Genomic DNA, 55,487 nt, shown 5'->3' on the forward strand with positions numbered 1-55,487 from the left:
GCCGTAGCGCCGATGGTAGTGTGGGGTCTCCCCATGTGAGAGTAGGGAACTGCCAGGCATCAAATAAAGCAGAAAGCCCGGTCGAAAGACCGGGCTTTTTTGCGTTTGTGTCCTCCGGGAAGGGTGCCGGTACGCCTCCCCGGTGGCGCTGCGCTTACCGGGGCTACGGATCCTCGGCCACCTGCTGGCCGAGGGGACATCAATGCCGCAAAGTTACCGACGTCAATCGTAGTCTGCTTCAGCCTGCTGCTCATGTATCAAATTCAATAACGGATACGGTTGACCCAGATCGTCCGTTTCAGAGCGACCTGTCACTTTGAAACCCATTCTCCGATAAAACCCGACCGCTTGTTCATTCTGCTCATTTACGTTGGTCGTCAGTGTTGGCGTTAACGACAGCGCATGCGCGATCAGCAATCTCCCCACACCGCAGCCGCGGACATCCGGATCGACGAACAGCGCATCCATATGATCTCCGGTCAGCAGCATAAAGGCGATCGGCTGGTCCTCCGTGTTAACCGCCACCCACAGCGGAGCCTCCGGTATAAAGGCACGTACCAGCTCCTCCAGCTCTCTCCGATACGCTTTTGACAGAAAATCGTGCGTGGCGTCGACTGACCGACACCAGATCGCAATCAGTTTATCCCCTTCATCAGGCCGGGAACGGCGGATGCTAATAACCATATTTTCTCCTTTTCTTCATTCTTATATTCTAACTCAATGCGCGCCGTGAAATTTTCTCACCGTGAACATGCAGACTCGACATTCACCCGATTCTTGGTTATCTTCAGCTATCTGGATGTCTAAACGTTTATACGTATGCTATGAGGTAATAGAGTTATGCCAATTCGGGTGCAGGACGAGCTACCAGCCGTCAATTTCTTGCGCAATGAAAACGTCTTTGTGATGACGACAACGCGTGCAACAACTCAGGAAATCCGCCCCCTGAAGGTGTTAATCCTCAACCTGATGCCGAAGAAAATCGAGACGGAGAATCAGTTCCTGCGTCTGCTGTCGAACTCTCCGCTGCAGGTGGACATCCAGTTATTACGTATCGATGCGCGTGAGTCACGTAATACGCCGGCGGAGCATCTGAATAACTTTTACTGCAATTTCGATGAGATCTGCGATCAGAACTTCGACGGCCTGATCGTCACCGGCGCTCCCTTAGGCCTGGTTGAATTTAATGATGTCGCTTACTGGCCGCAGATCAAACAGGTACTGGAGTGGGCCAAGGATCACGTCACTTCGACGCTGTTCGTCTGTTGGGCAGTTCAGGCCGCGCTGAATATTCTGTACGGCATTCCCAAGCAGACCCGCGCCGAAAAGATTTCTGGCGTTTATGAACACCATATTCTTCATCCACACGCTTTACTGACCCGCGGTTTCGACGACTCTTTCCTGGCCCCACACTCACGCTATGCTGACTTTCCGGCAGGGCTTATCCGGGACTATACCGATCTCGAGATCCTCGCAGAGACGGAAGAGGGCGATGCGTATCTGTTCGCCAGTAAAGATAAGCGTATAGCCTTTGTCACCGGCCACCCCGAGTACGATGCCAATACCCTGGCAAGTGAATATTTCCGCGATGTGGAAGCCGGTTTGAACCCTGAGGTTCCCCACAACTATTTTCCGCAAAATGACCCGCAGAACAAACCGCGCGCCACCTGGCGGAGCCACGGTAATCTGCTGTTCGCTAACTGGCTGAACTATTACGTCTACCAGATTACACCATACGATCTGCGTCATATGAATCCAACGCTGGAGTAATACTCCGCACGAAACGATCCTAAAGCGTTTCAGCACTTTGCCTCTGGCACCTTCGGGTGCCTTTTTTATTTCCGAAATTCACCTCATGGCTGATGATAACTTTAATTTCATTGTTATCAATATGTTAATCTCATTTTAAAATTAAAATGGAAATTGTTTTTGATTTTGAAAATTAATTGAGTAGTCTTAATTGTGCTGAGCGAAAACTGCACAACGATCTTTCGCTCGCTTCCAGCGGATCAACCAAGAGGAGCAGCACAATGACGCAGCAGGCGACAATCACCGATGAACTGGCCTTTAGTCAGCCCTATGGCGAGCAGGAGAAGCAGATCTTGACGCCTGAGGCGGTAGAATTCCTGACGGAACTGGTGAGCCGCTTTACGCCGGCGCGCAATAAACTGCTGGCCGCGCGTCTGCAGCAGCAGCAGGCCATTGACGATGGGCAGCTGCCGGATTTTATTTCGGAAACTGCTTCCATTAGAAATGGCGACTGGACCATTCGCGGTATCCCGGCGGATTTGCAGGATCGCCGCGTTGAAATTACCGGCCCCGTCGAGCGCAAGATGGTCATTAACGCGCTGAATGCTAACGTAAAAGTCTTTATGGCGGACTTTGAGGATTCGCTGGCGCCGGACTGGCGTAAAGTCATTGATGGCCAAATCAACCTACGTGATGCCGTGAACGGGACCATCAGCTACACCAATGAGGCTGGCAAAATCTACCAACTGCAGCCCAATCCCGCTGTGCTGGTATGCCGTGTGCGCGGCCTGCACCTGCCGGAAAAGCATGTGACCTGGCGTAATGAGGCCATTCCCGGCAGTCTTTTCGATTTTGCGCTCTATTTCTTTCATAACTACCAGGCGCTGCTGGCGAAAGGAAGTGGTCCCTACTTCTATCTGCCAAAAACCCAGGCCTGGCAGGAGGCGGCATGGTGGAACGATGTCTTCAGCTTTACTGAAGATCGCTTTGACCTGCCGCGCGGCACCATCAAGGCCACGCTGCTGATTGAAACACTGCCGGCGGTGTTCCAGATGGATGAGATCCTGCATGCGCTGCGCGACCATATTGTCGGCCTGAACTGCGGCCGCTGGGACTATATCTTCAGCTATATCAAGACGCTGAAAAACCATCCTGACCGCGTACTGCCGGACCGCCAGGTGGTGACGATGGATAAACCCTTCCTCAGCGCCTACTCACGGCTGTTGATTAAGACCTGCCACAAACGCGGGGCGTTTGCGATGGGTGGAATGGCGGCCTTTATCCCGAGTAAAGAGGCCGAGCGTAACCGTCAGGTGCTGAATAAAGTCACCGCCGACAAAGAGCTGGAGGCGAACAACGGTCACGATGGCACCTGGATCGCCCATCCTGGGCTGGCGGATACCGCCATGGCGGTGTTTAACCGCGTGCTCGGCGACAAGCCGAATCAGCTCTCGGTGACCCGTAGCGAGGACGCGCCAATTACCGCCGAACAGCTGCTGGCCCCCTGCGAGGGCGAGCGCACGGAAGCCGGGATGCGCGCCAACATCCGCGTGGCGGTGCAGTACATCGAAGCCTGGATCTCCGGCAACGGCTGTGTACCGATTTATGGCCTGATGGAAGACGCCGCGACGGCCGAGATCTCGCGCACCTCTATCTGGCAGTGGATCCATCATCAGAAAACCCTGAACGACGGCACGCCGGTCACGAAAGCGCTGTTCCGCCAGTGGCTGGCGGAAGAGCTGATGGTGATTCAGGAGGAGCTGGGGGAGCACCGCTTCAGCCATGGCCGCTTTGACGATGCGGCGCGGCTGATGGAGCAGATCACCACCTCCGACGAACTGATTGATTTTCTGACATTACCGGGCTACCGCCTGCTGGCCTAATCGCCAGATGGTGTTGTTCGCCATTTAGTCCTTCACCAATGACGCCTGGGGAGCCAGGAAATAATATGGAGCATCTGCACATGAAAACCCGTACCCAACAAATCGAAGAATTAAACAAAGAGTGGACGAACCCGCGCTGGGAAGGGATTACCCGCCCGTACAGCGCGGAAGAGGTGGTGAAATTACGCGGCTCGGTGAACCCGGAATGCACGCTGGCGCAGCTTGGCGCAGCGAAAATGTGGCGTCTGCTGCACGGTGAGGCGAAGAAAGGGTACATCAACAGCCTTGGCGCGCTGACCGGCGGCCAGGCCTTGCAGCAGGCGAAGGCCGGCATCGAAGCCATTTATCTCTCCGGCTGGCAGGTGGCGGCGGATGCTAACCTGGCGTCCAGCATGTACCCGGATCAGTCGCTGTACCCGGCCAACTCGGTACCGGCGGTGGTGGATCGGATCAACAATACCTTCCGCCGCGCCGATCAGATCCAGTGGTCAGCCGGGATTGAGCCGAACGATCCGCGCTTTATCGACTACTTCCTGCCGATCGTGGCGGATGCGGAGGCCGGTTTCGGCGGCGTCCTGAACGCCTTTGAGCTGATGAAATCGATGATTGAAGCCGGTGCAGCGGCTGTTCACTTCGAAGATCAGCTGGCGTCGGTGAAGAAGTGCGGTCATATGGGCGGTAAAGTGCTGGTTCCAACCCAGGAGGCGATACAGAAACTGGTGGCGGCGCGTCTGGCGGCCGACGTGATGGGGGTCCCGACGCTGGTGATCGCCCGTACCGATGCTGACGCTGCCGATTTAATTACCTCAGACTGCGATCCGTACGATCGTGAGTTTATTACCGGAGATCGCACCAGCGAAGGGTTCTTCCGCACCCATGCCGGGATCGAGCAGGCGATCAGCCGCGGGCTGGCTTACGCGCCGTATGCGGACCTGGTGTGGTGTGAAACGTCGAAACCGGATCTCGAGCAGGCGCGTCGCTTTGCCGAAGCCATTCATGCGCGTTTCCCGGGCAAACTGCTGGCCTATAACTGCTCGCCGTCGTTTAACTGGAAGAAAAATCTCGATGATAAAACCATCGCCAGCTTCCAGCAGCAGCTGTCGGACATGGGGTACAAATACCAGTTTATTACTCTCGCCGGGATCCACAGCATGTGGTTCAACATGTTCGACCTCGCCCATGCCTACGCTCAGGGTGAGGGGATGCGCCACTATGTTGAAAAAGTGCAGCAGCCGGAATTCGCCGCCGGGCCGGAAGGCTATACCTTCGTCTCGCATCAGCAGGAGGTGGGCACCGGCTACTTCGACAAGGTCACTACCATTATCCAGGGCGGCGCCTCGTCGGTGACGGCGCTGACCGGCTCGACCGAAGAAGATCAGTTTTGAGCCATGCCCGGTGGCACGACGCTCACCGGGCCTGTGAAGGGATCCAGACCGGATAAGCGAGCGCGCCATCCGGCCTGACGTGGTACCGGATGGGGGAGTTCGATGACGCGTGGTCTGGAATTACTGATTGCCCAAACGATATTGCAGGGATTTGACGCTCAGTATGGGCGTTTTCTCGAAGTGACTTCCGGCGCGCAGCAGCGCTTTGAACAGGCCGACTGGCATGCGGTGCAGCAGGCGATGAAACAGCGGATCCACCTCTATGACCACCATGTGGGTCTGGTGGTGGAGCAGCTGCGCTGCATCACGGAGGGAAAAAGCACGGATGCCGACTTTTTGCTGCGGGTGAAAGCCCACTACACCCGTTTGCTGCCGGATTACCCTCGTTTTGAAATTGCCGAGAGCTTTTTCAATTCGGTCTACTGCCGCCTGTTTGACCACCGCTCGCTGACCCCCGAGCGGCTCTTTATTTTCAGCTCGCAGCCCGAGCGTCCTTTTCGCACCCTTCCGCGCCCGCTGGCGAAAGATTTCTATCCAGAGCGCGGCTGGTCGCACCTGCTGGGTAAAGTGCTGTCCGATCTGCCGCTGCGGCTGCCGTGGCAAAATAAAGCGCGGGATATCGGCTATATCATTGCCAGTCTGCAGGAGGCGCTGGGGGAGGAACCGCTCGCCACCTGTCATCTACAGGTCGCCAATGAGCTGTTCTATCGCAACAAAGCCGCCTGGCTGGTGGGCAAACTGGTGATGCCGATGACCACGCTGCCCTTCTTGCTGCCGATCCATCGCAGCGACGAGGGCGAGCTGTTTGTCGATACCTGCCTGACCACCCATGCCGAAGCGAGCATCGTTTTTGGCTTCGCGCGTTCCTATTTTATGGTTTATGCGCCCCTGCCCGGCGCTCTGGTGGAATGGCTGCGCGAGATCCTGCCGGGTAAAACCACGGCCGAGCTGTATATGGCGATTGGCTGCCAGAAGCACGCCAAAACCGAAAGCTATCGCGAATATCTGCACTACATCGCTCGCTGCGATGAGCAGTTTATCGAGGCGCCGGGCATTCGCGGGATGGTGATGCTGGTGTTTACCCTGCCGGGGTTTGACCGGGTGTTCAAGGTGATCAAAGATCTCTTCGCGCCGCAGAAGGAGATGACCGCCGCCCACGTGCGCGCCTGCTATCAGCTGGTAAAGGAGCATGACCGCGTCGGGCGGATGGCGGACACGCAGGAGTTTGAAAACTTCGTGCTGGAGAAACGACAAATCGCGCCAGCGCTGCTGGCGCTGCTGCAGGCGGAAGCGGGGAACAAACTGACCGACCTCGGCGACCGGATTGTCATCAGTCATCTGTATATTGAACGGCGAATGGTGCCGCTCAACCTGTGGCTGGAGCAGGTTAACGGCCAGGCGCTGCGCGATGCGGTAGAAGAGTATGGGAATGCTATCCGCCAGCTGGCCGCCGCCAACATCTTTCCCGGCGATATGCTGTTTAAAAACTTCGGCGTCACCCGCCACGGCCGGGTGGTGTTCTACGACTATGATGAAATCTGCTATATGACGGAGGTGAATTTCCGCCAGATCCCGCCGCCGCGCTATCCCGAGGATGAGCTGGCCAGCGAGCCGTGGTACAGCGTCTCGCCGGGGGATGTGTTTCCGGAGGAGTTCCGCCACTGGCTGTGCGCCGACCCGCGCATTGGGCCGCTGTTTGAGGAGATGCATGCCGACCTGCTGCGTGCCGACTACTGGCGCGAACTGCAGACGCGGATTAAAAACGGTCATGTGGAAGATGTCTATGCTTACCGGCGTAAGCAGCGTTTTAGCGTGCGCTATGGCGCCGACAGTAGGCCGGATAAGGCGTTTACGCCGCCATCCGGCAAGGTGCGCCGATCTGCCTGATGGCGCTACGCTTATCAGGCTTACTTAAAATGCCCCTGCGGGGCATTTTTTTATTTAACCCCGCCGTATGCCAGCGTCACTTCCTTCGCCGCTTTGATCACCAGCGCGCCCAGCTCGGTCACCCGATCATCGGTCATGCGTGAGATGGGACCGGAGATGGAGATTGCCGCGAACGGTTCGCGGTGTTCATCATAAATGCAGGCGGCGACGCAGCGCAGGCCGAGCGCGTGCTCCTCGTCATCGAACGAGTAGCCCCGCTTGCGGGTCTGCGCTAAATCTTCCTTCAGATGCAGCGGCGAGACCAGCGTGGCATGCGTATAGGCATGCAGCCCTTTACGGTGCAGCAGACTGGTCACCTGCTCTTCGCTCAGCTGCGAGAGGAACGCCTTCCCGGCGCCGGAGGCGTGCATCGGCAGTTTTCCGCCGATTGGCGCCGACATACGCATCAGCTGGGTGCACTGCACCTGGTCGATAATGATCGCCTGGTGGTCGCTCTGGTCAAGCACCGCCAGATTCACCGTTTCACCGGAATCTTCCATCAGCTGGCGCAGGATCGGGTGGACAATCGCCAGCAGATTGCGGCTTTGCAGAAAGCTGCTGCCGACCACGAAGGCATGCGCGCCGACGGCCCAGTGGCCCAGCTCGCCGACCTGGCGAACGAAACCCAGCTGCTGCATGGTGGTCAGCAGGCGGTGAGTGGTTGAGTTGGGCAGACCCGCCTGCTGCGCCAGCTCGGTCAGCGCGACGCTGCTGTGGGACTCGGCAATCCATTCGAGCAATTTCAGGCCGCGGGTCAGCGACTGAACCTGACCGCCAGCCTGCTGGGCGGTGGCAGCCGCGGGTTTTCTGCCGCGTTTCGCGGGAACGGGGGTAGTGGCCATCGCGGACTCCTTTTTCTGTATCGTGGAAATGATTTTCGTTTTATTTGGCGATAATGCAATCACAACCGGACTCATCGGAGGAGTGAAGCTGAACATGTCTCATATTGCCCGTTGTTGTCTTTTCCGCTCCGGTGGTTTATGCCAGTATGGTTTGTTGGCTATTTGGCCTGTGTTGAGCGTTGTCGGGAGCAAGTGTGAGCAGCAAAGTTGAGCAACTGCATCAGCAGTTAAAAGAACGTATTCTGGTTCTGGATGGGGGCATGGGCACCATGATCCAGGGCTACCGTCTGAGTGAGCAAGACTTTCGCGGTGAGCGCTTTGCTGACTGGCCGTGCGACCTGAAAGGCAACAACGACCTGCTGGTGCTCAGCAAGCCCGAGGTGATCCGCGAGATCCACGACGCCTACTTCGAGGCCGGCGCGGATATCATTGAGACCAACACCTTTAACTCGACGACCATTGCGATGGCGGATTACCAGATGGAATCCCTGTCGGCAGAGATCAACTTTGCGGCGGCGAAGCTGGCCCGCGCCAGCGCCGATGCCTGGACGGCCCGCACGCCGGAAAAACCGCGCTACGTCGCGGGCGTGCTTGGCCCAACCAACCGCACCGCCTCTATTTCGCCTGATGTGAACGATCCGGCGTTCCGCAATATTACCTTTGACCAGTTGGTGGCTGCCTATCGCGAATCCACCCGAGCGCTGGTGGAAGGCGGCGTGGATCTGATCCTGATTGAAACGGTATTTGACACCCTGAACGCCAAAGCGGCCATCTATGCGGTGAAAGAGGAGCTGGAGGCGCTGGGCGTTGACCTGCCGCTGATGATCTCCGGGACCATTACCGATGCCTCCGGCCGCACGCTGTCCGGGCAGACCACCGAAGCTTTCTATAACTCGCTGCGTCACGCCGAAGCCTTATCGTTTGGTCTGAACTGCGCCCTCGGGCCGGACGAACTGCGCCAGTACGTCCAGGAGCTGTCGCGTATCGCTGAATGCTACGTTACCGCGCACCCGAACGCTGGCCTGCCCAATGCCTTCGGCGAATACGATCTGGATGCCGATACCATGGCGGCGCAGATCCGCGAATGGGCGGAAGCCGGTTTCCTCAATATCGTCGGCGGCTGCTGCGGCACCACGCCGGAACATATCGCCGCCATGAGCCGCGCGGTGGCCGGCCTGCCGCCGCGCCAGCTGCCGGAGATCCCCGTCGCCTGCCGTCTTTCCGGCCTGGAGCCGCTGAATATCGGCGATGACAGCCTGTTCGTTAACGTCGGCGAACGTACCAACGTTACCGGCTCGGCGAAATTTAAACGCTTAATCAAAGAAGAGAAGTACAGCGAAGCGCTGGACGTGGCGCGTCAGCAGGTGGAAAGCGGCGCGCAGATCATCGATATCAACATGGACGAGGGGATGCTCGACGCCGAAGCGGCGATGACGCGCTTCCTCAACCTGATTGCCGGCGAGCCGGACATTGCCCGCGTGCCGATCATGATCGACTCCTCCAAATGGGAGGTCATCGAAAAGGGCCTGAAATGCATTCAGGGAAAAGGCATCGTTAACTCCATCTCGATGAAAGAGGGCGTCGAACCCTTTATCCACCATGCGAAACTGGTTCGCCGCTACGGCGCCGCGGTGGTGGTGATGGCCTTTGACGAAGTGGGCCAGGCCGATACCCGCGAACGTAAAATTGAGATTTGCCGTCGCGCCTACAAAATCCTCACCGAAGAGGTCGGCTTCCCGCCAGAAGATATTATCTTTGACCCGAATATCTTCGCGGTGGCGACCGGTATCGAAGAACACAATAACTATGCCCAGGACTTTATCGGCGCCTGCGAAGACATCAAACGCGAGCTGCCGCACGCGCTGATCTCCGGCGGCGTCTCCAACGTCTCCTTCTCTTTCCGCGGCAATGACCCGGTACGTGAGGCGATCCACGCGGTATTCCTCTACTACGCAATCCGTAACGGCATGGATATGGGCATCGTCAACGCCGGCCAGCTGGCGATTTACGACGACCTTCCCGCCGAGTTGCGTGACGCGGTTGAAGATGTGATCCTCAACCGCCGCGATGACAGCACCGAAAGATTGCTCGAGCTGGCGGAAAAATATCGCGGCAGTAAAGTTGACGACGGCGCCAATGCCCAGCAGGCGGAATGGCGCAGCTGGGAGGTGAAAAAACGCCTCGAATATTCGCTGGTGAAGGGCATTACCGAATTTATTGAACAGGACACCGAAGAAGCGCGTCAGCAGGCCGCTCGCCCGATTGAGGTGATCGAAGGGCCGCTGATGGACGGCATGAACGTGGTCGGCGATCTGTTCGGCGAAGGCAAAATGTTCCTGCCGCAGGTGGTGAAATCCGCCCGCGTCATGAAACAGGCGGTGGCCTACCTGGAGCCGTTTATTGAAGCCAGTAAAGAGCAGGGCTCCAGTAACGGCAAAATGGTGATTGCCACGGTAAAAGGCGACGTTCATGACATCGGCAAAAACATCGTCGGCGTGGTGCTGCAGTGCAATAACTACGAAATAATCGATCTTGGCGTGATGGTCCCGGCGGATAAAATTCTCAAAACCGCCAAAGAGGTGAACGCGGATCTCATCGGCCTTTCCGGGTTGATTACCCCGTCGCTCGACGAAATGGTTAACGTGGCGAAAGAGATGGAGCGCCAGGGCTTTACCATCCCGCTGCTGATCGGCGGCGCGACCACCTCTAAAGCGCATACGGCGGTGAAAATCGAGCAGAACTACAGCGGCCCGACCGTTTACGTACAGAACGCTTCGCGCACCGTCGGGGTGGTGGCTGCGCTGCTCTCGGACACGCAGCGCGATGAGTTTGTCGCCCGTACGCGCAAAGAGTATGAAACCGTGCGTATCCAGCATGGGCGTAAAAAACCGCGCACCCCGCCGGTGACCCTGGCCGCCGCACGGGAAAACGATCTGGCCTTTGACTGGGAGAGCTACACTCCGCCGGTGGCCCATCGCCTGGGGATTCAGGAGGTGGAAGCCAGTATCGAGACGCTACGCAACTACATCGACTGGACGCCGTTCTTTATGACCTGGTCGCTGGCGGGCAAATATCCGCGCATTCTGGAAGATGACGTGGTAGGGGAAGAGGCGCAGCGCCTGTTCAAAGACGCTAACGAGCTGCTGGATAAGCTGAGCGCAGAGAAAACCCTCAACCCGCGCGGCGTGGTGGGCCTGTTCCCGGCCAACCGCGTGGGCGACGATATTGAAATCTATCGCGATGAAACCCGCACCCACGTGCTGACGGTGAGCCATCACCTGCGCCAGCAGACGGAGAAGGTCGGCTTCGCCAACTACTGCCTCGCCGACTTTGTGGCGCCGAAGCTGAGCGGCAAAGCGGACTACATCGGCGCCTTCGCCGTCACCGGCGGCCTGGAAGAGGACGCGCTGGCGGAAGCCTATGAAGCGCAGCATGATGACTATAACAAGATCATGATCAAGGCCATCGCCGATCGTCTGGCGGAAGCCTTCGCCGAGTATCTGCACGAGAAAGTGCGTAAGGTCTACTGGGGGTATGCGGCCAATGAGAACCTCAGCAATGAGGAGCTTATTCGCGAGAATTACCAGGGGATCCGTCCGGCGCCGGGGTATCCGGCCTGTCCGGAGCACACCGAAAAAGGCACCATCTGGCAGCTGCTGGACGTCGAAGCCCATACCGGCATGAAGCTCACCGAATCGTTCGCCATGTGGCCGGGGGCATCGGTTTCCGGCTGGTACTTCAGCCATCCTGACAGCAAATACTTCGCCGTGGCGCAGATCCAGCGCGACCAGGTTGAAGACTACGCGCTGCGTAAAGGGATGACCCCGGCGGAAGTCGAGCGCTGGTTAGCCCCTAATCTGGGCTATGATGCGGACTAGTCGTCATCTTTCCTTACAACAAACAAGGCGCTCTGTGAGCGCCTTGTCTCTTTATTGAGGTTAACCCCTTATACTGAGATAGGTTCCAGAACGTTGGAACACCTATAACGATAAGGAGAAGCTGATTCCGTGTTAACTCTGCTACACCTGTTGTCCGCGGTCGCTCTGCTGGTGTGGGGCACGCATATCGTGCGTACCGGGGTGATGCGCGTCTATGGCGCTCGCCTGCGTACCGTTCTCAGTAGCAGCGTAGAGAAAAAGCCGCTCGCCTTCTGCGCGGGTCTTGGCGTGACTGCGCTGGTGCAAAGCAGCAATGCCACCACCATGCTGGTGACCTCGTTTGTCGCCCAGGATTTAGTGGGCCTCACGCCGGCGCTGGTGATGGTGCTGGGGGCCGACGTCGGGACGGCGCTGATGGCGAGGGTGCTGACCTTCGACCTGTCGTGGCTGTCGCCGTTGTTGATATTTATCGGGGTGATTTTCTTCCTCGGCCGCAAGCAGACCCGCGCCGGGCAGCTGGGGCGAGTGGGGATTGGCCTTGGGCTGATCCTGTTGGCCCTGGAGCTGATTGTGCAGGCCGTCCACCCCATTACCCAGGCCAACGGCGTGCAGGTGATTTTTGCCTCGCTGACCGGGGATATTATGCTGGATGCCTTGATTGGCGCCGTATTCGCGATCATCAGCTACTCCAGCCTGGCGGCGGTGCTGCTGACGGCGACGCTGACCGCGGCAGGAGCGATCTCTTTCCCGGTGGCGCTGTGCCTGGTGATTGGCGCCAACCTGGGATCGGGGCTGTTGGCGATGCTCAACAACAGCGCGGCGAACGCGGCGGCGCGCCGGGTGGCGCTGGGCAGCCTGTTGTTTAAGCTGGTGGGGAGCCTGATCATTCTGCCGTTCGTCCATCCGCTGGCCGCCGCGATGCACAAGCTGCCGTTGGCCGAGTCCGAGCTGGTTATCTACTTCCACGTTTTTTACAACCTGCTGCGCTGCATCGCGATGGTGCCTTTTACCGGACCGATGGCGAAGCTGTGCCAGCGCATGATCCGCGATGAACCCGAGCTGGATAACCATCTCAAACCCAAGCATCTCGACCCGTCGGCGCTGGACACCCCGGCGCTGGCGCTGGCCAATGCCGCGCGCGAGACGCTGCGCATTGGTGACGCGATGGAGCAAATGCTGGAGAGCCTGCATAAGGTGATGCATGGCGAACCGCGTCAGGAGAAAGAGCTACGCCGCATGGCGGACGATATCAACGTACTCTACACCGCCATTAAGCTCTATCTGGCGCGAATGCCAAAGGATGAGCTGGCGGAAGAGGAGTCCCGGCGCTGGGCGGAAATTATTGAGATGTCGTTAAACCTCGAGCAGGCCTCCGATATCGTCGAGCGGATGGGCAGCGAGATCGCTGATAAATCGCTGGCGGCGCGGCGCGCCTTCTCGGTGGAAGGGTTAAAGGAGCTGGACGCCCTGTACGATCTGTTGCTCAGCAACCTGCAGCTGGCGATGTCGGTCTTCTTCTCCAGCGATGTGCCCAGCGCCCGTCGCCTGCGGCGCAGTAAACACCGGTTCCGCATTCTTAACCGCCGCTACTCGCATGCGCACGTTGACCGTCTGCATCAGCAGAACGTGCAGAGTATCGAAACCAGTACGTTGCACCTGGCGCTGCTGGGAGATATGAAGCGTCTGAACAGCCTGTTCTGCTCGGTGGCTTACAGCGTGATGGAGCAGCCGGATGAAGACGACGAACGGGATGACTACTGAGACCTTCCCCGGCGGCGCTGCGCTAACCGGGGTTATGCGTTTGGACGTTCCGTTGAGGCAGCCCGGATAAGGCGCAACGCGCCGCTATCCGGGAAACGTTAGCCATACCAGCTCAGAAGCAGTGGCCTGCAGGCAGGGTTACCGCTGCTTCCCCCGCTTTGAACAACAGCGTTGGGTTCGGGCCGCCGAGGGTCGCGTGCCCATCGGTGACCTGGATCCAGTTTCCTTCCGGTAAACCAATCACCGTTAATTCCGGCGCCACGACCAGCAGTTCGCGGATACGCTGTTCGCGGGTTTCGCCCTGATGCCCGGTCGGCAAGGCGTTGGTGAAGTGTGGGTTAATCTGGAGCGGGAACAGCCCCAGCGCATCAAATCCCTGGGGATCGACAATCGGCATATCGTTGGTGGTGCGAATGGTCGGGCAGGCGAGGTTTGAACCTGCGCTCCAGCCGATATACAACGCCCCGCGTTTGACGACATCGACAATCGGCGCCAGCAGCCCGCGGCTGCGGCACTCTTTCAACAGCTGGAAGGTGTTCCCGCCGCCGACGATCACCATCTCAGCGCTTTCAATGGCGGCGATAGGATCGGCGACGCGGTGGATACCGGTTACGCTGACCGCCATCGGCGCCATAACCGCAGCCACTTTGGCCGTGTAATCATCCCAGGTTTGCGTCACGCCAGCGAAAGGGATGAATACCGCCGTCCGGCGGCCTTTGACCTGACCGGCAATCAGCGGCAGGGCGTGTTCCAGCCAGGCTTTCCCCGGCAGCGTGGAGTTACTGAGTAGCAGCAGTTCCATCTTTTCTTCCTGTTTTAAACCTATTATTGAAGCAGAAATTCTAGCATCGCCCTGATACCGGCGCGCTGATATGGCGCATGATGTGGGTAAGCGGAATGCTGTTCATGAGCCCGACGAAGCCGTTGAATAATGAATAACGCAATCCAGGTTTTTTCTCGCCCGCAAGGTAGGGTATATTTCGCTTTTACAGGAGAATCTATGCTGCCCGACTCATCAACCCGATTAAACAAATACATCAGTGAAAGCGGCATCTGCTCGCGTCGCGAAGCGGACCGCTTTATTGAACAAGGCAACGTCTTTATCAATGGCAAGCGCGCCACGATTGGCGATCAGGTGAAGCCTGGCGACCTGGTCAAAGTTAACGGACGGTTGATTGAGCCGCGCGAAGCGGATGATCTGGTGCTGATTGCGCTGAATAAGCCGGTCGGCATTGTGAGCACCACGGAAGACGGCGAGCGCGACAACATTGTCGATTTCGTCAACCACAGCAAGCGTATCTTCCCTATCGGCCGTCTGGATAAAGACTCCCAGGGGCTGATCTTCCTCACCAATCACGGCGACCTGGTGAATAAGATCCTGCGCGCCGGCAACGACCATGAAAAAGAGTATCTGGTTACGGTCGATAAGCCGGTGACCGATGAGTTCATTCGCGGCATGGGCGCGGGGGTACCGATTCTCGGGACCGTGACCAAAAAATGTAAGGTAAAGAAAGAAGCGCCGTTCGTTTTCCGCATCACTCTGGTGCAGGGGCTGAATCGCCAGATCCGTCGCATGTGCGAGCACTTTGGCTATGAAGTGACGAAGCTTGAGCGTACGCGGATTATGAACGTCAGCCTGACGGGGATCCCGCTGGGTGAGTGGCGCGATCTGACCGATGACGAGCTGATCGATCTGTTCAAGCTGATTGAAAACTCTTCTTCCGAAGCGAAGCCGAAAGCTAAGCCGAAGGCCAAAGCGGCGACCCCCGGCATCAAGCGCCCGGTGGTGAAGATGGAAAATAGCAACGATAAGGGCCGCCCGACTGGCAACGGCAAACGTTTCACCCAGCCGGGACGTAAAAAGAAAGGGCGTTAACGCCTGCCGCGGGTCGGCGTATTCGCCGACCAGGAAAAGGTCGCTTCCTTATCCGTCTTATAAGCCTGCTGTTTTTTCACCTGGCGGGCTTTCTTCGCTTCCGCTTCACGCTGGGCCATCAGCTTATCGATATATTCTTTTTTCACGCTGTTCGTTTCCGCATTGCTCAGCGGGCGGCCGTGCGCAATGCGCGCGCGGTCAAGCAGCGTTTTCAATTCGCGCTGTTCGCGCTCGGTCATCTCTTTTTGTGTAATACGGGGGAGTGCCATGGTGGTGCCCTCAGTCAGACCAGAGCACCCAGTGTACGGCAATGAATATTTTACTGATAGCCTGTATGGCAACTAAAGCAGGCATACGTCCGGGCCGGCGCCCGGACGTGTCACGCTCAGCGCTTGCTGGTTTTTTTGGCGATGGGCTTCCCTGACCAGTACCCGGCCAGCAGCGAACCGGACAGGTTATGCCAGACGGAGAACAGGGCTCCCGGCAGCGCCGCCAGTGGGCCGAAGTAAATTTTACCCAGCGCGGCCGCCAGGCCGGAGTTCTGCATCCCCACCTCGATCGCCAGCGTACGGCAGGTGGATTCATCAAAACCAAACAGACGTCCGCCCCAGTAGCCGCCGAGCAGGCCAATGGTGTTATGCAGGATCACTGCGATAATCACCACCAGGCCGACGGACGCGATATGGGCCGCGGAACCCGCCACCACCGCGCTGATGATCGCCAAAATGCACACCATCGAGAAAGCGGGCAGGAACGGCTCCACCGCTTTCACCACCTTCGGCAGCAGATGATGGACAATCAGCCCCAGGGCGATGGGAATGACCACAATCTGCAGAATGCTCAGCAACATCCCCATGACGTCGACCTGAATGTGCGCGTCGACGTACAGACGGGTCAGCAGCGGCGTCGCGATGACGCCGACCAGGGTGGAGACCGAGGAGATGGTCACCGACAGGGCCACATCCCCTTTGGCCAGAAAGATCATCACGTTGGAGGCCGTCCCGCTGGCGACGCTGCCCACCAGCACCATCCCGGCGGAGAGCTCCGGCGGCATATGAAACAGCAGCGCCAGCAGCCAGGCGGCGAGCGGCATCACCAGATAGTGCAGAAATATCCCTGCGGCGACCGGCGCCGGACGCGACAGGACGCGTTTGAAATCCGCCAGCTTCAGATGTACCCCCATACCGAACATAATCAGCATCAGCAGGGTGGTAACCCACGGGCCGATCGGGGTGAAGGTGGTGGGTGTGTAATAGGCCAGAACGGAGAGCAGCAGTGCCCATAACGGGAACAGCCGCGTCAGAGTTGCGAGCATGTTGTGTTCCTTGCGATACGCAAACCGGCCGCGCCGTCCCGGTAGGGCGGCGAGCAGGTCAGCTGGTTGTGTTGATGTTGTTATAAAAAAGCCGGGTTCGAGCCCGGCTATAGGTATTGTTTATCGTGCTAAGGAATTTTATTCAAACAAATTATGATGCAACGTCTGCACCACCTTCTCCGCATCGGCGCCAGGCACCAGGAAGCAGAGATTGTGGCTGGACGCGCCATAGCAGATCATGCGGATGTTAAACGGATCAAGGACGCCAAACACCTCTTTGCCGACGCCGCAGGCTTTCGACAGCTCGTTGCCGATCAGGGCAACCAGCGCCAGGTCTTCTTCCACTTCCACGCGGCACAGCGAGGAGAGCTCGGTCAGCAGCGCCTGGGTCAGCAGGGTATCGCCCGCAGAGGTTGAGCCAGTGGTGTCCATGGTCAGGGCCACGCTCACTTCGGAGGTGGTGATCAAATCGACGGAGATGTTATGGCGCGCCAGAATACCGAACACTTCGGCGAGGAAGCCGCGGGAGTGCAGCATATTCAGGCTGTGCAGCGTCAGCAGCGTCTGGCGGCGACGCAGCGCCAGCGCGCGGAACAGCGGCGGGTTCTCGGTGGTTTTACACACCAGCGTACCGCCCGCTTTAGGTTCTTTACTGGAGCCGACAAATACCGGGATATCGCTGCGCACGGCAGGCAGCAGGGTCGCCGGATGCAGCACTTTGGCGCCAAAGGTGGCCATTTCCGCCGCCTCTTCAAAGGCGATGACGTCGATGCGTTTCGCCGCAGGCGCGACGCGCGGGTCGGTCGTATAGATCCCGGGCACATCGGTCCAGATATCGACGCGGGTGGCATTCAGCGCTTCGCCGAGCAGAGCGGCGGTATAGTCGCTGCCGCCGCGGCCGAGGGTGGTGGTGCGGCCTTTCGCTTCGCTGCCGATAAAGCCCTGCGTCACCACCAGGCCTTCCGCCAGACGCGGCGTCAGCTGCTGCTGAGTCAGTTCGGCGACGGCGGCGATATCCGGTTCGGCGCGACCAAAGCGATCGTTAGTGCGCAGCACTTTACGGGCGTCAAACCACTGCGCCTGAATTCCGCGCTCACGCAGAATCTCTACAAACAGCAGGGTGGACATCAGTTCGCCATGGCTGACCAGTTCGTCAGTCAGCGCGCTAGAGGAGGCGAGCGCGGCGGCTTCCGCCAGCGTGGTGATATTTTCCAGCAGGCGCTCAATCTCTTCGCGGATCACGTTGGGATAGCGCAAACGCTCCAGAATATTGAACTGGATCTGGCGCAGAGCGTCCAGCTGGGCAAAACGTTCGGTGGGTTCCAGCCCTTCCGCTAAGGCCACCAGAATGTTGGTCACGCCGGCAGAGGCGGAGAGCACAACAATACGGGTATTGGCATCGAGCAGCGCCACATCAATGCTGCGGTTCATCGCGTCAAAATCAGCAACGCTGGTGCCGCCAAATTTGGCGACGACTAAATCTGTCATAACAACCTCGTGTCAGGGGGCCTGACTTATTAAAACGATTCCTGAACACCGATCCTGGCAGGGGCTGGATGCCGCCGGATCGCAACAAAATGTCTTAATAAGCCAGGCCAAATTATTCAGCCATGGCACAAGGGAAGAGCGATAAACAGGGTGGCGCAGAATGATAAACAACTACGATGTCACCCAGAAGTGCTCCACCTTGTAGACCCGACTCACCGCTCTGGGCGCTGAAGTGTTCGGGTATGAAACGCCCGACTGCGAACGTTTCTGGTGACAACCCAGGGGATTCAGCCCCTGTGGCCGGTGAGGAGCGTAACCAGACGCTCTTTCACCTCGGCGTTGCTCCCCCTCACGTATTTTCGCCGGACTGGTTCCTCCAATACGGTTACCTGGGCAACGCACCTCTTCTGGCAATTACCGACGTCTTTCACCTGGCCGGGGGAATAAGGACATTATATACCCCGCGAATACCCTTTCGCTGTAGCGTGAAATGCGCGAGCAATAGATACTTACAATACGTAAGCACTGCGGATATATAAAGGCTTAACGCCAGCTATGTCAACGCTGCGGTTATGCGGATTTTTCATGCCCCTGCGGCTAACAGAAAAAAGCCTTATGATAGCTATACTAATGGGGCTTTTTACTCCGTTTTGACCTGATTCCTGACCGGCGTCAGGGACAAGTCACAAAAATCATCACAATTTTCCGTCACCGGCGCTACAATCGACCGAAGTCACAATCTCAAATCAGAAGAGTATTGCTAATGAAAAACATCAACCCAACGCAGACCTCTGCCTGGCAGGCATTACAGAAACACTTCGACGAAATGAAAGATGTCACTATCAGCGAGCTGTTCGCCAAAGATAGCGACCGTTTTTCTAAGTTTTCCGCGACGTTCGACGATCTGATGCTGGTGGACTTCTCCAAAAACCGCATCACCGAAGAGACGCTGGCTAAACTGCAGGATCTGGCGAAAGAGACCGATCTCGCAGGCGCCATCAAGTCGATGTTCTCCGGTGAAAAGATCAACCGCACCGAAGATCGTGCGGTACTCCACGTCGCGCTGCGCAACCGCAGCAATACGCCGATTGTGGTTGATGGCAAAGATGTGATGCCGGAAGTGAACGCTGTGCTGGAGAAGATGAAAGCCTTCTCTGAAGCGATTATCTCCGGCAGCTGGAAAGGCTACACCGGCAAACCGATCACCGACGTGGTCAACATTGGTATCGGTGGCTCCGACCTCGGTCCGTTCATGGTCACCGAAGCGCTGCGTCCGTATAAAAATCACCTCAACATGCACTTTGTCTCCAACGTCGATGGCACCCACATCGCCGAAGTGCTGAAGAACGTCAACCCGGAAACCACCCTGTTCCTGGTCGCGTCCAAAACCTTCACCACTCAGGAGACCATGACCAACGCCCACAGCGCGCGCGACTGGTTCCTGGCGACCGCGGGCGACGACAAGCATGTGGCTAAACACTTCGCGGCGCTCTCCACCAACGCGAAAGCGGTTGGCGAGTTCGGCATCGACACCGCCAACATGTTCGAATTCTGGGACTGGGTTGGCGGCCGTTACTCCCTGTGGTCGGCGATTGGCCTGTCCATCATTCTCTCCGTGGGCTTCGACAACTTCGTTGAGCTGCTGTCTGGCGCGCATGCGATGGATAAACACTTCTCCACCACCCCGGCGGAGAAAAACCTGCCGGTGCTGCTGGCGCTGATCGGTATCTGGTACAACAACTTCTTCGGTGCGGAAACCGAAGCGATTCTGCCGTACGACCAGTACATGCACCGTTTTGCCGCCTACTTCCAGCAGGGCAACATGGAGTCCAATGGTAAGTATGTCGACCGTAACGGCCACGCCGTGGACTACCAGACTGGCCCGATTATCTGGGGCGAGCCGGGCACCAACGGTCAGCACGCGTTCTACCAGCTGATCCATCAGGGCACCAAAATGGTACCGTGCGATTTCATCGCCCCGGCTATCACCCACAACCCGCTCTCCGATCATCATCCGAAGCTGCTGTCCAACTTCTTCGCCCAGACCGAGGCCCTGGCCTTCGGTAAATCCCGTGAAGTGGTGGAGCAGGAATATCGCGATCAGGGTAAAGATCCGGCGACCCTGGAGCACGTGGTGCCGTTCAAAGTGTTCGAAGGCAACCGCCCGACTAACTCTATCCTGCTGCGTGAGATCACCCCGTTCAGCCTCGGGGCGCTGATTGCTCTGTACGAGCACAAAATCTTCACCCAGGGCGCGATCCTTAACATCTTCACTTTCGACCAGTGGGGCGTTGAGCTGGGCAAACAGCTGGCTAACCGGATCCTGCCGGAGCTGAAAGACGGCAGCGAAGTCAGCAGCCACGACAGCTCCACTAACGGTCTGATTAACCGTTATAAAGCCTGGCGCGCATAACGCTTGCGCCGTTAAGACGGAATGCCGACCTTATGGTCGGCATTTTTTTTACAGCCGCCGTAGCAGGCGGGCTGGATTCCCCGCCCACACGCCTTTCTCGGTGATGGACTTCGTCACCACGCTGCCCGCGCCAATCACCACGCCGTCGCAGATGCTGACGGCCAGAATCGTGGCGCCGCTACCGATCGACACGTCATCGCCAATCTCAATCCGCCCCCAGCTGGCGCGGTCGGCGTTTGGTTTGCCGTCGCGAAACAGGTCGTTGGCGAACATCACCCCGTGACCGATAAAACAGCGCCGGCCAATGGTGACGTACTCGCAGATAAAGGTATGCGACTGGATTTTACTCTCCGCGCCGATGCGGGTATTCCCCTGGATCTCAACGAACGGTCCAACGAAGACGTTATCACCCAGCGTGCAGTCGTACAGGTTGGCGGGCTGGTAAATAACGACATTTTTCCCACAGACGACGTTACGTACGCCGGTATCACGAAGCTCAGGCATAGTTCCTCTCACAGCGGTTTGGCCAGAATATGCAAGGTGCTTTGCTGGCTGGCGGAATGGAAAGTCGTGTCTCTGATGTGCTGCATCCCCTGGCGTTCGTAAAAACGGCGCGCGGCGGGATTCGCGGCGAGTACTTCCAGCCACAGCCAGCGTTCGCCGGCCGTTTTTGCTCGCGTCTCGACGGCGTGAAAAATCTGCTCGCCGTAGCGGTGGCCAGTCTCCCCCGGCATCAGGTAGAGCTTATGCAGCAGCGTACCCATCGTGCCATCTTCAGCCATTCGCTGCTGAAAGCTATATTTAGCGAAACCAACGGGGGAAGCGGCTTCGGCGATGAGCCAATGATGGTTGGCATCGGTAAGACTCCGACGTAGCGCATCTTCGGCATATTCTTGCTTAAGAAATAACGCCAGTTCATCGGCATTGCGCCAGAGATGGGCGAAGTGGTGCTGGTAACTGGCATAACCCATCGCGCTCAGTTGTGGCGCGTCCTCGGGCAATGCCTTTCGGATAGTTAACATGCTGCGTTCCTCGGGTCGTTCAGTGGCTATAGTGCCTGTAATATGAACAACGTGGAACGACAAAAATCGGTGGGGAAGGGGCTGGAGGTTCTTCCTCCAGCCGGGGGGATTAACGGGCGAAAGCGATCGCTTCGATTTCGACGCCAGCGTCTTTCGGTAACCTGGCTACTTCCACGCAGGAGCGCGCCGGAAAGGCCGCCTGATGTTCGGTAAAGAAGGCCTCGTAGGCGGCATTAATGGCGGCAAAATCCGCCAGGTCTTTCACAAACACCGTGGTTTTGACGATCTGACCAACGGTGAGGCCGGCGGCTTCGACGATGGCTTTCACGTTCTCCAGCGACTGGCGCGCCTGTTCGGCAATGTCGTCGGGCATGGTGCCGTCCTGCGGATTAATGGGCAGCTGGCCGGAGGTGAGGGTCATCGCGCCGAGATTGACGCCCTGAACGTACGGACCAATCGCGGCGGGCGCGTCAGCGGTAGTAATAATCATGTGTTTACCCCTTCAAACAGTTACAGAAAATAATTCAATAGCACCAGCGAGCCGACGCCGCTCACCACCACCCACACCAGACCTAAACGGAAGCTGGCGAGCGTACAGATAATGGCGGCGATCACCTTCGGATTTTTTAAGTCGAACTCCATGCTGGAATTCACGCTCAGGATCTGAATGGTGATGATGGCCGGCAGGACGGTGACCGGCACGAAGCGCAATGTTTTGGTCACCCGCTCAGACATCTGGATCTTGCCGGCCAGGCCGATAAACGAGAAACGAATAAGAAAAGTGACCGCGGCCATGCCCAGCGTCAGGGCGATAAAATAGCTATTACTCATTTTCCAGCGCCTCCACTAACGGCATATCGGATTCGGTTGTTGCCATCTGCTTGCGCTCTTCCGCCAGGTCGACGCACAGGCCGGCAAGGACGCCGAGTACGGAGGCGACGACGATACCCAGCGAGTAGGGCAGGACCACTAACAGCACGCCGGAAACGGCGGCCACTACCGCGGCGACGGTGCAGGCCTGGCTTTTAATTTGCGGCACCACGATGGCGATAAAGGCGGCGACCATGGCGAAATCGAGACCGTATTTCTCAATGTGGGGAAACGAGGCGCCGACCAGCGCGCCAAGAAAATCGGCCAGCACCCAAATCGCCCAGAAGGTGACCATCGCCGAACCATAAAACAGATATTTTTCCTTTTTATTTCCTTCCATCTCTTTGACGGTGGTGGCATACACTTCGTCGGTGAGCGCATAGGACATAAAGCATTTTTTAAAGAATGAGGCTTCGCGCACGGTGCCGGAAATAGAGGCGCTATACAGCACATGGCGAAGATTAATAATTAATGTGGTGAAAATAATCACGCCGAGCGTGGCGCCGGTTTTTAACATATTCAGTGCCAGCATTTGCGCCGAACCGGCAATCACAATCGCCGACCACGCGGTACTTTGCCAGACGCTCATGCCGGCGCTGACGCTTAATGCGCCAACAATGAACGAGAAAGGAAAGTCCCCGATGCACAGGGGCATAATGGCGCTGGCGCCGCGTAATATGACTTTTTTATTCATCGTAAAATACCTGTTGGTGCAGGCAATAAATCATTATTGCGTAGGGTACAAAAGGGCTGGTCTTATTTGCTGACCATAATGCGAATGATCTCTTTATCGGTTTGCGCCATAGGCTTAATCACGAGGCGGCACAGATTATTAATCGACTGTTCGACGTCGGCGCAGACAATGCCGTCGTTGGCGCTGGCGCAGCGGTTTTGCATCGCCATCAACACAGATTTAAAGGCGCTGGAAACCACCGAGGAGACCTTCATCGCGCAGCTGTTGGAAGCGCCATCGCAAATCATGCCGGTAACATCGCTAATCATATTGATGATGGCGGTGTTGATGGTTTCGATATTGCGGGTAAACAGCCATGCCATACCGGCGGCGGCGCCCATGGCGGCGGTGGAGGCCGCGCACAGTGCGGACAGGCGGGTATAGCGCGAATGGATGGAAATGGCCGTCAGATGCGAGAGCGCCAGCGCGCGAGCGAGCGTCTCTTCATCGGCATTCAGATGCTCGGCGACGGTAACTACCGGCATGGTCGCTGCGATCCCCTGGTTGCCAGAGCCGAAGTTCGACATGGCGACCACCGGGGCTCCACCCATACGCGCATCGGAAGCTGCGACGGTGTTGATAATGACCTCGCTCATTAAGTCATTACTTAACAAACCATTTTTAACGGCTTCAGAGAATGTTCCGTTAATATTCAACCCATACTTTTTCGATTTGCCTTCTGCAGCCAGTGCGCTATTGAGGCGGGCGGCTTCCAGAATAAACGTAATATTCTCAACCGGGGTGGAGATAATAAAGTCATACGCTTCCTGGAGAGAGAAAGTTGGCAGTTCAGTCTGCGCTGTGGCGCTATTTTCCCCGGCGTGTAATGGCTGCTGTTCGCCATTAATATATAACTCGACCACATTGGTATGCGTGCCTTTTACCACGACGCGACAGGTCTGGTCACCGGCGCTGAGGGTGAGATCGAGATGAATAAAGTCAGGCGTATCCTGGACGTCAATAGTAACGTGGCCGGCATCCACCAGCGCTTGTGCCTGTTCCACATGCTGTGAAGTAATGCCTGCCAGGGTCTGTAATCCCTTATCGGCATCGCCACCAAAGGCGCCGATGGCGGCGGCCAGCGCGACGCCATTAACTGTCGTGCCGGGAATCGTGACGCCCGTGGCGTTTTTATACAGGTTGGCAGAAATAAAACCGCTAATTTTTTCGCAGGGTGTCGCTAAATGTTTCGCGGCGTAAGCGGTGGTAAATGAAATAGCAACAGGTTCCGTACAACCTAATGCTGGTGCGACTTCTCGCTGTAGCCAGCGAATAAAAAGTGAGGATGCTTGGTCAGACATTATTATGATTCCTGGACGTAAGATGATGAGGAAATATGCTAAGGGAATCGGCAGAAAAAAACTTTCTCAAATAACCCTTTATTTATTGAGGTATGGAGAAAAGTTTTATTTTTAGCCTTATCAAAACATGCAGGCCTGTATGTAAATTAAGTTATTGATTAACAATGATTGTGCAGGGATAGTTTTATACAAAAAAGGGGATTCAGTTATGTCGATCACACGCCGTTAAGGAGAGCATTTTTCTCTTTTGCCGAAATCCTGTCCTGAGGGCGCAAACGTGGAAAGCCCACGCGGTGAGGGGTAACTGTAGATCTGGATCACACTTTTGCGCTATACCGGACGCAACAAGGACTGATTATGAGGTGTGAATATGTCGTCGGTTTATCGCCCACTGGTGAATTTTATCGCCACTGCGATGCAAACGGTTTTGAATCTGGGGCTGCTGTGCCTGGGGATTATCCTGATCGTCTTCCTCGGTAAAGAGACGCTGCATCTGGCCGATGTCCTCTTTACCCCGGAGCCGACCAGTAAGTACCGGCTGGTGGAAGGACTGGTGGTCTACTTTCTCTACTTCGAATTTATCGCGCTGATCGTCAAGTATTTTCAGTCGGGGTTCCACTTCCCGCTGCGCTATTTCGTCTATATCGGCATTACCGCGATTGTGCGTTTGATCATCATCGATCATGAATCGCCGATGGCGGTGCTCATATACTCCGCCGCGATCCTGATCCTGGTGATTACGCTCTGGCTGTGTAACTCCAATCGCCTGAAACGCGAATAAAAAAAAGCGGCCTCCAGGGCCGCTGACCAACAGTCACAAATAGAATTTATGTAGGGTCCAGTTGAGGATAGCAGTGGCATTGGCCTTACTTTTTCAGCTGAGGGCGACGGCGACAATACCCGGTTGGGGTCGTGTATTGCGGCTAGACCGTCGGCCCCCATCTGAAATTTGGGGCCGGTGTTACAAAAAAAACTTAACCTTTCACCCCACCCGCCGTCAGGCCGTTCACCAGCCAGCGCTGCGCCAGCAGGAACACTACCGTGATTGGGATGGCGGAGAGTACCGCCGCGGCGGCAAAATCGCCCCACAGATAGTTCTGCGGGTTGAGATACTGTTGCATGCCTACCGCCAGGGTATAGCTGTTCACATCGCGCAGCAGCAGCGAGGCGACCGGCACTTCGGTGATGGCGGCGATGAACGACAGAATAAAGACCACCGCCAGAATCGGCACCGACAGCGGCAGCAGCACGAGGCGGAACGCCTGCCATGGGGTCGCGCCATCCAGCGCCGCCGCTTCTTCCAGCGAGCCATCGATGGTTTCGAAGTAGCCTTTAATCGTCCAGACGTGCAGGGCGATACCGCCCATGTAGGCAAAGATCACGCCGCCGTGGGTGTTGAGGCCGACGAACGGGATGTACTGGCCCAGGCGGTCAAACAACGCGTACAGGGCAACCAGCGACAGCACCGCCGGGAACATCTGGAAAATCAGCATCCCTTTCAGCAGGGTCGCTTTCCCCGGGAAGCGCATACGGGCAAAAGCGTAGGCGCAGGTGGTGGAGAGGGTGACGATACCGATCGCGGTAATCCCGGCGACCTTAATCGAGTTCCACAGCCACAGCAGGACCGGGAACGGTGGCGGCGTGACGCGGCCATCCGCGTGTTCGACGCTGAAGCCTAACGCCAGACGCCAGTGCTCCCAGGAGATGGTATCCGGGATCAGGCTGCCGGTGGCGAAGTTGCCTTCGCGCAGCGAGATAGCGATAACCATCAGCAGCGGAAACATAATCGCGGCGATAAAAATCAGTAGCAGGAGATGCGTGGTAAATAAACGTAGCTTCTGCGATTTGGGTTGGACCATAGCCATTATCGTTATCTCCCTTAATCAAACTTCATGCGTGTGGCTTTCAGATTCACAATCGCTAACGCGCCAACCAGCAGGAAGATAAGCGTTGCGATAGCCGCCGCCAGGCCGAAGTCCTGACCGCCGCCGCCTTCAAAGGCGATACGGTAGGTGTAGCTCACCAGCAGGTCGGTATAACCGGCCGGGGTGGTGGTGCCGAGACGGTCCGGACCGCCGTTGGTCAACAGTTGAATCAGGACGAAGTTGTTAAAGTTAAAGGCGAAGCTGGCGATCATCAGCGGCGTCAGCGGCTTAATCAGCAGCGGGAAGGTAATTTTAAAGAAGTTCTGGAACGGGCCGGCGCCATCCATTGCCGACGCTTCGTACAGATCGTCCGGAATCGCCTTCAGCAGCCCCATGCACAGGATCATCATGTACGGGTAGCCCAGCCAGGTGTTGACGATGATGATCATGGTGCGCGCGGTGGTCGGGTCGCTAAACCACGCCGGTTTAATGCCGAACAGCGCGCTGAGCATCATGTTGATTTCACCAAAGCTCTGGTTGAACAGGCCTTTGAAAATCAGAATCGAAATAAATGACGGTACGGCATACGGCAGAATCAGCAGGACACGGTAAATCGCTTTGCCTTTCAGCGCTTCCCACTGCACCAGGCAGGCGAGGATCATCCCCACCGCGACGGTCAGCACCACGGTCAGAACCGAGAACACCACCGTCCAGACGAAGATGGCGAAGAACGGTTTCTGGATGCCTTCATCGTGGAAGACGCGGGTAAAGTTATCCCAGCCGATAGTCACGGTGTAGCCCGGGCTCAGCTTTTCTGTGCCCCAGCTACCGTCGGCGTTGATTGCCTGGTAGAAACCAACGTCGTTGTTCGGGCGGTATTTGACGTGGGTTTGATTGTTGGTCAGCTCGCCGTTTTCGCCAAGCGTATACAGCGGTTGGGTGCCGGAGAACTGGCGCAGCGAGCTCATGATCACTTTGCTGTCATCAGGCAGTACGGCGGTCAGCTGGTTCAGCGCGGTGCGGTTCTGGGTAATGACGCGCAGGTTGGCGCGCTCGCCTTCCGGCAGGGCGTCAGTTTCTTTTAACGCCAGCTTCTGCTCGCCGCCGAATTTAAAGGCGTCGGAAAGGTAGTTTTTACCGCTCTCGCCATTGGCCAGGGCCAGCTTCCACTCGTCGCCTGCCGGGATCAGCGTGAAGTTATAGGCTTTGCCGGCCTGGAAGGAGCGATCCATCAGCACCTGCTGCGCGCGCTCAAAGGTCAGCTGGTTGGTGCTGCTGTAGTTGGTGAACGCGATAGCGATAGTACAGATCAGCGGAAACAGGACAAACAGGCCCATGCCGGCGAGGCCGGGATAGACATAGCGCCAGGCATAGGCCTTGCGATTAGCGAAAATATACAGGCCAACTGAGCTTAAAATCAGCGTCATGATGGCGAACAGGTACTCCCCCTGGGCGTACATCAAAACAACAAGGTAACCCACCAGCAGGCACAGTAAGCCAATCACAGACCATGTGAGTTGCGGACTTTGCCACCAGTGTCTCTTTTTAACGGCATCCATGGGGATCATCCTCTACAGCGTTAAACATCTGTCGGCGTCAGTGCCTGATGGCGCTGCGCTTATCCGGCCTACGGATTGTGTAGGCCGGATAAGGCATTCATGCCGCCATCCGGCACGTGCGCTACAGCATTACTTAGTGATACGGCTCTGGGCATCCTTCAGCGCAGCATCGACAGTCTGACGACCGCTGGCGGCGTTGATAACCGCGGTACGAACGGCATACCAGAAGGCAGACATCTGCGGGATGTTAGGCATAATTTCGCCTTTCTGGGCGTTCGCCATGGTGGCAGCGATGCGCGGATCTTTTTCCAGTTTTTCCTGGAAGGATTTCAGCGCCACCGCACCCAGCGGTTTGTCGTTATTAACGGATTCCAGACCCTGATCGGTCATCAGGTAGTTTTCGAGGAACTCTTTCGCCAGCTCTTTGTTCGGGCTGGCGGCGTTGATCCCCGCGCTCAGCACGCCAACGAACGGTTTCGATGGTTTGCCTTTAAAGGTCGGCAGCAGGGTTACGCCGTAGTTAACCTTGCTCTTATCGATGTTAGACCACGCCCACGGACCGTTGATGGTCATCGCGGTTTCACCTTTGTTGAAGGCCGCTTCCGCGATGGAGTAATCGGTATCGGCATTCATGTGCTTGTTCTTGATCAGGTCAACCAGGAAGGTCAGGCCCGCTTTCGCGCCTGCGCTGTCCACGCCGACGTCTTTCACATCGTACTTGCCGTTTTCAAACTTGAACGCGTATCCGCCGTCGGCAGCGATCAGCGGCCAGGTGAAGTACGGTTCCTGCAGGTTGAACATCAGCGCGCTCTTACCTTTCGCTTTCAGTTCTTTATCCAGCGCCGGGATCTCTTCCCAGGTCTTCGGCGGGTTCGGCACCAGGTCTTTGTTGTAAATCAGGGACAGCGCTTCCACCGCGATCGGGTAGGCGATCAGTTTGCCGTTATAGCGAACGGCATCCCAGGTGAATGGATAGAGTTTGTCCTGGAACGCTTTGTCCGGGGTGATTTCCGCCAGCAGGCCGGACTGCGCGTAGCCGCCGAAACGGTCATGCGCCCAGAAGATGATGTCCGGGCCGTCGCCGGTCGCCGCAACCTGCGGGAATTTCTCTTCCAGCTTGTCCGGGTGTTCTACAGAAACTTTAATGCCGGTGTCTTTTTCAAACTTTTTACCCACTTCAGCGAGGCCGTTGTAGCCTTTGTCGCCGTTAATCCAGATAACCAGCTTACCTTCTTCAATTTTCGCGAGGGCAGAGGCGGAAAACATCATCGTGGTCAGTGCCGACAGCGCGAGGATGCGAGCGCCAGTTTTGATTTTCATATACCCGTCCTTTTTGGTGTTGTACTCGTGGATACACTTCGGTGGCTTAACGATGATGAGTTTCCTTTTTTAACAACCCCTTTCCATCCTCCCCAGGTCTACGCCCCACCCGCTGGTTGTGTGATCTCCATTGCAAAAACGGCCGTATTGCGTCCTGGAGCACAGAAAAAAGCGCCCAATTTTGTCGCCTCCATCACGAAATCACCCGCTGCCCGCCATCCCCCGCGGCGAGAGCCAATCTCTCATCCTCCCATCTCCTCCCCCATAAAAAAGCCGGGGGGTGGAGGATTTGCCCGGCTAATGAATGCCGCATAGTCGACCCATCTTGAATGTGACTGTTAGTGACAGGTTGTAACGAAGGGAGAAGGGCATGGCGAGCGTACAGCTGCGAAATGTAACGAAAGCCTGGGGTGACGTGGTGGTATCGAAAGATATCAATCTCGATATCCACGAAGGGGAATTCGTCGTGTTTGTCGGGCCATCGGGCTGCGGCAAATCTACCCTGCTGCGTATGATTGCCGGGTTAGAAACTATTACCAGCGGGGACCTGTTTATCGGTGACACCCGCATGAACGAGATCCCACCGGCAGAACGCGGCGTTGGGATGGTATTCCAGTCTTATGCGCTCTATCCCCACCTTTCCGTTGCGGAAAATATGTCGTTTGGCCTGAAGCTGGCCGGCGCGAAAAAAGATCTGATTAACCAGCGGGTGACCCAGGTGGCGGAAGTGCTGCAGCTGGCCCATCTGCTGGAGCGTAAACCGAAAGCCCTCTCCGGCGGTCAGCGCCAGCGTGTGGCGATTGGCCGTACGCTGGTGGCTGAGCCGAGCGTCTTCCTGCTGGATGAGCCGCTCTCCAACCTCGATGCCGCCCTGCGCGTTCAGATGCGTATCGAAATCTCCCGTCTGCATAAGCGACTGGGCCGCACCATGATCTATGTGACCCACGATCAGGTGGAAGCGATGACCCTCGCGGACAAGATCGTGGTCCTCGACGCCGGCCGTGTGGCGCAGGTCGGGAAACCGCTGGAACTCTATCACTATCCGGCTGACCGCTTCGTCGCCGGCTTTATCGGTTCACCGAAGATGAACTTCCTGCCGGTCAAAGTTACCGCGACGGCTATCGATCAGGTGCAGGTTGAACTGCCAAACCGTCAGCAAATCTGGCTACCGGTGGACAGCGCCAACGTTCAGGCGGGCGCCAACATGTCCTTAGGTATCCGCCCGGAGCATTTACTGCCCAGCGATATCGCCGATGTGACCCTCGAAGGCGAGGTTCAGGTTGTCGAACAGTTAGGTCACGAAACGCAAATTCATATCCAGATCCCCGCCATCCGTCAAAACCTGGTCTACCGCCAGAACGACGTGGTGTTGGTAGAAGAGGGAGCCACATTCGCTATCGGTTTGCCGCCAGAACGTTGCCATTTATTCCGTGAGGATGGCACCGCTTGTCGTCGGCTGCATAAAGAGCCGGGCGTGTAAGGCTTCCCATTAAAAAAAGGCGCGAACCCGGCTGACGGTACACCGGCGAAGCGTGCAAAGAAAAGCAATGATCTCAGGAGATAGAATGATGATTACTCTGCGCAAACTTCCACTGGCGGTCGCCGTCGCGGCAGGCGTTATGTCTGCTCAGGCGCTGGCTGTCGATTTCCATGGCTACGCGCGTTCCGGCATTGGCTGGACCGGCAGCGGCGGCGAGCAACAGTGCTTCAAAGCGACCGGCGCTCAAAGTAAATACCGTCTTGGTAACGAATGTGAAACCTATGCGGAACTGAAGCTGGGCCAGGAGCTGTGGAAGGAAGGAGATAAGAGTTTTTATTTCGATACTAACGTTGCCTATTCCGTGAATCAGGAAGATGACTGGGAAAGCACCTCTCCGGCGTTCCGTGAAGCCAACATCCAAGGTAAAAACCTGATCGACTGGCTGCCGGGCTCCACGCTGTGGGCGGGTAAACGCTTCTATCAGCGTCATGACGTTCACATGATCGACTTCTACTACTGGGATATCTCCGGCCCGGGTGCAGGTCTGGAAAACGTTGACCTTGGCTTCGGTAAGCTCTCTCTGGCCGCTACCCGTAACTCAGAAAGCGGCGGTTCTTATACTTTCTCCAGCGATGACACCAAGAAATATGCTGCGAAAACTGCCAACGACGTCTTTGACATCCGTCTGGCGGGCCTGGAAACCAACCCGGGCGGCGTACTGGAGTTAGGCGTCGATTACGGCCGTGCGAACCCGCAGGATGACTATCGCCTGGAAGACGGCGCGTCGAAAGACGGCTGGATGTGGACCGGTGAACATACTCAGTCCATCTGGGGCGGCTTCAACAAGTTTGTGGTTCAGTACGCCACTGACGCAATGACCTCCTGGAACAGCGGCCACTCTCAGGGAACCAGCATCGATAACAACGGCAGCATGATCCGCGTTCTTGATCACGGCGCGATGGACTTCAACGATGACTGGGGCCTGATGTACGTTGCGATGTACCAGGACGTGGATCTGGACAGCAAAAACGGCTCCACCTGGTACACCGTGGGTGTTCGTCCGATGTACAAATGGACGCCGATCATGAGCACCCAGCTGGAAATCGGTTACGACAACGTGAAATCTCAGCGTACCAGCGAAAACAACAACCAGTACAAAATTACTCTGGCTCAACAGTGGCAGGCAGGCAACAGCGTCTGGTCTCGTCCGGCTATCCGTATCTTCGCAACCTACGCGAAGTGGGATGAAAACTGGGGCTACAGCAACACCTCTGGTCTGCAGACGAAAGACAGCAGCGGAAGCGGCGCTTTCACCTCCAGCCGCGGTGACGACAGCGAAGTTACCTTCGGTGCCCAGATGGAAGTGTGGTGGTAATATCGTCCGCAGGACGGGTGTAACCTGGGAGGGGCATCGGCCCCTCCTGACTATTCAGGGTTAGCGCGCTATTGCCTGGCTACCGCTAAACCGATGCTATCCAAGGTGAGAAGAATGAAAATGAAGAAAACTCTCGTCGCTCTGTGTTTATCCGCAGGGATGTTGGCATGCGTGCCGGGGATGAGCCTTGCCGACGTTAACTTTGTACCGCAGAACACCAGCGCCGCGCCGTCTATTCCAGCCAGCGCGCTGCAGCAGCTGATCTGGACGCCTGCCGATCAATCGAAGACGCAGAGCGTAGATTTAACCACCGGCGGTCAACGCCTGGATGTTCCAGGGATCGTCGGACCGGTCGCCGCCTGGAGCGTGCCGGCCAATATCGGTGAGCTGACCCTGACCCTCGACAGCGAACTGAACAAACATAAGCAGATTTTTGCGCCGAACGTGCTGATTCTCGACCAGAACATGACGCCAGCGGCGTTCTTTCCCAGCAACTACTTTACCTATCAGCAGCCGGGCGTGATGACTGCCGATCGCCTGGGCGGTGTGATGCGCCTGACCCCGGCGCTGGGCCAGCAGAAGCTCTATGTGCTGGTGTTTACCACTGAAAAAGATCTCCAGCAGACCACCACCCTGCTGGATCCGGCGAAGGCCTATGCCAAAGGCGCAGGCAATGCGGCGCCGGACATCCCGGATCCGATCGCCAAACATACCACCGATGGTGTGCTGAAGCTGAAAGTGAAAACCAACAGCACCTCCAGCGTGCTGGTGGGGCCGCTGTTCGGCTCCTCCGGCCCGGGCCCGGTCACCGTCGGTAACACCGCGGCGCCGGTAGCTGCGCCAGCCGCCGCAGCCGCTGCGGCGCCGGCCGCCAAAAGCGAACCGATGCTCAGCGATACCGAGACCTACTTCAACAACGGTATTAAGCAGGCGGTGAAACAAGGTGACATCGACAAAGCCCTGAAATTGATGAACGAAGCTGAGCGCCTCGGCTCCAAATCCGCTCGTTCCACCTTTATCAGCAGTGTAAAAGGCAAGGGGTAATCGTCTCCCCACAATGCTGATGTTTAGGCACAGCCTTTAGGTGCATCCTCCGGGATGCACCTTTTTTTCACGCGCGGCGGTCTGTTGCATGGCTGTTGCGTGAATGATCGTATATTGACGTTTGCCCGCCACCAACCGCCTATTCTGCGATACAATGCTCTCACGTTATGTACCGGAGAATCAGGCATGTCCCATCCTGCGCTTACGCGACTGCGTGCGCTGCGCTATTTTGCCGTTATGCCGCCCCTGGCGCCGCCCCTGAGTGACTGGCTGCTGCTGGAGGACTCAATGACCCAGCGTTTTGAGCAACAAGGAAAGCAGGTCACCGTCACCCTGGTTAACGAAGGGTATATCGGGCGTGAGGCGCTGGCTGACGAAGCGGCGCTGTTGCCCGACGAGCCGCGCTACTGGCTGCGGGAGATTATACTCAATGCCGATGGCGAGCCCTGGCTGGCCGGACGCACGGTGGTGCCGGAGTCGACGCTGTGTGGGCCGGAGCTGGCGCTACAGCAGCTCGGGCAGACCCCGCTGGGCCGATACCTGTTCACGTCGTCGACGTTAACCCGCGATTTTATTGAAATTGGTCGCGATGCAGCGCTGTGGGGGCGTCGTTCCCGTCTGCGGCTGAGCGGCAAACCCCTGCTGCTGACCGAGCTGTTTTTGCCTGCGTCGCCGTTGTACTAAGAGGAAGAAAAAATGGAGTGGAGTCTGTCGCAGAATAAGCTGTTGGCGTTTCATCGCCTGATGCGCACTGACAAACCGATCGGCGCCTTGCTGCTGCTGTGGCCGACGCTGTGGGCGCTGTGGGTGGCCTCGCCGGGCGTCCCGCCGCTGTGGATCCTGGCGGTGTTCGTCGCCGGCGTCTGGCTGATGCGCGCCGCCGGCTGCGTGGTGAATGACTATGCCGATCGAAAATTTGATGGTCACGTAAAGCGTACCGCCCGCCGTCCGCTGCCGAGCGGCGACGTCACCGAGAAAGAGGCGCGAACGCTGTTTATCGTTCTGGTGCTGCTCTCCTTCCTGCTGGTGCTCACCCTCAACACCATGACGATTTTGCTGTCGGTGGCAGCGCTGGCGCTGGCGTGGGTCTATCCGTTTATGAAGCGCTACACCCATCTGCCGCAGGTGGTGCTGGGGGCGGCCTTTGGCTGGTCGATCCCGATGGCCTTCTCGGCCGTCAGCGAATCGCTGCCGCTGAGCTGCTGGCTGATGTTCCTCGCCAACATTCTATGGGCGGTGGCCTACGATACCCAGTATGCGATGGTGGATCGCGATGACGACGTCAAGATCGGCATTAAATCGACGGCGATCCTGTTCGGCGAAAACGATCGTCTGATTATCGGTATCCTGCAGGTGGCCGTGCTGGCGCTGATGGGCGCGGTAGGCTGGCTGAACGGGCTGGGCTGGGAATACTACTGGTCGCTGTTCGTGGCGGCGGGTCTGTTTGGCTGGCAGCAGAAGCTTATCTTCAATCGCGACCGCGATAACTGCTTTAAAGCGTTTATGAACAATAACTACGTCGGGCTGGTGCTGTTCCTCGGCCTGGCGATGAGCTACCTGTAAAATCCCTGTCCCCATCCCCCCGGTTTGCCGGGGGGCGAGGAGGACAGCAAACGCCGCGTTACGCGTCGTCCTGCGTGACGCTTTCGATCGTCAGACGTACATCCGACGTAATCAAATCCGCCAGCATCCGATAGACCTTCAGGGTCTCTTCCGGCTCGGCATCGCCCGTATCGCTGATATAGCCTTCATCGCGCAGGGTCAACACCAGGGTACTGAACACCGCTTTATCGAAGAACTCCGGCGCGTTGATGCCATGCAGCACCGACAGGCGCTGAGCCACGGTACGGCTCTCTTTCTCCAGCGAGCTGCGGTTGATCGACGGGTTAGCGCTCAGCAGCCAGAAGGTAATGGCGTAGCGCTGCAGCGTCTCGCGGGCGCCTGCGGCCAACAGCTGCAGAGAGCGAGAGTGCGACGGGTTGAGGCTCATCACATCGCCATCGATGACGATCAGCTCCTGACGCAGCATCTCGGCAATCAGCGCATCCATCACTCCGGCCAGCTCCGCTTTCTCCCAGCGCAGGAACAGCTCGGCTTTGAGGAACGGATAGAGCGTTTCCACATGGCGCAGCACTTCGGCGCGGCTGAGATGACGATGCTGAGTCACCAGGGCGGCTAACAGCGACGGCATCACCAGCATATGGGCGATGTTGTTGCGATAGTAGGTCATCAGCACCGCCTGCTCGCGCGGCAGAATGATGATGTCGCCAATGGTGTCTTTCTCGACTTCGAACTTGTTCATCTGCAGCGCGTGGTCGATAAGCTCGCTGGCCGAAGCGGACGGCGCGGTGGCATCCGGCGAATAGGGCACATTGCGCAGCAGCGCGAGGTAACACTCCAGCTGCTGGGTGAGCTGCTCACGGGTCAGCGAACGCTGGCGGGAGGCCAGCAGCGCCGTACAGCAGAGGTTCATGGCGTTGGCCGCGCCGGCGTTGTTGATGCGTACCATCAGGTCAGCGGCGATGTTATTCACCGTCGGCGTCAGCCAGGAAGGGCGGACCGCTTCGATCGGGTCAATCGCTTCCCGCCACTCCGGCACATGGTGGTTCAGATAGGTCATCAGCGGTAGCGGTTCGCCGAAGTTAACGTAGCCCTGGCCAAGATTGCGCAGCTTGCTTAAGCCGCGCACCATCTGCGGCAGACTCTCTTTCTCTTTGGTGGCGCCGCGCAGCTCTTTGGCATAGGTCCCTACCTCCATCACGTGCTCGTAGCCGATGTAAATCGGCACCAGGGTGATCGGCCGGGTGCCGCCGCGCAGCATCGCCTGGATGGTCATCGACAGCGTACCGGTCTTCGGATCGAGCAGACGGCCGGTACGGGAGCGGCCGCCTTCGACGAAATACTCCACGGAATAGCCGCGGCTGAACAGTTCGCCAAGGTACTCGCGGAACACCGTGGAGTAGAGCTTATTGCCCTTAAAGGTGCGGCGAATAAAGAATGCGCCGAGGCGGCGGAAGATTGGCCCGGCTGGCCAGAAGTTAAGGTTGATACCCGCCGCGATATGCGGAGGCACCAGCCCCTGGTGGTACAGGACGTAAGAGAGCAGCAGATAGTCCATGTGGCTGCGGTGGCAGGGGACATAGACAATCTCATGGCCGTCGTGCGCCAGCTGGCGTACGCGCTCGGCGTTATGCACGTTGATGCCCTGGTACAGGCGGTTCCAGGTGAAGCCGAGAATGCGGTCGGTCAGGCGGATCATCTCGTAAGAGAAGTTCGCGGCAATCTCTTCCATCAGCGCAATCGCGTTCTGCTGGGCCTTCTCGTGGGAAATTTTCTTGCTGCGCGCTTCGTCTTCCACCGCCCGGGCAATGGCCTTCGACGCCAGCAGCTTGTTAAACAGATCCTGGCGGGCCGGCAGACGCGGGCCGACGGCGGCCAGGCGCTGGCGGGCAAAATGCATCCGCGCGACGCGAGCCAGTTTCTGGGCGATGATCTTATCGGTACCGTGCTCATCCGCCATGCGGCGCAGCGATACGGAAGGCGAGAAACGCACGAAGCTGTCGCGGCCGAGCCAGGAGACGGCGAAAAATTTCTGAATGCCGTTAAGCATCCGCAGCGGCGGATTAACTTCCCCTTTCTCACGACCCGGCGAGCGGCCGAACATCACCGACACCGGCACCATTTGCACATCGAGATCCGGATGGTTGCGGTGCAGATCGAGGTAGTCGTGGAACAGCTTGATGGACTCTTCTTTTGGCGTGTAGTAGGTGAATACGCGCGGCCCGCCGTGGATGAATACGTAGCGCGGCAGCAGGGCGCCGTCGATTTCCAGCGGTTCAAGCGGGTCAGGTAAATCATGTGCCAGACATTGGGCGCGCAGCGTCAGCAGGTCCGCCTTGGAGTTATAGGGCAGGACGTACATGACCGGGCGCGAGGTATCGAGTCCTAATTCCTGAGCAGGCTCTGCCGGAATAGACTTGCTTTTTACCAGCACCCGTAATGGTAAATTCAGTAATTTATAGTAAATTCGTTGCCAGCCGGACATAAACGATGTGAAGCCTCTGGTTAATCATGCAAATGCGCGGCAAGAATAACAGAAAGCGGGCAAAATTTCCGTTACCGCGCGGCAAACGCGTACACTCATCGACGTCATTTACATAAAAAGGTTTTGTGATGGCCAATAATACCACCGGGTTAACCCGAATCATTAAGGCGGCAGGTTACTCCTGGAAAGGATTTCGCGCGGCGTGGATCAACGAGGCCGCGTTTCGTCAGGAAGGTGTCGCCGCCATCGTGGCCGTCGCGATAGCCTGCTGGCTGGACGTCGACGCCATCACCCGCGTATTGCTGATTGGCTCGGTCCTGCTAGTGATGATAGTCGAAATTCTCAACAGCGCGATTGAGGCGGTCGTGGACCGTATTGGCTCGGATTATCACGAGCTTTCAGGGCGCGCCAAAGACATGGGGTCGGCGGCGGTCCTGCTGGCGATTATCATCGCGCTGATCACCTGGGGAACGCTGCTGTGGAGCCATTTTCACTAACGTTCTTCGCTAACCCTCGCAAAATATAAACAATCTGCCGATTTTTGTGTGCCATGTGGTTCCAAAATCACCGTTAGCTGTATATACTCACAGCATAACTGTATATACACCCAGGGGGCGGAATGAAAGCGTTAACGACCAGGCAGCAAGAGGTGTTTGATCTCATTCGGGATCATATCAGCCAGACGGGCATGCCGCCGACGCGTGCGGAGATTGCTCAGCGCTTGGGGTTCCGTTCCCCAAACGCGGCGGAAGAACACCTGAAAGCGCTGGCGCGTAAAGGCGCAATCGAGATCGTCTCCGGCGCCTCGCGCGGTATCCGCCTGCTGACGGAAGAAGAGCACGGCCTGCCGCTGATCGGCCGCGTCGCCGCCGGTGAGCCGCTGCTGGCGCAGCAGCATATTGAAGGCCACTATCAGGTCGACCCGTCGATGTTCAAGCCCAACGCCGATTTTCTGCTGCGCGTCAGCGGGATGTCGATGAAAGACATCGGTATTCTGGATGGCGATCTGCTGGCGGTCCACAAAACCCAGGATGTGCGTAACGGCCAGGTGGTGGTAGCGCGCATTGACGATGAAGTGACGGTGAAGCGCCTGAAAAAGCAGGGCAACGTCGTCGAACTGTTGCCGGAAAACAGCGAATTTACCCCTATCGTTGTCGATCTGCGTCAGCAGAGTTTTACCATTGAGGGTCTGGCCGTTGGCGTGATCCGTAATGGAGAATGGCTGTAACGCCTGCCCCCGCGCAGCGTCATCTGATGCATGACGCTGCGACGTTTGTCCTCAATCAGGTCTCCGAACATGCTGCTCAACGCTGCCGATAAAGCGCTGTGGCGCCTTGCACTCCCCATGATTTTCTCCAATATCACCGTCCCGCTGCTGGGGCTGGTGGATACCGCGGTGATCGGCCACCTTGACAGCCCGGTATACCTCGGCGGCGTCGCGGTCGGAGCGACGGCCACCAGTTTCCTGTTTATGCTGCTGCTGTTTCTTCGCATGAGCACCACCGGGCTGACCGCTCAGGCCTGGGGGGCCAAAGATCCGCTGCGACTGGCGCGGGCGCTGGTGCAGCCGCTGGCTCTGGCGCTGGGCGCCGGGGCGTTGATTATCCTGTTTCGCCTGCCGCTGATTAACCTCGCCTTGCATATCGTCGGCGGCAGCGAGGCGGTTCTCGAGCAGGCGAGACGGTTTCTCGATATCCGCTGGCTTAGCGCTCCCGCGTCGCTGGCCAACCTTGTGCTGCTCGGCTGGCTGCTGGGGGTCCAGTACGCCCGGGCGCCGGTGATTTTGCTGGTGGTCGGTAATCTGTTGAATATTGTGCTAGACCTGTGGCTGGTGATGGGCCTGCGGATGAACGTCCAGGGGGCGGCGCTGGCCACGGTCACCGCGGAGTACGCCACTCTCATTATCGGCCTGATGATGGCGAAGCGGGTGCTGACGCTGCGCGGCGTGTCGCTGGCGATGCTGAAAAACGCCTGGCGCGGGGACATGCGCCGTCTGCTGGCGTTGAATCGCGACATCATGCTGCGCTCCCTGCTGCTGCAGCTGTGCTTTGGCGCGCTGACCGTCTACGGCGCCCGTCTGGGCAGCGATATCGTGGCGGTCAACGCCGTACTAATGACCATGCTGACCTTTACCGCCTACGCGCTGGATGGCTTTGCCTATGCCGTGGAGGCCCACTCCGGCCAGGCCTACGGCGCGCGCGACGGCAGCCAGCTGCTGGAGGTGTGGCGGGCGGCCTGCCGGCAGTCCGGTATGGTGGCGCTGGCGTTTGCCCTGGTTTACAGCCTGGCGGGGGAGTACATCATCGCGCTGTTAACCTCATTGCCTTCCCTGCAGCAGCTGGCCGATCGCTATCTGATCTGGCAGACCATCCTGCCGGTGGTCGGGGTCTGGTGCTATCTGCTGGACGGCATGTTTATCGGCGCGACGCGCGGCGCGGAGATGCGGAACAGTATGGCGGTCGCCGCGGCCGGCTTCGCCGTGACGCTGCTTACGGTCCCGGCGCTCGGCAATCACGGCCTGTGGCTGGCGCTGGCGGTGTTTCTCGCGCTGCGAGGCCTGTCGCTGGCGCTGATCTGGCGCCGCCACTGGCGACGCGGCACCTGGTTTAGTTAGCCCTTTCTCTAGCTCGCCATTATCGGGGAACGTCCTCCGGTAGCGCCAGGCTTGCCGGAGCGACTCAGTAGCCCGGCCGAGCGTAGCGCGTGCCGGGAAAACCACCTTCAGCGTTTCCAATGAGGGCTATGGTTAAAAATTCCGAATAACGAATCGGCGCCAGCATTCTCATCTATAGTTAATACCATGTCCGGCACAAAACGGGCTGTAAACCCACCGAATGATGAGGACGTTATCATGAATAAAGACGAAATCGGCGGTAACTGGAAACAGTTGAAAGGTAAAGCCAAGGAACAGTGGGGCAAACTTACCGATGACGATATGACCGTAATCGAAGGGAAACGCGACCAGCTGGTCGGCAAAATTCAGGAGCGTTACGGCTATGAGAAAGATCAGGCTGAGAAAGAAGTCTCAGACTGGGAGCATAAGAACGACTATCGCTGGTAGCGTTCCGTGATCCGAAGAATGAAGCATTTGTGTTAGTGCCTGTCTAAATGGCGCAGGGACGCGCCGTTAACCCTTTTTCCCGCTGCGGCTGCCGCTCAGCGGGCTTTCTTTTTGAGCTGAATCGTATGATCGTGCTGGCAGTGTCCCGGCGTGCTGCAGGCTTCCACTTCCACGCAGCTCGCGCAAAGGCCATGAGCTTCAATCACGTTGTGGCGCAGGGCGAAGCCCATTCTGGCCGCCAGCGTATGCATGATATCTTCCACCCCTTCAGCCGCCTCTTCCTTCACCACGCCGCAGCGGTCGCAGATAAACATGGCCGAGCTGTGGGTTGGCTGGTCAAAGAGATGACACAGCACATAGCTGTTGGTCGATTCCACCTTGTGGACAAAACCCTGCTCGAGTAAAAACTCCAGCGCGCGGTAGACCGTCGGCGGCTTCGCCTGCGGCTCTTTCTCACGCAGCAGATCCAGCAGGTCGTAGGCGCTGATTGCCCCTTGCTGCAGGCTCATCAGGCGCAACACTTCCAGACGCTGTGGGGTCAGGCGTACGCCGCGTTGCGCACACAGCTTTTCAGCATGCGCTAACATCTCTTGCGAAGGGGTCTTATCCATGAGCATCCTCAGGTTGCGTGAAATTGAATCTGTTACTTTATCACGTTCCGCGGAAAACGCCGAGACCCGACGGGTGATGCGGGTCATACTTCAGATTGTCGGCGCCAGTCCACTCCCTGGCGCTGGCCGCTGACGCTCGTGGAGGCTGCGCCTTAGCCGGTCGTTAAAACCGTATGCCCGATTTAATCGCAACACGCCTGACCCAGGGTATGCTATATCTGAAGTGTCTCATTTTCGGGAGAAAACGATGAAACGACCTGATTGCATTCGCCACTGGCGCGAACTGGAAGGGCCCGACGATGCCACTTATCCCGACAGCCCGGAGCGTTTTTCCATTGGCGCGCCGCTGGGGCGCGGTTTACGCCTCAACCGGCTGGGGATCCACCACGAGAGACTGCCGCCCGGGCGGCGCACCTCTTACCCGCACGCGGAGAGCGATGAGGAAGAGTTCATCTATGTGCTGGAGGGCTATCCGGAAGTGTGGATAAACGGCTATCTCTGGAAGCTGGAGCCGGGCGATAGCGTGGGTTTCCCCGCCGGCACCGGTGTTTGCCACACCTTTCTCAATAACACCGAGCAGGAGGTTCGTCTGTTGGTGGTGGGTGAGGCCAACAAAAAGTACAACCGAATTTACTACCCGCTCAATCCCGGCTATGCCGCGACGCGCCAGGATCGCTGGGTTGATCATCCGCCGCAGTTCTTTGGCCCACATGACGGCAAACCGCGGATAAAGTAATCGACTCCGGGAAGGGGCGAAGCGCGGCGCACTACGCGCCTGTGGTTTATCTTTATGCTATAGTAGCGCCCCTTTTTACCCGGATGCTTATTTATTCGCCATGATGCCTGAATCAACGTCACCTGTTTTTCCTGCTCACCGCTTCTCCATCGCGCCGATGCTCGACTGGACTGACCGGCATTGCCGCTACTTCCTGCGGCTGCTGTCGCGGCATACGCTGCTGTATACCGAAATGGTGACCACCGGGGCGATTATTCACGGCAAAGGGGACTATCTGGCCTATAGCGAAGAAGAACACCCGGTTGCTCTGCAGCTCGGCGGCAGCGATCCGCAGGCCCTGGCGCAGTGCGCGAAGCTGGCCGAGGCGCGCGGCTATGATGAGATCAATCTCAACGTCGGCTGCCCCTCCGATCGGGTGCAGAACGGGATGTTTGGCGCCTGTCTGATGGGGAACGCCCAGCTGGTGGCCGACTGTATCAAAGCGATGCGCGATGTGGTGTCGATCCCGGTCACGGTGAAGACCCGTATCGGCATCGACGACCAGGATAGCTATGAATTCCTTTGCGATTTCATTGAGACGGTCTCCGGCAAGGGCGAATGTGAGATGTTTATTATTCACGCGCGCAAAGCCTGGCTCTCCGGTCTGAGCCCGAAAGAGAACCGCGAGATCCCGCCGCTGGATTACCCCCGCGTCTGGCAGCTGAAGCGCGACTTCCCCCATCTGACGATGGCGATTAACGGCGGCATCAAATCGCTGGATGAAGTCAGAGCACAGCTTGAGCATATGGATGGGGTGATGGTCGGGCGTGAGGCCTATCAGAATCCGGGCATTCTGGCTTCGGTCGACCGGGAGATTTTCGGCGTCGCCGGCGCGGATGCCGATCCCGTGGCCGTCGTGCGGGCCATGTACCCGTATATTGAGCGCGAGCTCAGCAAGGGCACTTATCTGGGCCATATCACCCGTCATATGCTGGGACTGTTTCAAGGTATCCCGGGCGCCCGCCAGTGGCGTCGCTACCTGAGCGAGAATGCGCATAAAGCCGGCGCCGACATTGCGGTGCTGGAGCAGGCCCTGAAGCTGGTGGCCGATAAGCGTTAGTTTCTCACCAAAACCTGGTGAAATTGACCACGCCCCGCACACCATTGCGGGGCGTTTTCTTTTAAATTCAATTATTTATTGTTGGCATGTTTTTTGTATTACCTGCAGAGCGACATATTAATGACTGTGGGGAGAGAGCCATGCTGGAACTGTTATTTGTCATCGGATTTTTTGTCATGCTGCTGGTCACCGGCGTATCGCTGTTGGGGATTATCGCCGCCATCGTGGTGGCTACGGCGCTGATGTTCGTCGGCGGTTTGTTTGCTTTAATGATTAAATTGCTGCCGTGGCTGCTGTTGGCGGTGGTGGTGGTGTGGGTTATTCGGGCACTGAAAACCCCGGACGGAAACGCTTTTCGCGACAATAACCGTTGGCGTTACTAAGGTATTGAGGGGTATGTCACAACCTGAACAATTTTGCACAGAACCGCGTAGGCATTACTGCGCAAATCTGTCACTATTAGCGCGTTAACGAATTCATCGCGCTGTACCCTACATACAGCCGAACTAAAAAAAAGTAAGGGCTTCCCAGGTGGAAGCCCTAAACTTTTGTCCCTTAGTCCGCTTACGGCAGCAGCAGACTCGACCCCTGTGTCACCCGGCTCTCCAGAACTTCATGCGCCCGTCGCGCTTCGGTCAGCGGATAGGTCTGACTCTCGGGCACGTCCACTTTAATCACGCCGCTTGCGATCAGCGAAAACAGCTCACTGCAGGCTTCCGCCAGCTCTTCCCGGTTGGTGATATAGCCCTGCAGCGATGGGCGGGTGACGTACAGAGAACCTTTCTGGTTCAGGATCCCCAGATTAACGCCGGTTACCGGGCCGGAGGAGTTGCCAAAGCTGACCATCAGGCCGCGGCGTTGCAGACAGTCCAGAGAGGCTTCCCAGGTATCTTTCCCTACCGAGTCATAGACCACGGCGACTTTCTTACCGTCGGTGAGCGCTTTGAGCCGCTCCGCGATAGGTTCTTCGCGATAGTTAATCACCTGCCAGGCGCCCGCCGCTTTGGCGCGCTGCGCCTTCTGCGCGCTGCCGACGGTGCCGATAAGTTTCGCCCCCAGCGCTTTCGCCCACTGACAGGCTATCAGCCCCACGCCGCCGGCGGCCGCGTGAAACAGGAACATCTCATCAGGCTTAATTTCATAGGTTTTGCGCAGCAGATACCAGACCGTTAATCCCTTGAGGAACGACGCGGCGGCCTGTTCGAAAGAGATGGCGTCCGGGAGGACCGCCGCTTTGTCGGCCAGCACATTGTGCACCGTGCTGTAGGCGCCGAGCGCCGACTGGGCGTACACCACCCGATCGCCTACCTTAATGTGCGATACCCCATGGCCAACTTTACTGACGACGCCGGCCGCTTCGGTGCCGAGGCCGCTCGGCAGCGACGGCGGCGGATAGAGGCCGCCACGAACATAGGTGTCGATATAATTGATACCGATGGCTTTGTTTTCGACCTGAATTTCATGCTCAGCGGGATCGCGGGGCGTGAATTCAACCGCCTGAAGCACCTCCGGCCCCCCGTGTTTTGAAAATTCGATGCGTGTTGCCATGTTCGCTCCTGTGTTGTTCTGAGATTATCCAGTAAGCTTAACAGCCTGCGGCGGCGGCGACGGATTTTCTTACCCGCCTCAGGCCAGTCACGCTGAATGGGTTCTTTAGCGGCAATGGCTTTCTCGCTATACTGTCACGCTCTTTTCCGTATCGGTGAAACGTTAGGCTATGGCAGGAAATAAACCCTTCAACAAACCACAGACAGAAACCCGCGAACGCGATCCGCAGCTCGCCGGGCTGAAAGTCCCGCCGCACTCGATTGAAGCGGAGCAGTCGGTGTTGGGCGGTTTAATGCTGGATAACGAGCGCTGGGACGACGTCGCCGAACGCGTCGTTGCCGATGACTTTTATACCCGTCCGCATCGTCATATCTTTACCGAGATGGCGCGCCTGCAGGAGTCGGGCAGCCCGATTGACCTGATCACCCTTGCGGAGTCGCTGGAGCGTCAGGGACAGCTGGACAGCGTGGGCGGCTTCGCCTATCTGGCTGAACTGTCCAAAAATACCCCCAGCGCGGCAAACATCAGCGCCTATGCCGACATCGTGCGCGAACGCGCGGTCGTGCGCGAGATGATCTCGGTGGCCAATGAGATCGCCGAGGCCGGCTTCGACCCGCAGGGGCGAACCAGCGAAGATCTGCTCGACCTCGCCGAGTCCCGCGTCTTTAAAATCGCTGAAAGCCGGGCCAATAAAGACGAAGGGCCGAAAAACATCGCCGATGTCCTCGACGCCACCGTCGCCCGAATCGAACAGCTGTTCCAGCAGCCCCACGACGGCGTTACCGGGGTCAACACCGGCTACGACGACCTCAACAAAAAGACCGCCGGCCTGCAGCCGTCGGATCTGATTATCGTCGCCGCCCGTCCGTCGATGGGTAAAACGACCTTCGCCATGAACCTCGTGGAAAACGCCGCGATGCTGCAGGACAAGCCGGTACTCATCTTCAGTCTCGAGATGCCCTCGGAACAGATCATGATGCGTTCTCTGGCCTCGCTGTCGCGCGTCGATCAGACCCGCATTCGTACCGGTCAGCTGGACGATGAGGACTGGGCGCGGATCTCCGGCACCATGGGCATTCTGCTGGAAAAACGTAACATCTATATCGATGACTCCTCCGGCCTGACGCCGACGGAAGTGCGTTCCCGCGCGCGGCGTATCGCTCGCGAGCACGGCGGTATCGGGCTGATTATGATCGACTACCTGCAGCTGATGCGCGTGCCGTCGCTCTCCGACAACCGTACCCTCGAGATCGCCGAAATCTCCCGCTCGCTGAAGGCGCTGGCCAAAGAGCTGCAGGTGCCGGTGGTGGCGCTGTCGCAGCTGAACCGCTCGCTGGAGCAACGTGCCGATAAACGCCCGGTCAACTCCGACCTGCGTGAGTCCGGCTCTATCGAACAGGATGCCGACTTAATCATGTTCATTTACCGTGATGAGGTCTATCACGAGAACAGCGATCTGAAGGGCATCGCGGAAATTATCATTGGTAAACAACGTAACGGCCCGATCGGCACCGTGCGACTGACCTTCAACGGCCAGTGGTCGCGTTTCGATAATTATGCTGGCCCTCAGTATGATGATGAGTAATCCTTCCTCCTTCTTTAATTAAGGAATTCAAATGCAAGCGGCAACTGTAGTTATCAACCGCCGCGCTCTGCGACACAACCTGCAACGTCTGCGTGAACTGGCGCCTGCCAGCAAACTGGTTGCGGTGGTGAAAGCGAACGCCTACGGACACGGTCTTCTTGAGACCGCGCGAACGCTGACCGACGCCGACGCTTTTGGCGTCGCCCGCCTGGAAGAGGCGCTACGCCTGCGAGCGGGGGGGATCGTCCAGCCGATCCTCCTGCTGGAAGGCTTTTTTGCGGCGGAAGACCTGGCGGTGATCGCCGCTCAGCGTCTGCATACGGCGGTGCATAGCCCCGAACAGCTGGCGGCGCTGGAGCAAGCCGACCTCCCCGAGCCGGTGACCGTGTGGATGAAACTGGATACCGGTATGCATCGCTTAGGGGTGCGCCCGGAGGAAGCTGAGGCGTTTTATCAGCGTCTGAGCCAGTGCAAAAACGTCCGCCAGCCGGTCAACGTGGTGAGCCACTTCGCCCGCGCCGATGAGCCGACCTGCGGCGCCACCGAACGGCAGCTGGATATCTTCACCACCTTTACCGAAGGCAAGCCGGGATGGCGCTCTATTGCCGCCTCGGGTGGCATCCTGCTGTGGCCGCAGTCGCATTATGACTGGGTGCGTCCGGGCATTATCCTGTATGGCGTGTCGCCGCTGGACGATCGCTCCACCGGGAAACATTTTGGCTGTCAGCCGGTGATGACCCTGACGTCCAGCCTGATTGCCGTGCGCGAGCATAAAGCAGGGGAGCCCGTCGGCTACGGCGGCACCTGGATCAGCGAACGCGACACTCGGCTCGGCGTGGTCGCGATGGGCTATGGCGACGGTTATCCGCGCGCCGCGCCGTCGGGCACCCCAGTGCTGGTCAATGGCCGCGAAGTGCCGATTGTCGGCCGGGTGGCGATGGATATGATCTGTGTTGACCTCGGCCCGCAGGCCGAGGATAAAGCCGGCGACGCGGTGGTGCTGTGGGGAGAGGGACTCCCGGTAGAGCGCATCGCCGAGATAACGAAAGTGAGCGCTTACGAACTTATTACGCGACTGACCTCCCGCGTAGCCATGAAATACCTCGACTAAGCCTCGTTCGTACCGGATAGCTCAGACGCTGGTCCGGTACGCAATCGGTATAGCCGCGGACAAAAAAGCGGTTTATACCGCTGCGCAGTCACTTTCCCCTCAACATCCTCTCGACCTGCCGTCATATCCGGTTTATTGTGTAAGAACCTGCCCTATGTAAACCTGGAGATACATCGCGTGTTTCAAAAAGTTGACGCCTACGCCGGCGACCCAATTCTTTCTCTGATGGAACGCTTCAAAGAAGACCCGCGAAGCGACAAAGTCAACCTGAGTATCGGGCTGTATTACAACGATGACGGCATTATCCCGCAGCTGCAGGCGGTGGCGGAAGCGGAAGCGCGCCTGAACGCCGAGCCGCACGGCGCCTCGCTGTATCTGCCGATGGAAGGGCTGAGCGGCTACCGCCAGGCGATTGCCCCGCTGCTGTTTGGCGCAGAGCATACTGCGCTAAAGCAAAACCGCATCGCCTCCATTCAGACGGTCGGCGGTTCGGGCGCGCTGAAGGTCGGGGCCGACTTCCTCAAACGCTACTTTCCTGAGTCTCATGTCTGGGTCAGTGACCCGACCTGGGAAAACCACATCGCAATATTTGAAGGGGCTGGATTCGAAGTAAGTACTTACCCCTGGTTTGATAAAGCTACCAACGGCGTGCGCTTTGAAGCGCTGCTGGCGACGCTGCAAACGCTGCCGACGCGCGACATTGTGCTGCTGCACCCCTGCTGCCACAACCCGACCGGCGCCGATCTGACGCCGGAACAGTGGGATCGTGTGGTGGAGATCCTGAAAGCGCGTCAGCTGATCCCGTTCCTCGATATCGCCTACCAGGGCTTTGGCGCAGGGCTGGAAGAGGATGCCTACGCCATTCGCGCCATCGCCAGCGCCGGGATGCCGATGCTGGTCAGCAACTCTTTCTCCAAAATTTTCTCCCTGTACGGGGAGCGCGTCGGCGGCTTGTCGGTGGTCTGTGAAGACAGTGAAACCGCAGGCCGCGTGCTGGGCCAGCTGAAGGCCACCGTGCGCCGCAACTACTCCAGCCCGCCGAGCTTTGGCGCGCAGGTGGTGGCGACGGTGCTGAACGATGCCGGGCTGAAAGCCACCTGGCAGGCGGAAGTGGACGCCATGCGCGCGCATATCCTGACCATGCGTCAGGCGCTGGTCGACGCGCTGCAGCAGGTTGCTCCGGGCAGCAAAGTGGATTATCTGCTCAAGCAGCGCGGGATGTTCAGCTACACCGGCTTCAGCGCGGCGCAGGTGGATCGCCTGCGCGACGAGTTTGGCGTCTACCTGATTGCCAGCGGACGTATGTGTGTGGCGGGGTTAAACTCACGTAATGTTCAGCAGGTAGCGAAAGCCTTTGCCGCGGTAATGTAAGCCGCTCTCCAGCAGGTTGTCTCTGCCGGTCAACGGGCAGGGGCAACCCCCTCTGATTGTGATCATCCTCTTTTTCTATGACATCTGCGCGAAAAAGGCTTTTCATCCCTGCCGCCTGCGGGTAAGGTCGGGACGTTACTAAGCATGCACATTATTGAAAACAATAATGATTGATAGATTTAGGGATAAATATGCGCAAACTTACTCTCGCCCTTGCGGCGGCCTCTCTCCTGTTCACGCTGAACAGCGCCGTCGTGGCGCGCGCCTCCACGCCGCAGCCGCTGTGGGTCGGTACCAACGTGGCCCAGCTGGCCGAGCAGGCGCCGATCCACTGGGTTTCGGTGGCGCAAATTGAGAACAGCCTGCTGGGGCGCCCGCCGATGGCCGTCGGTTTTGATATCGATGATACCGTCCTCTTCTCCAGTCCCGGTTTCTGGCGCGGGCAAAAAACCTTCTCCCCCGGCAGTGAGGATTACCTGAAAAACCCGCAGTTCTGGGAAAAAATGAACAACGGCTGGGACGAATTCAGCATGCCAAAAGAGGTGGCGCGCCAGCTGATTGCCATGCATGTGAAGCGTGGCGACAGCATCTGGTTCGTCACCGGCCGCAGCCAGACCAAAACAGAAACCGTTTCTAAAACCCTGCAGGATGATTTCCTCATCCCGGCCGCCAATATGAACCCGGTGATTTTCGCTGGCGATAAGCCGGGTCAGAACACCAAGACCCAGTGGCTGCAGGCGAAGCAGATAAAGGTTTTCTATGGCGACTCGGATAACGACATTACCGCTGCCCGCGAGGCGGGCGCCCGCGGGATCCGCGTGCTGCGCGCCGCCAACTCCTCCTACAAGCCGCTGCCGATGGCGGGCGCGCTGGGCGAAGAAGTGATCGTCAATTCCGAATACTGATGGGCGCCTGAACGGGATAAACGGCAGCGGTGACGCTGCCGTTTTTTTATGCAAAATCCGGGGTGGAAGGTTTTACCTTTTCACGTATTGCTGCACACTTAGAGGGATTCATTCGCAAAAAGGAGTCGATGATGTGGTATCAGCAAACCCTGACGCTTGGGCCCAAATCCCGTGGTTTTCATCTGGTCACCGACGAAATCCTCGGCCAGATCCGCGGGCTGTCCGGGGTGAAGGTCGGCCTGCTACACCTCCTGCTCCAGCATACTTCCGCTTCCCTGACGCTCAACGAAAACTGCGATCCCACCGTCCGGTATGACATGGAGCAGTATTTTCTTAACGCCGTGCCGGACAATGCGCCGTACGAACATGATTATGAAGGCCCTGACGATATGCCGTCGCACATCAAATCATCGATGCTTGGCGTGTCGCTGATGCTGCCGGTCGAGGACGGACGCGTCAGGCTGGGGACCTGGCAGGGCATCTGGCTGGGGGAGCATCGGATACACGGCGGTTCGCGGCACATCGTTGCGACGCTCATGGGGGAATAAAAGATGACAATTTCGGAGTTATTGCAGTACTGCATGGCGAAGCCGGGAGCAGAGCAGAGCGTCCACAGCGACTGGAAAGCCACGCAGATTAAGGTCTCGGACGTGCTGTTTGCCATGGTGAAGGAGGTCGAAGACCAGCGGCCGGCGGTTGCGTTGAAGGCGAGTCCGGAGCTGGCGGAGCTGCTGCGGCAGCAGCATCGCGACGTCCGGCCCAGCAAGCATCTCAATAAAGCGCACTGGAGCACCGTCTTTCTGGATGGCTCGCTGCCGGATTCGCAAATCTACTACCTGGTCGATGCGTCTTACCAGCAGGCGGTGAAAATGCTGCCGGAGCCGGTCCGGCAGCAGCTTTCCCGCTAATTATTTCAGCATCGGCTTCAGGAAGCGCGCGGTGTGCGAGGCTTCGCACTCAGCGACGGTTTCCGGCGTACCGGAAACCAGAATTTCGCCGCCGCCGCTGCCGCCTTCCGGGCCGAGATCGACAATCCAGTCGGCAGTTTTTATCACGTCGAGGTTGTGCTCAATCACCACGATAGTATTGCCCTGATCGCGCAGCTGGTGCAGCACTTCCAGCAGCTGCTGGATATCGGCGAAGTGCAGACCGGTGGTCGGCTCATCGAGGATATACAGCGTCTGGCCGGTACCGCGCTTGGACAGCTCGCGCGCCAGCTTCACGCGCTGCGCCTCGCCGCCGGACAGCGTCGTCGCCGACTGGCCGAGACGGATATAGGTCAGGCCGACATCCATCAGGGTTTGCAGCTTACGCGCCAGCGCCGGTACGGCATCAAAGAACTCGCGCGCTTCTTCAATGGTCATATCCAGCACTTCGTGGATGGTTTTGCCTTTGTACTTAATCTCCAGCGTTTCGCGGTTATAGCGCTTACCTTTGCACTGGTCGCACGGTACGTAGATATCCGGCAGGAAGTGCATTTCGACCTTGATCACTCCGTCGCCCTGGCAGGCTTCGCAGCGACCGCCGCGGACGTTAAAACTGAAACGACCCGGCGTATAACCGCGGGAACGTGATTCCGGCACCCCGGCGAAGAGCTCGCGCACCGGCGTAAACACCCCGGTATAGGTCGCGGGATTGGAGCGCGGCGTACGGCCGATCGGGCTCTGGTCGATATCGATGACTTTATCGAAGTGCTCCAGCCCCTGAATATCGCGATACGGCGCCGGTTCGGCGATGGTCGCCCCGTTAAGCTGACGCTGGGCAATCGGGAACAGGGTATCGTTGATCAGCGTTGATTTACCCGAGCCGGAGACGCCGGTAATGCAGGTAAACAGGCCCACCGGCAGAGTCAGCGTCACGTCTTTCAGGTTGTTGCCGCGCGCGCCGGTCAGTTTGAGGACTTTCTCCGGATCGGCGGGCACGCGCTGCTTCGGCACTTCAATTTTGCGCTTGCCGCTCATGAACTGGCCGGTCAGGGATTCCGGGACGGCCATAATGGCCTCCAGCGGCCCTTCCGCCACCACCTGGCCGCCGTGGACCCCAGCCCCAGGGCCGATATCGATCACATGGTCGGCGGCGCGAATGGCGTCTTCGTCATGCTCAACGACGATCACCGTGTTGCCTAAATTACGCAGGTGGATCAGGGTCCCGAGCAGGCGCTCGTTATCGCGCTGGTGCAGGCCGATGGAGGGCTCATCCAGGACGTACATCACGCCAACCAGTCCGGCGCCAATCTGGCTTGCCAGACGGATACGCTGGGCCTCGCCGCCGGAGAGCGTTTCCGCCGAACGGGAGAGCGTCAGGTAGTTGAGGCCGACGTTGACGAGGAACTTCAGGCGATCGCCAATCTCTTTCAGCACTTTTTCGGCGATTTTCGCCCGCTGGCCGGAGAGTTTCAGATTGTTGAAGAAGTCCATCGCGTGGCCGATGCTCATATCGGAAATGGTCGGCAGCGGGGTGTTTTCCACAAACACGTGGCGCGCCTCGCGGCGCAGACGCGTACCGTCGCAGCTGGCGCACGGGCGATTGCTGATGAACTTCGCCAGCTCTTCGCGCACCGCGCTGGATTCCGTCTCTTTGTAGCGGCGCTCCATGTTATGCAGCACGCCTTCGAACGGATGGCGGCGTACCGAGGTGTCGCCGCGGTCGTTCATGTATTTGAATTCAATATTCTCTTTACCGGAACCGTACAGGACCACTTTCTGCACGCTGGCGCTGAGAGTGCCCCACGGCGCTTCGACGTCGAACTTGTAGTGCTCCGCCAGCGACTTCAGCATCTGGAAGTAGTAGAAGTTACGCCGATCCCAGCCGCGGATGGCGCCGCCGGCCAGCGACAGCTCCGGATTTTGCACCACGCGATCGGGGTCGAAATATTGCTGCACGCCGAGGCCGTCGCAGGTCGGGCAGGCGCCCGCCGGGTTGTTGAAGGAGAACAGGCGCGGCTCCAGCTCGCGCATGCTGTAGCCGCAGATCGGGCAGGCGAAGTTGGCGGAAAACAGCAGTTCTTCCGCTTTCTCATCATCCATATTGGCCACGATGGCGGTACCGCCGGAGAGCTCCAGCGCGGTTTCAAACGACTCGGCCAGACGTTGCGCCAGATCGTCGCGGACCTTGAAGCGGTCGATCACCACCTCAATGGTGTGTTTCTTCTGCAGCTCCAGCTTCGGCGGATCCGAGAGATCGCAGACTTCGCCGTCGATCCGTGCGCGGATATAGCCCTGGCTGGCGAGGTTTTCCAGGGTTTTGGTGTGCTCGCCCTTACGCTCTTTAATAATGGGCGCCAGCAGCATCAGACGCAGGCCTTCCGGCTGGGCGAGGACGTTATCGACCATCTGGCTGACGGTCTGCGCCGCCAGCGGCACGTCGTGGTCCGGACAGCGCGGCTCGCCGACGCGGGCGTACAGCAGACGCAGGTAGTCGTGAATTTCGGTAATAGTACCCACCGTCGAGCGGGGGTTGTGAGAGGTTGATTTCTGTTCGATGGAAATCGCCGGCGACAGCCCTTCGATATGGTCGACGTCCGGCTTCTCCATCAGCGACAGGAACTGTCGCGCATAGGCGGAGAGCGATTCGACGTAGCGACGCTGGCCTTCGGCATACAGGGTGTCGAAAGCCAGTGAAGATTTGCCAGACCCGGAAAGCCCGGTGACGACAATGAGTTTGTCGCGCGGGATAACGAGGTTGATGTTTTTGAGATTATGGGTGCGGGCGCCCCGAACTTCGATCTTATCCATTCACCTTTCCCGGTAGGTAGATACACGGATTGCCTGGTTTGCTTGAAGGACAAACGGCAGAAACGGCTAATTATGACACAATTTAACCTGTCTGGATATACAGTATTGGAATGGCGCTGCGGGAAGCGTGTGAAAATTTGCATAGCGGCGGCATGTTTTCTGGAATTGGCTTAGCAGCTATCAAATTGTCCCTTTGTGGTGTTAGAATTCCCGGTTTACACTTATACAAAACGTATTATTCAGGAGATTCGATCATGGCCAGCAGAGGCGTAAACAAGGTGATTCTCGTCGGTAATCTGGGGCAGGACCCGGAAGTACGCTACATGCCAAGTGGCGGCGCAGTCGCCAACTTCACGCTGGCAACTTCCGAATCCTGGCGTGACAAGCAGACCGGCGAAATGAAAGAGCAGACTGAATGGCACCGCGTTGTGCTGTTCGGCAAACTGGCGGAAGTCGCTGGTGAGTACCTGCGTAAAGGCTCTCAGGTGTACATTGAAGGCCAGCTGCGTACCCGCAAGTGGACCGATCAATCCGGTCAGGACAAATACACCACTGAAGTGGTGGTGAACGTTGGCGGCACCATGCAGATGCTGGGCGGCCGTCAGGGCGGCGGCGCACCGGCAGGCGGCGGCCAGCAGCAGGGCGGTTGGGGTCAGCCTCAGCAGCCGCAGGGCGGCAACCAGTTCAGCGGCGGCGCGCAGTCCCGTCCGCAGCAGCAGGCTCCGGCAGCGCCTTCCAACGAACCGCCGATGGACTTCGACGACGATATCCCGTTCTAAGGCTTGCCTTAGACGCAATATTCGCGTAGTTAAAACAGAAAGCCCCGGTTTCGCCGGGGCTTTTTTTATGATTATTCCACCACCGCCTCAGGAGTCGTTTTGACCACTGATCGCGGATCGCGAGCGCTTCAGGCCGCGGGCACCTGAGCGGTTGCGGGCGTCGCCACGCCTGGCTGCGGTGCGGCGGGCTGTGTCGCTGGCCTCTGCCGCGGCGCGGCCGTCGCTTTCTGTTTGCGGGCCATGTCATCGACGATCAGCCGATAGGCGATGTAATACTTATAGATATTGCTGACGTAGGTCACCGTTTCCGCGCCGATTTTTTCTGCCGCCAGATTTTCGACATTACCGAACCAGACGTTTGGATCAAACCCGCGCTGTTTGGTCATGGTGCGCAGGCGGGCGATACGCGCTGGACCGGCGTTGTAGGAAGCAAAGGTAAATAGCGCTTTATCCAGCCGGGTCATGGGCTCATCAGCATAGTATCGATCTATCATCCAGCGCATATATTTCACGCCAGCATGAATGTTGGGATCCAGCTGTTTAATATCGCCCACCTTCAGCTCTCTTCCGGTGCTGGGCATCACCTGCATCACCCCGACGGCGCCGACGTGGCTTCGAACCGACTGGTTCAGCCGCGACTCCTGGTATCCCTGGGCCGCCATCAGCAGCCAGTCGACATCGTAGCGATCGCCATATTTACGGAAGACGTCCACCATGGCGAGGAACTTGCGCCGTTCCTGACTCGCTGCGGCATTTTTGACATATTTAGCGTTTTTCAGGTAACGCAGCAGGAGAGTATTGCCCAGCGTGGTGCCCTGACGATTCTTTTTCACAAAGTTGTTCAGCAGCGCCAGCAGCTGCGGACTGTTCTGGCGTACCGCCCACGCAATGTTGCCGCCGTCGCGCAGCACCACGTTGTCATGGACCTGGATTTTCGGAAACACCTGTTTCCAGAAAACAGCTTTATGCTGATCGACGACGATCAACGGCACCAGCCCGGCGTTGAGCATTTCCAGCAGATCTTCATCCTCCAGCGCTTCCGGCGCCGCTTCCAGGATAACCGGCGGTCTTGACTCACTGGCAAATCGGGCGTTCAGTGCTTGTAGACTGTCGTAATAGCTGGAGGAGCGGCGAACAAAGACCGTTTGACCGGAAAGCTGCTCCAGGCTGTCGACCTTTGGCGACGCCGGGCCGGAGATCAGCAACTCTTTGACGCCGCTGTAGAGCGGCTGAGCGAAAGCGGCCTGGGCTTCCCGCGACGGAGTGATGGTCAGGTTGGCGGCGACGATATCCCCTTTACCTTCATTGAGCGCGGTGAAGAGATTATCCCGGCTGACCGGCACGAAAACGATATGCAGCTTCAGGTGGCGCTGTTTCAGCTTTTTATCTTTCGCCAGCTGTTTATTCAGATCGTTTTCCAGCGCCATGAAAATGTCGTGCGTCGCTCCGCGTTGGGTTCCCTTATCAATAAAAAAGAAGGTTTTGCTGTAGGTGGTTAATACCCGGATGGTGCGCCGATCAAGCATGCCAGGCAGATCGCCTTTCCACGGCTGCAGCATGTCGTCGATATGGATCGACAGCGTGTTGTCTTCGGTTGCCACCGGCGGCGCTTTTTCCGCCTCCGCCGCAAGCAGGATAGGGGCGAATAACAGCGTCGCGAGGCAGGTGAGCCAGGCGATAAACAGGCGTGATAGCAAGTTGGCGTTCATGGAGGAACACTCCGCAGGGGGATGTGTTTATTTTAGGGAAGGTGCGAATAAGCGGGGAAATTCTTCTCGGCTGACTCAGTCATTTCATTTCTTCATGTTTGAGCCGAT

The 55,487-nt window shown here is 57.9% G+C and carries 48 protein-coding genes, 1 pseudogene and 1 riboswitch; of the genes and pseudogenes, 28 read left to right on the plus strand and 21 right to left on the minus strand.

The features are described 5' to 3' along the window. Positions 1-222 precede the first annotated feature (222 nt). Positions 223-684 (minus strand): acetyltransferase, encoded by a 462-nt coding sequence (locus tag L2I46_RS24390; protein WP_032454547.1) that lies wholly within the window; start codon positions 682-684, stop codon positions 223-225. Between the two features lie 156 nt (positions 685-840). Between L2I46_RS24390 and metA the strand changes: the two genes are divergently transcribed. The 4 genes from metA (at position 841) to aceK (ending at position 6,904) form a co-directional block, all read left to right on the plus strand. Beyond that, positions 841-1,770, plus strand: a complete 930-nt coding sequence (metA, locus tag L2I46_RS24395) for a homoserine O-acetyltransferase MetA (RefSeq protein ID WP_004206830.1) — start codon at positions 841-843, stop codon at positions 1,768-1,770. A gap of 260 nt (positions 1,771-2,030) precedes the next feature. Continuing rightward, entirely contained in the window at positions 2,031-3,632 is a 1,602-nt protein-coding gene (aceB, locus tag L2I46_RS24400; RefSeq protein WP_023291609.1) for a malate synthase A, read from the plus strand. Between the two features lie 80 nt (positions 3,633-3,712). Next, positions 3,713-5,017, plus strand: coding sequence for an isocitrate lyase (gene aceA / locus L2I46_RS24405; RefSeq protein WP_004206828.1), 1,305 nt, complete (start codon positions 3,713-3,715; stop codon positions 5,015-5,017). A 102-nt stretch (positions 5,018-5,119) separates the two neighbouring features. After that, positions 5,120-6,904, plus strand: coding sequence for a bifunctional isocitrate dehydrogenase kinase/phosphatase (aceK, locus tag L2I46_RS24410; RefSeq protein WP_236948284.1), 1,785 nt, complete (start codon positions 5,120-5,122; stop codon positions 6,902-6,904). Between the two features lie 50 nt (positions 6,905-6,954). Here aceK and iclR read toward each other — a convergent pair whose 3' ends face one another. Then, positions 6,955-7,785 carry a glyoxylate bypass operon transcriptional repressor IclR gene (gene iclR, locus L2I46_RS24415; protein WP_004206826.1) on the minus strand — a complete coding sequence of 277 codons (831 nt, stop codon included), beginning with the start codon at positions 7,783-7,785 and terminating at the stop codon, positions 6,955-6,957. Between the two features lie 194 nt (positions 7,786-7,979). On the opposite strand from iclR, the gene metH reads away from it, so the two are divergent. Both metH and L2I46_RS24425 read left to right on the plus strand, forming a co-directional pair. After that, on the plus strand, positions 7,980-11,663 hold the full coding sequence (gene metH, locus L2I46_RS24420; RefSeq protein WP_101862364.1) for a methionine synthase: 3,684 nt from the start codon (positions 7,980-7,982) through the stop codon (positions 11,661-11,663). A 129-nt stretch (positions 11,664-11,792) separates the two neighbouring features. Then, positions 11,793-13,424 carry a Na/Pi cotransporter family protein gene (locus L2I46_RS24425; RefSeq protein ID WP_023291612.1) on the plus strand — a complete coding sequence of 544 codons (1,632 nt, stop codon included), beginning with the start codon at positions 11,793-11,795 and terminating at the stop codon, positions 13,422-13,424. A 112-nt stretch (positions 13,425-13,536) separates the two neighbouring features. On the opposite strand, the gene pepE is transcribed toward L2I46_RS24425, so the two are convergent. Continuing rightward, positions 13,537-14,226 carry a dipeptidase PepE gene (gene pepE, locus L2I46_RS24430; protein ID WP_072421175.1) on the minus strand — a complete coding sequence of 230 codons (690 nt, stop codon included), beginning with the start codon at positions 14,224-14,226 and terminating at the stop codon, positions 13,537-13,539. A 198-nt stretch (positions 14,227-14,424) separates the two neighbouring features. On the opposite strand from pepE, the gene rluF reads away from it, so the two are divergent. Continuing rightward, on the plus strand, positions 14,425-15,300 hold the full coding sequence (gene rluF, locus L2I46_RS24435; RefSeq protein ID WP_044525123.1) for a 23S rRNA pseudouridine(2604) synthase RluF: 876 nt from the start codon (positions 14,425-14,427) through the stop codon (positions 15,298-15,300). Here rluF and L2I46_RS24440 read toward each other — a convergent pair. From L2I46_RS24440 to lysC, 3 genes are all read right to left on the minus strand, one after another. Next, on the minus strand, positions 15,297-15,569 hold the full coding sequence (locus L2I46_RS24440; protein ID WP_004177859.1) for a DUF3811 domain-containing protein: 273 nt from the start codon (positions 15,567-15,569) through the stop codon (positions 15,297-15,299). The genes rluF and L2I46_RS24440 overlap by 4 nt on opposite strands. Before the next feature lie 116 nt (positions 15,570-15,685). Further along, positions 15,686-16,615, minus strand: a complete 930-nt coding sequence (panS, locus tag L2I46_RS24445; protein ID WP_023291615.1) for a ketopantoate/pantoate/pantothenate transporter PanS — start codon at positions 16,613-16,615, stop codon at positions 15,686-15,688. Positions 16,616-16,753: 138 nt separating this feature from the next. Next, positions 16,754-18,103 (minus strand): lysine-sensitive aspartokinase 3, encoded by a 1,350-nt coding sequence (gene lysC / locus L2I46_RS24450; protein WP_032454552.1) that lies wholly within the window; start codon positions 18,101-18,103, stop codon positions 16,754-16,756. Between the two features lie 179 nt (positions 18,104-18,282). Beyond that, positions 18,283-18,518, minus strand: a riboswitch (Lysine riboswitch). Between the two features lie 348 nt (positions 18,519-18,866). Between lysC and pgi the strand changes: the two genes are divergently transcribed. Further along, entirely contained in the window at positions 18,867-20,516 is a 1,650-nt protein-coding gene (gene pgi, locus L2I46_RS24455; RefSeq protein WP_023291617.1) for a glucose-6-phosphate isomerase, read from the plus strand. Between the two features lie 48 nt (positions 20,517-20,564). On the opposite strand, the gene L2I46_RS24460 is transcribed toward pgi, so the two are convergent. The 6 genes from L2I46_RS24460 to L2I46_RS24485 all read right to left on the minus strand — a co-directional run bounded on the left by L2I46_RS24460 (position 20,565) and on the right by L2I46_RS24485 (position 24,442). Next, a complete protein-coding gene (locus L2I46_RS24460; RefSeq protein ID WP_032454553.1) occupies positions 20,565-21,020 on the minus strand; it encodes an acyltransferase in 456 nt (151 codons plus the stop codon). 8 nt (positions 21,021-21,028) lie between these two features. Beyond that, a complete protein-coding gene (locus L2I46_RS24465) occupies positions 21,029-21,538 on the minus strand; it encodes a GNAT family N-acetyltransferase (RefSeq protein ID WP_032454554.1) in 510 nt (169 codons plus the stop codon). Between the two features lie 109 nt (positions 21,539-21,647). Further along, positions 21,648-22,028: a Rid family detoxifying hydrolase gene (locus tag L2I46_RS24470; RefSeq protein WP_047718378.1), complete on the minus strand. Its 381-nt coding sequence runs from the start codon at positions 22,026-22,028 to the stop codon at positions 21,648-21,650. A 20-nt stretch (positions 22,029-22,048) separates the two neighbouring features. Beyond that, on the minus strand, positions 22,049-22,369 hold the full coding sequence (locus L2I46_RS24475; RefSeq protein WP_004206276.1) for an AzlD domain-containing protein: 321 nt from the start codon (positions 22,367-22,369) through the stop codon (positions 22,049-22,051). Further along, positions 22,362-23,102 carry an AzlC family ABC transporter permease gene (locus L2I46_RS24480; protein WP_023291621.1) on the minus strand — a complete coding sequence of 247 codons (741 nt, stop codon included), beginning with the start codon at positions 23,100-23,102 and terminating at the stop codon, positions 22,362-22,364. Before L2I46_RS24480 ends, L2I46_RS24475 begins: the two co-directional genes overlap by 8 nt. A gap of 62 nt (positions 23,103-23,164) precedes the next feature. Continuing rightward, positions 23,165-24,442 (minus strand): L-cysteine desulfidase family protein, encoded by a 1,278-nt coding sequence (locus L2I46_RS24485; protein WP_023291622.1) that lies wholly within the window; start codon positions 24,440-24,442, stop codon positions 23,165-23,167. A gap of 370 nt (positions 24,443-24,812) precedes the next feature. Here L2I46_RS24485 and psiE point away from each other — a divergent pair, with 370 nt between their 5' ends. After that, positions 24,813-25,223 (plus strand): phosphate-starvation-inducible protein PsiE, encoded by a 411-nt coding sequence (psiE, locus tag L2I46_RS24490; RefSeq protein WP_004206282.1) that lies wholly within the window; start codon positions 24,813-24,815, stop codon positions 25,221-25,223. Between the two features lie 193 nt (positions 25,224-25,416). Here psiE and malG read toward each other — a convergent pair whose 3' ends face one another. The 3 genes from malG to malE all read right to left on the minus strand — a co-directional run bounded on the left by malG (position 25,417) and on the right by malE (position 29,186). Then, the gene (gene malG, locus L2I46_RS24495; protein ID WP_236948285.1) at positions 25,417-26,307 is read right to left on the minus strand and encodes a maltose ABC transporter permease MalG; all 891 of its coding nucleotides are present in this window, start codon (positions 26,305-26,307) and stop codon (positions 25,417-25,419) included. A 14-nt stretch (positions 26,308-26,321) separates the two neighbouring features. Beyond that, on the minus strand, positions 26,322-27,866 hold the full coding sequence (malF, locus tag L2I46_RS24500; protein ID WP_236948286.1) for a maltose ABC transporter permease MalF: 1,545 nt from the start codon (positions 27,864-27,866) through the stop codon (positions 26,322-26,324). A 129-nt stretch (positions 27,867-27,995) separates the two neighbouring features. Further along, the gene (gene malE, locus L2I46_RS24505) at positions 27,996-29,186 is read right to left on the minus strand and encodes a maltose/maltodextrin ABC transporter substrate-binding protein MalE (protein WP_004206285.1); all 1,191 of its coding nucleotides are present in this window, start codon (positions 29,184-29,186) and stop codon (positions 27,996-27,998) included. Positions 29,187-29,556: 370 nt separating this feature from the next. Here malE and malK point away from each other — a divergent pair, with 370 nt between their 5' ends. The 5 genes from malK to ubiA all read left to right on the plus strand — a co-directional run bounded on the left by malK (position 29,557) and on the right by ubiA (position 34,648). Beyond that, positions 29,557-30,666 (plus strand): maltose/maltodextrin ABC transporter ATP-binding protein MalK, encoded by a 1,110-nt coding sequence (gene malK / locus L2I46_RS24510; protein ID WP_002884743.1) that lies wholly within the window; start codon positions 29,557-29,559, stop codon positions 30,664-30,666. Positions 30,667-30,751: 85 nt separating this feature from the next. Then, positions 30,752-32,041 carry a maltoporin gene (locus L2I46_RS24515; RefSeq protein WP_002884747.1) on the plus strand — a complete coding sequence of 430 codons (1,290 nt, stop codon included), beginning with the start codon at positions 30,752-30,754 and terminating at the stop codon, positions 32,039-32,041. Positions 32,042-32,155: 114 nt separating this feature from the next. Beyond that, positions 32,156-33,085: a maltose operon protein MalM gene (gene malM, locus L2I46_RS24520; RefSeq protein WP_008807310.1), complete on the plus strand. Its 930-nt coding sequence runs from the start codon at positions 32,156-32,158 to the stop codon at positions 33,083-33,085. A gap of 186 nt (positions 33,086-33,271) precedes the next feature. Beyond that, a complete protein-coding gene (gene ubiC, locus L2I46_RS24525; RefSeq protein WP_017900123.1) occupies positions 33,272-33,769 on the plus strand; it encodes a chorismate lyase in 498 nt (165 codons plus the stop codon). A 12-nt stretch (positions 33,770-33,781) separates the two neighbouring features. After that, a complete protein-coding gene (ubiA, locus tag L2I46_RS24530; protein WP_002884808.1) occupies positions 33,782-34,648 on the plus strand; it encodes a 4-hydroxybenzoate octaprenyltransferase in 867 nt (288 codons plus the stop codon). A gap of 58 nt (positions 34,649-34,706) precedes the next feature. Here the strand turns inward: ubiA and plsB are convergent, their stop codons facing one another. Then, positions 34,707-37,130: a glycerol-3-phosphate 1-O-acyltransferase PlsB gene (gene plsB, locus L2I46_RS24535; protein ID WP_017900122.1), complete on the minus strand. Its 2,424-nt coding sequence runs from the start codon at positions 37,128-37,130 to the stop codon at positions 34,707-34,709. Positions 37,131-37,258: 128 nt separating this feature from the next. On the opposite strand from plsB, the gene L2I46_RS24540 reads away from it, so the two are divergent. The 3 genes from L2I46_RS24540 (at position 37,259) to dinF (ending at position 39,744) form a co-directional block, all read left to right on the plus strand. Beyond that, positions 37,259-37,627, plus strand: coding sequence for a diacylglycerol kinase (locus L2I46_RS24540; protein ID WP_236948287.1), 369 nt, complete (start codon positions 37,259-37,261; stop codon positions 37,625-37,627). A 122-nt stretch (positions 37,628-37,749) separates the two neighbouring features. Then, positions 37,750-38,358 (plus strand): transcriptional repressor LexA, encoded by a 609-nt coding sequence (gene lexA, locus L2I46_RS24545; RefSeq protein ID WP_004206291.1) that lies wholly within the window; start codon positions 37,750-37,752, stop codon positions 38,356-38,358. Positions 38,359-38,427: 69 nt separating this feature from the next. Then, complete coding sequence (gene dinF, locus L2I46_RS24550) at positions 38,428-39,744, plus strand: MATE family efflux transporter DinF (RefSeq protein WP_065805933.1); 1,317 nt, start codon at positions 38,428-38,430, stop codon at positions 39,742-39,744. 60 nt (positions 39,745-39,804) lie between these two features. Here the strand turns inward: dinF and L2I46_RS24555 are convergent. Continuing rightward, positions 39,805-39,916, minus strand: a pseudogene (locus tag L2I46_RS24555) (hypothetical protein); the annotation flags it as partial. Positions 39,917-39,981: 65 nt separating this feature from the next. On the opposite strand from L2I46_RS24555, the gene L2I46_RS24560 reads away from it, so the two are divergent. Then, positions 39,982-40,191, plus strand: a complete 210-nt coding sequence (locus L2I46_RS24560; RefSeq protein WP_023291626.1) for a CsbD family protein — start codon at positions 39,982-39,984, stop codon at positions 40,189-40,191. A gap of 95 nt (positions 40,192-40,286) precedes the next feature. Here L2I46_RS24560 and zur read toward each other — a convergent pair whose 3' ends face one another. Continuing rightward, positions 40,287-40,802, minus strand: coding sequence for a zinc uptake transcriptional repressor Zur (gene zur, locus L2I46_RS24565; RefSeq protein ID WP_049013098.1), 516 nt, complete (start codon positions 40,800-40,802; stop codon positions 40,287-40,289). A gap of 247 nt (positions 40,803-41,049) precedes the next feature. Between zur and L2I46_RS24570 the strand changes: the two genes are divergently transcribed. From L2I46_RS24570 to pspG, 3 genes are all read left to right on the plus strand, one after another. Then, complete coding sequence (locus tag L2I46_RS24570) at positions 41,050-41,538, plus strand: cupin domain-containing protein (RefSeq protein ID WP_023291628.1); 489 nt, start codon at positions 41,050-41,052, stop codon at positions 41,536-41,538. A gap of 100 nt (positions 41,539-41,638) precedes the next feature. After that, on the plus strand, positions 41,639-42,637 hold the full coding sequence (dusA, locus tag L2I46_RS24575) for a tRNA dihydrouridine(20/20a) synthase DusA (protein ID WP_072199093.1): 999 nt from the start codon (positions 41,639-41,641) through the stop codon (positions 42,635-42,637). Positions 42,638-42,777: 140 nt separating this feature from the next. Further along, the gene (pspG, locus tag L2I46_RS24580; RefSeq protein ID WP_004206297.1) at positions 42,778-43,020 is read left to right on the plus strand and encodes an envelope stress response protein PspG; all 243 of its coding nucleotides are present in this window, start codon (positions 42,778-42,780) and stop codon (positions 43,018-43,020) included. A 181-nt stretch (positions 43,021-43,201) separates the two neighbouring features. On the opposite strand, the gene L2I46_RS24585 is transcribed toward pspG, so the two are convergent. Further along, the gene (locus tag L2I46_RS24585) at positions 43,202-44,185 is read right to left on the minus strand and encodes a quinone oxidoreductase (RefSeq protein ID WP_023291630.1); all 984 of its coding nucleotides are present in this window, start codon (positions 44,183-44,185) and stop codon (positions 43,202-43,204) included. A 169-nt stretch (positions 44,186-44,354) separates the two neighbouring features. Here L2I46_RS24585 and dnaB point away from each other — a divergent pair, with 169 nt between their 5' ends. The 6 genes from dnaB (at position 44,355) to L2I46_RS24615 (ending at position 50,065) form a co-directional block, all read left to right on the plus strand. Further along, positions 44,355-45,770: a replicative DNA helicase gene (gene dnaB, locus L2I46_RS24590; RefSeq protein ID WP_002884942.1), complete on the plus strand. Its 1,416-nt coding sequence runs from the start codon at positions 44,355-44,357 to the stop codon at positions 45,768-45,770. A 31-nt stretch (positions 45,771-45,801) separates the two neighbouring features. Beyond that, on the plus strand, positions 45,802-46,881 hold the full coding sequence (gene alr / locus L2I46_RS24595) for an alanine racemase (RefSeq protein WP_236948288.1): 1,080 nt from the start codon (positions 45,802-45,804) through the stop codon (positions 46,879-46,881). A gap of 177 nt (positions 46,882-47,058) precedes the next feature. Beyond that, on the plus strand, positions 47,059-48,252 hold the full coding sequence (gene tyrB, locus L2I46_RS24600; RefSeq protein ID WP_236948289.1) for an aromatic amino acid transaminase: 1,194 nt from the start codon (positions 47,059-47,061) through the stop codon (positions 48,250-48,252). A gap of 191 nt (positions 48,253-48,443) precedes the next feature. Then, a complete protein-coding gene (gene aphA / locus L2I46_RS24605) occupies positions 48,444-49,157 on the plus strand; it encodes an acid phosphatase AphA (protein WP_004151745.1) in 714 nt (237 codons plus the stop codon). Between the two features lie 131 nt (positions 49,158-49,288). Then, positions 49,289-49,705, plus strand: a complete 417-nt coding sequence (locus tag L2I46_RS24610; protein WP_004206303.1) for a secondary thiamine-phosphate synthase enzyme YjbQ — start codon at positions 49,289-49,291, stop codon at positions 49,703-49,705. A gap of 3 nt (positions 49,706-49,708) precedes the next feature. Then, positions 49,709-50,065: an MmcQ/YjbR family DNA-binding protein gene (locus tag L2I46_RS24615; RefSeq protein ID WP_023291634.1), complete on the plus strand. Its 357-nt coding sequence runs from the start codon at positions 49,709-49,711 to the stop codon at positions 50,063-50,065. Here L2I46_RS24615 and uvrA read toward each other — a convergent pair whose 3' ends face one another. Beyond that, entirely contained in the window at positions 50,066-52,891 is a 2,826-nt protein-coding gene (gene uvrA / locus L2I46_RS24620; RefSeq protein WP_023291635.1) for an excinuclease ABC subunit UvrA, read from the minus strand. A gap of 254 nt (positions 52,892-53,145) precedes the next feature. Here uvrA and ssb1 point away from each other — a divergent pair, with 254 nt between their 5' ends. Next, positions 53,146-53,670: a single-stranded DNA-binding protein SSB1 gene (gene ssb1 / locus L2I46_RS24625; RefSeq protein ID WP_004151744.1), complete on the plus strand. Its 525-nt coding sequence runs from the start codon at positions 53,146-53,148 to the stop codon at positions 53,668-53,670. Between the two features lie 128 nt (positions 53,671-53,798). On the opposite strand, the gene L2I46_RS24630 is transcribed toward ssb1, so the two are convergent. After that, on the minus strand, positions 53,799-55,379 hold the full coding sequence (locus L2I46_RS24630; protein WP_236948290.1) for a lytic transglycosylase F: 1,581 nt from the start codon (positions 55,377-55,379) through the stop codon (positions 53,799-53,801). Between the last annotated feature and the right edge of the window lie 108 nt (positions 55,380-55,487).

Source organism: Klebsiella sp. 2019SCSN059, assembly GCF_021739525.1.
In the GTDB taxonomy this organism is placed as follows: domain Bacteria; phylum Pseudomonadota; class Gammaproteobacteria; order Enterobacterales; family Enterobacteriaceae; genus Klebsiella; species Klebsiella quasipneumoniae.

Excerpts from the sequence above, each read along its gene's own strand:
- dnaB (WP_002884942.1), top strand. The coding sequence starts at position 44,355 with ATGGCAGGAAATAAACCCTTCAACAAACCACAGACAGAAACCCGCGAA.
- malK (WP_002884743.1), top strand. The coding sequence starts at position 29,557 with ATGGCGAGCGTACAGCTGCGAAATGTAACGAAAGCCTGGGGTGACGTG.
- pgi (WP_023291617.1), top strand. The coding sequence starts at position 18,867 with ATGAAAAACATCAACCCAACGCAGACCTCTGCCTGGCAGGCATTACAG.
- zur (WP_049013098.1), bottom strand. The coding sequence starts at position 40,802 with ATGGATAAGACCCCTTCGCAAGAGATGTTAGCGCATGCTGAAAAGCTG.
- pepE (WP_072421175.1), bottom strand. The coding sequence starts at position 14,226 with ATGGAACTGCTGCTACTCAGTAACTCCACGCTGCCGGGGAAAGCCTGG.
- malF (WP_236948286.1), bottom strand. The coding sequence starts at position 27,866 with ATGGATGCCGTTAAAAAGAGACACTGGTGGCAAAGTCCGCAACTCACA.
- pspG (WP_004206297.1), top strand. The coding sequence starts at position 42,778 with ATGCTGGAACTGTTATTTGTCATCGGATTTTTTGTCATGCTGCTGGTC.
- lexA (WP_004206291.1), top strand. The coding sequence starts at position 37,750 with ATGAAAGCGTTAACGACCAGGCAGCAAGAGGTGTTTGATCTCATTCGG.
- aceK (WP_236948284.1), top strand. The coding sequence starts at position 5,120 with ATGACGCGTGGTCTGGAATTACTGATTGCCCAAACGATATTGCAGGGA.
- L2I46_RS24630 (WP_236948290.1), bottom strand. The coding sequence starts at position 55,379 with ATGAACGCCAACTTGCTATCACGCCTGTTTATCGCCTGGCTCACCTGC.
- L2I46_RS24485 (WP_023291622.1), bottom strand. The coding sequence starts at position 24,442 with ATGTCTGACCAAGCATCCTCACTTTTTATTCGCTGGCTACAGCGAGAA.
- L2I46_RS24475 (WP_004206276.1), bottom strand. The coding sequence starts at position 22,369 with ATGAGTAATAGCTATTTTATCGCCCTGACGCTGGGCATGGCCGCGGTC.
- panS (WP_023291615.1), bottom strand. The coding sequence starts at position 16,615 with ATGCTCGCAACTCTGACGCGGCTGTTCCCGTTATGGGCACTGCTGCTC.
- L2I46_RS24470 (WP_047718378.1), bottom strand. The coding sequence starts at position 22,028 with ATGATTATTACTACCGCTGACGCGCCCGCCGCGATTGGTCCGTACGTT.
- malM (WP_008807310.1), top strand. The coding sequence starts at position 32,156 with ATGAAAATGAAGAAAACTCTCGTCGCTCTGTGTTTATCCGCAGGGATG.
- L2I46_RS24480 (WP_023291621.1), bottom strand. The coding sequence starts at position 23,102 with ATGAATAAAAAAGTCATATTACGCGGCGCCAGCGCCATTATGCCCCTG.
- aphA (WP_004151745.1), top strand. The coding sequence starts at position 48,444 with ATGCGCAAACTTACTCTCGCCCTTGCGGCGGCCTCTCTCCTGTTCACG.
- L2I46_RS24390 (WP_032454547.1), bottom strand. The coding sequence starts at position 684 with ATGGTTATTAGCATCCGCCGTTCCCGGCCTGATGAAGGGGATAAACTG.
- lysC (WP_032454552.1), bottom strand. The coding sequence starts at position 18,103 with ATGACAGATTTAGTCGTCGCCAAATTTGGCGGCACCAGCGTTGCTGAT.
- dusA (WP_072199093.1), top strand. The coding sequence starts at position 41,639 with ATGATGCCTGAATCAACGTCACCTGTTTTTCCTGCTCACCGCTTCTCC.
- L2I46_RS24515 (WP_002884747.1), top strand. The coding sequence starts at position 30,752 with ATGATGATTACTCTGCGCAAACTTCCACTGGCGGTCGCCGTCGCGGCA.
- L2I46_RS24440 (WP_004177859.1), bottom strand. The coding sequence starts at position 15,569 with ATGGCACTCCCCCGTATTACACAAAAAGAGATGACCGAGCGCGAACAG.
- uvrA (WP_023291635.1), bottom strand. The coding sequence starts at position 52,891 with ATGGATAAGATCGAAGTTCGGGGCGCCCGCACCCATAATCTCAAAAAC.
- iclR (WP_004206826.1), bottom strand. The coding sequence starts at position 7,785 with ATGGCCACTACCCCCGTTCCCGCGAAACGCGGCAGAAAACCCGCGGCT.
- malE (WP_004206285.1), bottom strand. The coding sequence starts at position 29,186 with ATGAAAATCAAAACTGGCGCTCGCATCCTCGCGCTGTCGGCACTGACC.
- ssb1 (WP_004151744.1), top strand. The coding sequence starts at position 53,146 with ATGGCCAGCAGAGGCGTAAACAAGGTGATTCTCGTCGGTAATCTGGGG.
- psiE (WP_004206282.1), top strand. The coding sequence starts at position 24,813 with ATGTCGTCGGTTTATCGCCCACTGGTGAATTTTATCGCCACTGCGATG.
- L2I46_RS24560 (WP_023291626.1), top strand. The coding sequence starts at position 39,982 with ATGAATAAAGACGAAATCGGCGGTAACTGGAAACAGTTGAAAGGTAAA.
- L2I46_RS24465 (WP_032454554.1), bottom strand. The coding sequence starts at position 21,538 with ATGTTAACTATCCGAAAGGCATTGCCCGAGGACGCGCCACAACTGAGC.
- plsB (WP_017900122.1), bottom strand. The coding sequence starts at position 37,130 with ATGTCCGGCTGGCAACGAATTTACTATAAATTACTGAATTTACCATTA.
- metA (WP_004206830.1), top strand. The coding sequence starts at position 841 with ATGCCAATTCGGGTGCAGGACGAGCTACCAGCCGTCAATTTCTTGCGC.
- aceB (WP_023291609.1), top strand. The coding sequence starts at position 2,031 with ATGACGCAGCAGGCGACAATCACCGATGAACTGGCCTTTAGTCAGCCC.
- L2I46_RS24610 (WP_004206303.1), top strand. The coding sequence starts at position 49,289 with ATGTGGTATCAGCAAACCCTGACGCTTGGGCCCAAATCCCGTGGTTTT.
- L2I46_RS24615 (WP_023291634.1), top strand. The coding sequence starts at position 49,709 with ATGACAATTTCGGAGTTATTGCAGTACTGCATGGCGAAGCCGGGAGCA.
- L2I46_RS24540 (WP_236948287.1), top strand. The coding sequence starts at position 37,259 with ATGGCCAATAATACCACCGGGTTAACCCGAATCATTAAGGCGGCAGGT.
- malG (WP_236948285.1), bottom strand. The coding sequence starts at position 26,307 with ATGGCTATGGTCCAACCCAAATCGCAGAAGCTACGTTTATTTACCACG.
- L2I46_RS24585 (WP_023291630.1), bottom strand. The coding sequence starts at position 44,185 with ATGGCAACACGCATCGAATTTTCAAAACACGGGGGGCCGGAGGTGCTT.
- ubiA (WP_002884808.1), top strand. The coding sequence starts at position 33,782 with ATGGAGTGGAGTCTGTCGCAGAATAAGCTGTTGGCGTTTCATCGCCTG.
- ubiC (WP_017900123.1), top strand. The coding sequence starts at position 33,272 with ATGTCCCATCCTGCGCTTACGCGACTGCGTGCGCTGCGCTATTTTGCC.
- L2I46_RS24570 (WP_023291628.1), top strand. The coding sequence starts at position 41,050 with ATGAAACGACCTGATTGCATTCGCCACTGGCGCGAACTGGAAGGGCCC.
- aceA (WP_004206828.1), top strand. The coding sequence starts at position 3,713 with ATGAAAACCCGTACCCAACAAATCGAAGAATTAAACAAAGAGTGGACG.
- alr (WP_236948288.1), top strand. The coding sequence starts at position 45,802 with ATGCAAGCGGCAACTGTAGTTATCAACCGCCGCGCTCTGCGACACAAC.
- dinF (WP_065805933.1), top strand. The coding sequence starts at position 38,428 with ATGCTGCTCAACGCTGCCGATAAAGCGCTGTGGCGCCTTGCACTCCCC.
- rluF (WP_044525123.1), top strand. The coding sequence starts at position 14,425 with ATGCTGCCCGACTCATCAACCCGATTAAACAAATACATCAGTGAAAGC.
- L2I46_RS24460 (WP_032454553.1), bottom strand. The coding sequence starts at position 21,020 with ATGCCTGAGCTTCGTGATACCGGCGTACGTAACGTCGTCTGTGGGAAA.